Annotated in this window: 39 protein-coding genes and 2 pseudogenes; 13 read left to right on the plus strand and 28 right to left on the minus strand. The window is 39.6% G+C overall.

What is annotated here, in order from left to right:
- From BUA16_RS15115 to BUA16_RS15130, 3 genes are all read right to left on the minus strand, one after another.
- Nucleotides 1-256: helix-turn-helix domain-containing protein (locus tag BUA16_RS15115; protein ID WP_143150532.1), on the minus strand; the 256-nt coding region annotated here is incomplete at its 3' end.
- Nucleotides 257-1,068: 812 nt separating this feature from the next.
- Nucleotides 1,069-1,197 carry a VOC family protein gene (locus BUA16_RS19210; protein ID WP_218616768.1) on the minus strand — a complete coding sequence of 43 codons (129 nt, stop codon included), beginning with the start codon at nucleotides 1,195-1,197 and terminating at the stop codon, nucleotides 1,069-1,071.
- 1 nt (nucleotide 1,198) lies between these two features.
- Nucleotides 1,199-1,630, minus strand: a complete 432-nt coding sequence (locus BUA16_RS15130; RefSeq protein ID WP_072765590.1) for an SRPBCC family protein — start codon at nucleotides 1,628-1,630, stop codon at nucleotides 1,199-1,201.
- Nucleotides 1,631-1,951: 321 nt separating this feature from the next.
- On the opposite strand from BUA16_RS15130, the gene BUA16_RS18715 reads away from it, so the two are divergent.
- Nucleotides 1,952-2,116: a hypothetical protein gene (locus tag BUA16_RS18715; RefSeq protein WP_178338896.1), complete on the plus strand. Its 165-nt coding sequence runs from the start codon at nucleotides 1,952-1,954 to the stop codon at nucleotides 2,114-2,116.
- Between the two features lie 149 nt (nucleotides 2,117-2,265).
- Here the strand turns inward: BUA16_RS18715 and BUA16_RS15135 are convergent, their stop codons facing one another.
- Nucleotides 2,266-2,775, minus strand: a complete 510-nt coding sequence (locus tag BUA16_RS15135; protein WP_072765591.1) for a nuclear transport factor 2 family protein — start codon at nucleotides 2,773-2,775, stop codon at nucleotides 2,266-2,268.
- A gap of 607 nt (nucleotides 2,776-3,382) precedes the next feature.
- Between BUA16_RS15135 and BUA16_RS15140 the strand changes: the two genes are divergently transcribed.
- A complete protein-coding gene (locus BUA16_RS15140; RefSeq protein ID WP_072765592.1) occupies nucleotides 3,383-3,580 on the plus strand; it encodes a hypothetical protein in 198 nt (65 codons plus the stop codon).
- 95 nt (nucleotides 3,581-3,675) lie between these two features.
- Complete coding sequence (locus BUA16_RS15145) at nucleotides 3,676-4,353, plus strand: class I SAM-dependent methyltransferase (RefSeq protein ID WP_072765593.1); 678 nt, start codon at nucleotides 3,676-3,678, stop codon at nucleotides 4,351-4,353.
- A 357-nt stretch (nucleotides 4,354-4,710) separates the two neighbouring features.
- On the opposite strand, the gene BUA16_RS15150 is transcribed toward BUA16_RS15145, so the two are convergent.
- From BUA16_RS15150 to BUA16_RS15205, 13 genes and pseudogenes are all read right to left on the minus strand, one after another.
- Nucleotides 4,711-5,169 carry a GNAT family N-acetyltransferase gene (locus BUA16_RS15150; RefSeq protein WP_084668521.1) on the minus strand — a complete coding sequence of 153 codons (459 nt, stop codon included), beginning with the start codon at nucleotides 5,167-5,169 and terminating at the stop codon, nucleotides 4,711-4,713.
- Nucleotides 5,170-5,602: 433 nt separating this feature from the next.
- Entirely contained in the window at nucleotides 5,603-6,712 is a 1,110-nt protein-coding gene (locus BUA16_RS15155; protein WP_072765594.1) for an SGNH/GDSL hydrolase family protein, read from the minus strand.
- A gap of 107 nt (nucleotides 6,713-6,819) precedes the next feature.
- Complete coding sequence (locus BUA16_RS15160) at nucleotides 6,820-8,253, minus strand: sulfatase (protein ID WP_245795577.1); 1,434 nt, start codon at nucleotides 8,251-8,253, stop codon at nucleotides 6,820-6,822.
- A gap of 194 nt (nucleotides 8,254-8,447) precedes the next feature.
- Nucleotides 8,448-11,000 carry a phosphocholine-specific phospholipase C gene (locus BUA16_RS15165; protein WP_072765620.1) on the minus strand — a complete coding sequence of 851 codons (2,553 nt, stop codon included), beginning with the start codon at nucleotides 10,998-11,000 and terminating at the stop codon, nucleotides 8,448-8,450.
- Nucleotides 11,001-11,681: 681 nt separating this feature from the next.
- A complete protein-coding gene (locus tag BUA16_RS15170) occupies nucleotides 11,682-12,110 on the minus strand; it encodes a family 20 glycosylhydrolase (protein WP_084668522.1) in 429 nt (142 codons plus the stop codon).
- 5 nt (nucleotides 12,111-12,115) lie between these two features.
- Nucleotides 12,116-12,253 carry a hypothetical protein gene (locus tag BUA16_RS18720; protein ID WP_178338897.1) on the minus strand — a complete coding sequence of 46 codons (138 nt, stop codon included), beginning with the start codon at nucleotides 12,251-12,253 and terminating at the stop codon, nucleotides 12,116-12,118.
- A 2-nt stretch (nucleotides 12,254-12,255) separates the two neighbouring features.
- Nucleotides 12,256-12,420 (minus strand): annotated as a pseudogene (locus tag BUA16_RS19215) (family 20 glycosylhydrolase); the annotation flags it as partial.
- 15 nt (nucleotides 12,421-12,435) lie between these two features.
- Nucleotides 12,436-12,597: pseudogene (locus BUA16_RS19220) on the minus strand (hypothetical protein); the annotation flags it as partial.
- Between the two features lie 65 nt (nucleotides 12,598-12,662).
- Nucleotides 12,663-12,914 (minus strand): beta-N-acetylhexosaminidase family protein, encoded by a 252-nt coding sequence (locus BUA16_RS15185; protein ID WP_143150534.1) that lies wholly within the window; start codon nucleotides 12,912-12,914, stop codon nucleotides 12,663-12,665.
- 243 nt (nucleotides 12,915-13,157) lie between these two features.
- Entirely contained in the window at nucleotides 13,158-15,305 is a 2,148-nt protein-coding gene (locus tag BUA16_RS15190; RefSeq protein WP_072765598.1) for a cation:proton antiporter, read from the minus strand.
- Between the two features lie 500 nt (nucleotides 15,306-15,805).
- Nucleotides 15,806-17,227 carry an amidohydrolase family protein gene (locus BUA16_RS15195; RefSeq protein WP_072765599.1) on the minus strand — a complete coding sequence of 474 codons (1,422 nt, stop codon included), beginning with the start codon at nucleotides 17,225-17,227 and terminating at the stop codon, nucleotides 15,806-15,808.
- 17 nt (nucleotides 17,228-17,244) lie between these two features.
- Nucleotides 17,245-18,429, minus strand: coding sequence for an MFS transporter (locus BUA16_RS15200; RefSeq protein WP_218616769.1), 1,185 nt, complete (start codon nucleotides 18,427-18,429; stop codon nucleotides 17,245-17,247).
- A 78-nt stretch (nucleotides 18,430-18,507) separates the two neighbouring features.
- On the minus strand, nucleotides 18,508-19,326 hold the full coding sequence (locus tag BUA16_RS15205) for a helix-turn-helix domain-containing protein (protein WP_084668524.1): 819 nt from the start codon (nucleotides 19,324-19,326) through the stop codon (nucleotides 18,508-18,510).
- A gap of 460 nt (nucleotides 19,327-19,786) precedes the next feature.
- Here BUA16_RS15205 and BUA16_RS15210 point away from each other — a divergent pair, with 460 nt between their 5' ends.
- The 4 genes from BUA16_RS15210 (at nucleotide 19,787) to BUA16_RS15225 (ending at nucleotide 26,114) form a co-directional block, all read left to right on the plus strand.
- Nucleotides 19,787-20,548 carry a LytR/AlgR family response regulator transcription factor gene (locus BUA16_RS15210; RefSeq protein WP_072765601.1) on the plus strand — a complete coding sequence of 254 codons (762 nt, stop codon included), beginning with the start codon at nucleotides 19,787-19,789 and terminating at the stop codon, nucleotides 20,546-20,548.
- Nucleotides 20,535-23,498 (plus strand): sensor histidine kinase, encoded by a 2,964-nt coding sequence (locus BUA16_RS15215; RefSeq protein ID WP_072765602.1) that lies wholly within the window; start codon nucleotides 20,535-20,537, stop codon nucleotides 23,496-23,498. Before BUA16_RS15210 ends, BUA16_RS15215 begins: the two co-directional genes overlap by 14 nt.
- An 87-nt stretch (nucleotides 23,499-23,585) precedes the next feature.
- Nucleotides 23,586-23,738 carry a hypothetical protein gene (locus BUA16_RS18725; protein ID WP_178338898.1) on the plus strand — a complete coding sequence of 51 codons (153 nt, stop codon included), beginning with the start codon at nucleotides 23,586-23,588 and terminating at the stop codon, nucleotides 23,736-23,738.
- Nucleotides 23,739-24,749: 1,011 nt separating this feature from the next.
- Entirely contained in the window at nucleotides 24,750-26,114 is a 1,365-nt protein-coding gene (locus tag BUA16_RS15225; RefSeq protein ID WP_072765603.1) for an exonuclease domain-containing protein, read from the plus strand.
- 44 nt (nucleotides 26,115-26,158) lie between these two features.
- Here BUA16_RS15225 and BUA16_RS19100 read toward each other — a convergent pair whose 3' ends face one another.
- The 3 genes from BUA16_RS19100 to BUA16_RS15235 form a co-directional block, all read right to left on the minus strand.
- Nucleotides 26,159-26,287, minus strand: a complete 129-nt coding sequence (locus tag BUA16_RS19100) for a hypothetical protein (protein WP_262482966.1) — start codon at nucleotides 26,285-26,287, stop codon at nucleotides 26,159-26,161.
- Nucleotides 26,288-26,636: 349 nt separating this feature from the next.
- On the minus strand, nucleotides 26,637-28,046 hold the full coding sequence (locus BUA16_RS15230) for an MBL fold metallo-hydrolase (protein WP_072765604.1): 1,410 nt from the start codon (nucleotides 28,044-28,046) through the stop codon (nucleotides 26,637-26,639).
- Nucleotides 28,047-28,152: 106 nt separating this feature from the next.
- Entirely contained in the window at nucleotides 28,153-29,877 is a 1,725-nt protein-coding gene (locus tag BUA16_RS15235) for a SulP family inorganic anion transporter (RefSeq protein WP_072765605.1), read from the minus strand.
- Between the two features lie 159 nt (nucleotides 29,878-30,036).
- On the opposite strand from BUA16_RS15235, the gene BUA16_RS15240 reads away from it, so the two are divergent.
- A complete protein-coding gene (locus BUA16_RS15240) occupies nucleotides 30,037-30,915 on the plus strand; it encodes a 3-keto-disaccharide hydrolase (RefSeq protein ID WP_072765606.1) in 879 nt (292 codons plus the stop codon).
- A gap of 119 nt (nucleotides 30,916-31,034) precedes the next feature.
- Here the strand turns inward: BUA16_RS15240 and BUA16_RS15245 are convergent, their stop codons facing one another.
- From BUA16_RS15245 to BUA16_RS15260, 4 genes are all read right to left on the minus strand, one after another.
- Nucleotides 31,035-31,667 (minus strand): Crp/Fnr family transcriptional regulator, encoded by a 633-nt coding sequence (locus BUA16_RS15245; protein WP_072765607.1) that lies wholly within the window; start codon nucleotides 31,665-31,667, stop codon nucleotides 31,035-31,037.
- A 2-nt stretch (nucleotides 31,668-31,669) separates the two neighbouring features.
- Nucleotides 31,670-32,458: an aldose 1-epimerase gene (locus BUA16_RS15250; RefSeq protein WP_072765608.1), complete on the minus strand. Its 789-nt coding sequence runs from the start codon at nucleotides 32,456-32,458 to the stop codon at nucleotides 31,670-31,672.
- Between the two features lie 63 nt (nucleotides 32,459-32,521).
- Nucleotides 32,522-33,502, minus strand: a complete 981-nt coding sequence (locus tag BUA16_RS15255) for a PLP-dependent cysteine synthase family protein (protein WP_072765609.1) — start codon at nucleotides 33,500-33,502, stop codon at nucleotides 32,522-32,524.
- Nucleotides 33,503-33,679: 177 nt separating this feature from the next.
- Nucleotides 33,680-34,921, minus strand: coding sequence for an ABC transporter permease (locus BUA16_RS15260; RefSeq protein WP_072765610.1), 1,242 nt, complete (start codon nucleotides 34,919-34,921; stop codon nucleotides 33,680-33,682).
- A 3-nt stretch (nucleotides 34,922-34,924) separates the two neighbouring features.
- Between BUA16_RS15260 and BUA16_RS15265 the strand changes: the two genes are divergently transcribed.
- A complete protein-coding gene (locus BUA16_RS15265; protein ID WP_072765611.1) occupies nucleotides 34,925-36,172 on the plus strand; it encodes an exo-beta-N-acetylmuramidase NamZ family protein in 1,248 nt (415 codons plus the stop codon).
- Here BUA16_RS15265 and BUA16_RS15270 read toward each other — a convergent pair.
- Complete coding sequence (locus tag BUA16_RS15270; protein ID WP_072765612.1) at nucleotides 36,163-37,014, minus strand: sterol desaturase family protein; 852 nt, start codon at nucleotides 37,012-37,014, stop codon at nucleotides 36,163-36,165. The two genes, BUA16_RS15265 and BUA16_RS15270, sit on opposite strands and share 10 nt — an antisense overlap.
- Before the next feature lie 125 nt (nucleotides 37,015-37,139).
- Nucleotides 37,140-37,634 (minus strand): YkgJ family cysteine cluster protein, encoded by a 495-nt coding sequence (locus BUA16_RS15275; RefSeq protein WP_072765613.1) that lies wholly within the window; start codon nucleotides 37,632-37,634, stop codon nucleotides 37,140-37,142.
- 63 nt (nucleotides 37,635-37,697) lie between these two features.
- Between BUA16_RS15275 and BUA16_RS15280 the strand changes: the two genes are divergently transcribed.
- Entirely contained in the window at nucleotides 37,698-38,414 is a 717-nt protein-coding gene (locus BUA16_RS15280) for a class I SAM-dependent methyltransferase (protein ID WP_072765614.1), read from the plus strand.
- A 94-nt stretch (nucleotides 38,415-38,508) separates the two neighbouring features.
- Nucleotides 38,509-39,291, plus strand: a complete 783-nt coding sequence (locus BUA16_RS15285; RefSeq protein ID WP_072765615.1) for a hypothetical protein — start codon at nucleotides 38,509-38,511, stop codon at nucleotides 39,289-39,291.
- A 453-nt stretch (nucleotides 39,292-39,744) separates the two neighbouring features.
- On the opposite strand, the gene BUA16_RS15290 is transcribed toward BUA16_RS15285, so the two are convergent.
- Nucleotides 39,745-40,377, minus strand: a complete 633-nt coding sequence (locus BUA16_RS15290) for a 7-carboxy-7-deazaguanine synthase QueE (RefSeq protein WP_072765616.1) — start codon at nucleotides 40,375-40,377, stop codon at nucleotides 39,745-39,747.
- Between the two features lie 325 nt (nucleotides 40,378-40,702).
- On the opposite strand from BUA16_RS15290, the gene BUA16_RS15295 reads away from it, so the two are divergent.
- Nucleotides 40,703-43,075 (plus strand): S9 family peptidase, encoded by a 2,373-nt coding sequence (locus BUA16_RS15295; protein ID WP_072765617.1) that lies wholly within the window; start codon nucleotides 40,703-40,705, stop codon nucleotides 43,073-43,075.
- Between the two features lie 306 nt (nucleotides 43,076-43,381).
- Nucleotides 43,382-44,206 (plus strand): hypothetical protein, encoded by an 825-nt coding sequence (locus BUA16_RS15300; RefSeq protein ID WP_072765618.1) that lies wholly within the window; start codon nucleotides 43,382-43,384, stop codon nucleotides 44,204-44,206.
- Here BUA16_RS15300 and BUA16_RS15305 read toward each other — a convergent pair.
- A partial coding sequence (locus BUA16_RS15305) for a transposase (RefSeq protein ID WP_178338899.1) occupies nucleotides 44,207-44,491 on the minus strand: 285 nt, incomplete at its 5' end. It lies immediately after the preceding gene.

Here is a 44,491-nt window from a genome sequence, read left to right on the forward strand (position 1 = left end):
CATAGGCAGGAAATTCAAAAGCGATTTGCACTACGGCTCTTTCCACTTCTTCCTCAATTCGATTCTTGAGGTTTGGCTTCCTTCTATTGAGTTCCCGTAGTGCCAACTCACCTCCTTGGTCGTAGAGCTCTTTGAAACGATAAAAGCTATCTCTGCTATAACCAAAAAGCTTGCAGGCCTGAGATACGTTGCCCAATTGTTCTGCTAACTGTAATAAACCTACCTTAGATTTAATTACCTTTGCTTCTGTATTCATTCTGACAGTTTTAAGGATTAATATTTGTTGTTTTGACTCTTTAAATATAATTCTTAACTGTCAGATTTTATCGTGGTTACTTCAGATAAAATATCCATGGACATTTTCAACGCACTGTTTTTTGCTTCCTCTCTGTAGGAATCTGTCTCTAGAAAATTATCTACTTTTAATGCAGTTTTGATTTTATGGACACTGAGTGCGTTTTAGTGTTCGTGCTAGGCTTATAACAACCGTTTCTTAACATGCAGCTCCTGCATTTTTTGACATAAAAACAGTAGGTGTATACTAGAAACCCTCCAATATTTTTGTTGCCCTAACTTCTCTTCGTATCGTGATACGGTTCACGGGCCATACAAACCCATCAACATCCATATTGTTTTTAGAGGTATCTTCGTTATTTCTATAGCCCTTCGTGATCGAAGGATTTAACTTGGCTGCTATTTTTAGAATTTGTCCAGCGGTCAATAGGAAGTTTTCTTTTCCCGAATAAGCGGCATCACCGATTTTATTTCTAAACTAGCTATTTATGGTGACCTAGCTACCATTAGGTTGCCACCCCCTATATACTTCTTAAGGTCTATTTTTCACTTAATTGAAGCCTGCATTAATTCCTCAACAATCAACTTCTTCATTTGTATAAAGGCATAGATTACTTTTGGTGCCTTTTCCTCTTCGCTTAATAATTCGCTTAAATTTTAGGAACGATTTACCTTCACACTACAAAATTATCCTTTAACCAACCGCCACGAGAGAAATGGCCTCATTGAATATATTTTCAGGACCATCGTTCAGATTCATATACCTGTTTCCATCTAACTCGCAAATTGAAACAAACGGCGTTTATTTAAAATTTTAGAATTGGGCAATATGCTGCAATAATATTCTACGGCAGTATGCGCATTTTTGGCAAACCATAGACAAGGATAAATTTTATTGCTCATTTTATGCTGGGTTTGATTCTACGTACTTCTTAAAATTCTCCAGTATCGCTTGCCATCCCGCTCGTTGTTGTTCATCGGAATTGGTTCCTTCCGCATCAAATGTCTCACGAATAGTCACTTCATTTCCCTTAACAGAAAATTCAATTTTCACCCAGCGTCCATCCTCCATTTTATAAGTAATCAATTCTCTTTCGATTACTTTCTCGTAATTTCCATTGAAATCGAACCCCATACTTCCGTCCTTGGCTTCCATTCGCCACGAAAACGTACCTTTCGGTTTTAAATCATTTTCGGCTTTCGGACAGCACCATTCGTCCGTCGCAAAATTCCAATTAGTGATATGTTCGGACTTTGTCCAATGGTTCCATACTTTATCTATGTTTGACTGGATTGTCGTTTGAACAGTTATTGGTTTAAGATCTTTTGTATCCATTTAGTTCGTTTTTTTATAATACACCCAAAGGCTCTAGCATCTGAGTCGAGTAATTTTCCTCATGGAGATGATACCACTATTAAAGGTAAAAAAACAAGTGGAAAAATCCCACTACCCCAGAAATACACTTGTATGGGTATCAGCATCTGTTTTCTAGTCAAGCATGACTATAATTTAACCCCTCGATTATTATTTGAAACGAATATATTTCCTACATGTAGGATCTAGGATACATAAACCTGATTTCTATTGATATTTAATCTTCTATTTATGGCTATAAAACTTTTCTAAAACCATTATAGTATTTTAATAAATTACATTATGATCGCAATAAGCTTCTTTCCCTACCTGAGTATAATTCTTTATCTTGGACTGATATTTGGATCAATTTATATGGTCTTTAAATGGGTCAATAAATTTATATCCTTGAAGCAAGAGCAAAATGACTTATTAAGAGATATCGTTAAGAAAATGGATGCCAAATAAAATACCGTCCACCTTAATTTGGACTGGCGCCATCATCTTTCGGTAGTATTTAATGGCAAGTTCAACTTGAACTTATCGGTTTTTTATAACTAGAAATAAACTGTGCTTTCTAAGCTATTGGCTATAAATAGTAGTATAGTGCCTTATTTTTATTCCTCTTTCTTCAAAGGGGAATGATGTTCATGGACAATCCTCCAGCCCTTTTTAGTATTTACAAATAACAAAGAGATTTGATCATTGACCACGACGAGATCTTCTCCGAATTTTAAATGGAAATCTGAGTGAAAGGTCATATTGGCCACTTGATCGTATACCGCAATTTTCATATCATTCATATCAAATTTCAATATTTCAGTAACCGAGCTAAATACATTCCTTTCAAATTCTTCATTTTCAGTCCCACCGTTTCGTGCTTCTCCATTTTTAAATTCAGTAAACTTTGGGCCATATGCATGAAACGAGATGAGCCTGTCAAGATCACCATCTTTAAGACTTTGAACAATACTATCCATCGTCCATTCTACCGCTTGTTGTGCATCTAGAAAATCATCGTTTACAAGATCTATTGGTGCTTCTTCTACTTTTTGTTCCTTTTCTTTACAGGAATAGTTTAAAACCCCAAAAAGAATAATCAACGTAAAAATAATTTTTGATTTCATAGGTAGCCATTTATTTTTTTGAGGTCATTCTTCGGCTGGGCTCAGTACAAGCATGTAATTGGCATAGCTAAATTCGTATTTGCTATCAGTTTACGTTCATGCTGATTTCATGATTTTCACTGTACATACATGCTTACTTACAATAAGTTATGTGTTTTATACAACCTATAGACCTCACTTTATACTAACTGCTAAGAATCATGTATAAACTGTCCGAACCGCCCCCTTTGTCATAAAACCAAATCACAAAACCTGCTTTATATCCGGCCGTTACGTCCATTATGGCTAATTAAAAGTTCCAATAACCAAGGCTACCCTATAAAAATATTGAGCTAGGGATGATTGCCAAAAGAGAAAATATTACTGTTGAACCAAAACAGGAACTGAAATCAAATTTAGTTATAACTAGCAGGGAATCTTTAGACAACAAAGAAATATTCTTATCAAAAAGACACACCGTATTGATACGGTACTAAAAGTTAATATGTGATTATTCCTGATCTAATCATTATATAAATCCGATAATGGCTCTTAACTTTGTATTTTAAAAGAATATTCTCTCAAATTAGAGAAATTCAGTCAACTAAACCTTAAAAAAATAATACTTATGAATAAGACCATAAAAATGATTTTGGTTATCGCTGGCACTGTGCTATTAGGATATGGAATATACACCTTTATTGTACCAGAAACCGTAGTGAGCATAGGGTCCTTAGATCTTATTAAAGCCCAAGATAACAACAACGCTTATATTGCCATTGGCCTGGGATTAGTAATACTCTTTTTAGGTTTATATAAAAAGTAAATAAAACGACAGGGATACCTTTGCGTGGTAACTTCAATTACATTGAAATACAAACAGCTATCCTATTACAGTATTTTTAGATTAGTGGTGAGTTTATGAAGAAAACAGAAAAAGGCACCCAAAGAACAAAGAAACCTTGGCCTACAAAAGCTGCCATGGAACAGGTCTATGAAATGAAACTTTGGGGCGACAACAACGCTGATTTTTATTCAGGCGTAGGATCACATGATCCTGAAATAGTACTTCCATATATAGAAGTAGTAACATCATTTTTATCATCCTTTAAAAGCCCTCTTACGGTATGTGATTTAGGGTGTGGCGATTTTAATGTAGGAAAAGAATTGGTACGGCATACGAAGAAATATGTTGCGGTCGATATCGTAAAGCCCCTAATTGCCCATAACCGAAAAAAATTTAAAGAAGAAAATTTAGAATTCCATTGTTTGGATATCGCAGTAGATAATTTGCCTTCCGGGGATTGCGCCATAATAAGACAGGTACTTCAACATCTGTCGAATACTGAGGTTCAAAGTATCGTGAATAAATTAACTGATTTTAAATATGTTATTTTAACAGAACATGTGCCTGTAGGAGATTTTATACCCAATAAAGAGATTATTTCAGGACAAGGAATTAGACTCAAGAAACAAAGTGGTTTAAACCTATTAGCAGCACCCTTTAATTTTAAGATAAAAGACGAAAAACAATTATTGTCTGTTCCTTTAAATGATAATAAAGGAGTAATCATAACCACGCTTTATACAACTTCTTAAGTTCCCATAAATTGTCCCCTAGGGTGTATCCAAATATCTTTGAGTTCTACAACAACTTTTTATAGGTACACACCAAAATATAGTTATGATGCAGATCTGGACAGTACATATAACGATATTGATTTTGAAAGTATTAAAAGCACAAGTAAAACACTCGTGGTATTAATCCAATCTTGATGTAAAAGTAGACACTCTGGATTTTTTTGAAAATCTATAAAATCATGTGGTTAGGCCAGCAAAAATGGCTAAGTTTAAAAAAGACAGAATTGATTTTACAACTATTTTTTTCCTGATTAAGGTCTCTTAAATGAACTTTGGCAAACTTATATTTTTACCCCACACATATAATAATACGAATCACTGTGCTGAAACTTCGGTTTTCTTTTTCATGAGTAGGCGCTCGTCATTATCTAAATAGTAGTTATCGGAGGCTGAAAACACTACAAAACCTAGCTTTTTATAAATATGGAGGGCCGAAGCATTTTTGGGATGCACCGTCAAACAGATTTCTTTACAATGGTTGTTCTCTAAAAGCCCAATCAATTCTTCCGTTAATTTTTTGCCTATTTGCTTTCCTCTAGCTGCCGGACGTACACCAACAGACAATATCCAAGCTTGATTAGTATTCGCTGAAAGATTTCCCAAGACATAGCCTAAAACTTCATCGCCCTCCTTGGCTATTAAAAAATAATCCTCGGAAATATCAAAAAGCTGTCTTAAAACAAATAGTGGATAACTTCCATCCTTAAAACACATTGTTTCAATTTCATGGACTACTTTTAAATCTTGTATTGTTGCTTTTGTTATCGTAATCATGCCTTCTTTTATAGTAGCTCCCAGGGTCCTCTAATTTAAAAATCCATAGGAGTGAGATGTACAAAGGTAAAAAAATGCAAAACCTACATAGGAAATCTCCCTAATTATTCTAGTATCAACATAGTTTATTTACCACGTTACGGAACAATAAATTCTTGCGACCCATTTAATTTAGAATTCAAGAGATAATGACCACTGCCCCATCCTTAACAACTCTTTAAACAATATATGATACTGTATTTCCCTAAATTTCCTTCGCTCTTTCAGAAAGTGTCTTTTGACATGGGCGTCAAGACACCTTTTCCAAGCGTCGTGGACCGCCCCGTGTAAAAGGATTCCTCAAAGCAGAGGTAAATGAACGCTCCCCAGCACTGAATGTGGCTATCTTGAGCAGGACGGTGTTGTAAAAGGGGCTGTGCGAACCGTACTTCCCTTAGAGTTTATTCCATATATCGCGTATTAATTTTTCATACACAGTTGCATACTGCAGCATTCCATGATCGTTCGGATGGATATTATCTACAAACATAGCATCTACAAACCCTAAATCTTCTTTTTGTAAAAGATACACTTTAGTAAAGCCTTCTGCTTTCAGGGCATCAAAAGCCCTGCCCAAATCCTTATTAAGTTTTATGGTTTTACTATTATTATTTTGGTTGGTAAAATCGTCTGAAAATCCGAGATGAGCTGTTAGTATAACCGGAACTTCCGGTCTTTTTCCCTTTAACTTCTTCACGGCTTCTACAGCCAATTTATAGGTGTCATCCCTTTCTGGGGTTAAGTTGGGCAAACAGTCTAGGATATAAACTTTAGCATCAATTTCCGTCATTAAATCAATCAGTGCTGGCTCTAGCCTGCCATTTCCAGAAAACCCAAGATTAATTACCGGCCATTGTAATTTTCGTTCTAAAATATTCGTCCAAGCCATTCCTGGGCGAGAAGCACAGGCACCCTGACAAATAGAAGTGCCATAGGCAACAATGGGTTTCTCTATTCTTAATGGTAAGGCCTCAAAAAAGAATTCTTCTTCAACGCCTATTTCTAAGTGATCTACTTCATTGTACAGGGGTAAGAACAACTGAAATTCTGTTCCATTTTTTATATAGGATGCCACATTTACATCAACCTTAAAGTTATAACTGCTTATGCTATCGATGCGATACGTTCCCCAAGGACGAAACCATTCCCCGTCCTTAGTTTTACCATACAAATCAAGGCCGCTTACCCCTGTTGCGGGCATATGTGGCATGGCAATAGCTCCTTTTAATTTGTATTTTACTCTAATATTATTGGCATTGCTTCGAAACCGTATTGATAATCCTGCAGATTGTTTGGACAATCTCCAAACGGCCTCTCTTAGCTTTTCCTCCGCTCTTTCGGGCAACCGATGGTAAATAGTTTTCTCTTGCTGAGGCCATGCTTGCCCCGCTATAACGGGAAATTCGCTCTTGGCCGGATTCCACCATTTTAATTCCGTTATTTCTTGAGCAAAAGAAATATGGGCCAAAAATAGTATCAGCGATAGTAAGTGTATTTTTTTCATCGTTTTATATTGTTTTTAAAACTCCCATAGGTTTCCTCCTTTGATGTAAGCCTAGCATTCCCCTAGTACTTGCAAGCAACTGCTTCTATATCTATATACTTGTCGTTTTATCGGACTAAGTTCTTTTGTAAGATTTGCTTTAATTCCAGCACCACATCTGGATATTTATCGGCTACATTATTGGTTTCCCCTTCCGTTGTGGTTTGATCGTACAGTTCTACAAAACCATCCTTATGAAGGGTCATCCGGTGTGTTTTGGTTCTTATGGAGCTCGCATCGTTAAAATACGAAAGGGCAAAATGACCCTTGGCCGTCGGTTCTTCCAATATCGTTCTCAAGGATGCACCTTGGGCAAACTCTGGCACCTCAACGCCCGTTAAATCACATAGGGTCGGAAAGATATCGAGTGTCTGTATGATGGCTTCACTATTCGCCCCTGCGTGGGACATGCCAGGGTAGTGAATGATCAAGGGCGAATGCAATGACTCTTCGAACAAGCTGTGTTTTCCCCAAATAGCATGTTCTCCCAAGTGATACCCATGGTCTCCCCAAAGCACCACAATGGTGTTTTTATCGGCTCCGTTTCGTTTTAGTTCGGCCAGAATTTTTCCTACCTGGGCATCGGCATAACTCACCGCTGCCGCATAATGACGCCGTATTTCTTCGGCAAATTCTTTATCCGTATTGGGATCCTTGCCCCATAAATTGTATTGGTTAAATTCTCCGGAGGCATGCCATGTGGTCCTTCCCGTTGGTTTTTGAGGATGTTGTATTTCTGGAAGGACTACCTCCTTGTATTGCTCCAAATACGATTTTGGCGCTCCAAAAGGCAGGTGAGGTTTTATGATACCTACTGCCATGAAAAACGGTTTGTCATTATCCGTGGCAAGCTCTTTCAATTGTGTCAAGGCCTCCTCGGTAATTGCCCCATCTGGATAAATGGCATCATCCCCTTCTTGGGCCTGAAAAACGGCCATATCCTTGGCGTTTTTTCGTATTTCGCCATATGCCAATCCGTGCATTGCCCCTCGTGGATGTTCCCATTGAGCGACAGGCATCAGTTGTTTGTCCCATGCCGCTGGCATTTCAATGATGGTACTGTCGTTCCAATTGGCACCACCCCTGCCGCCTGGGTGATGCGATACCTTGCCTACGGACACCGTGGTATATCCGTTTGTCCTGAACCACTCGGGCATACTAGGTGTCACCTTATCCTTGCCTTTTGCTATTTTATCGGCTCGCTTAAAAAGTGCATTATTACCAGATGGCCCGTACAAACCTGTTAATAAGGTATAGCGAGAGGGACCACAACTAGGAGCATTTACATAGTGGTTCTGAAAAGAGACACCCTTTTTTGCCAAGGCGTCTATATGGGGAGAATGAATATAATGTGCTCCAAAACTTTTAAGCTCAGGACGCAGATCGTCTACACAAATCAACAAAACATTCGGTTTTCGAACGCCTTCTGCTTCCCGGCAAGCGCTCATGAACAAAACACTCAAAAATGCGCCAAGAACGGGTAATAGGACTTCTTTTTTCACAAATTAAAGTTATGTTTCTTATGTTAATACTATGTATGTTTTTAAGGCATAAAGTTCCCCAGCTCTACCCTAGCATAGTTCGGGCTCCATTTTTTTATTTCTTCCTCACGTTGGAGTGGCTCTAATCGCTATCCAAAATAATTCTTATCCGTTATTGGTACATCCCCCCATCATTGATACGAGTATTAAACAGCCTAGACATTTACCTCTCCCATCAATGGATCGCTTTTAGAGGGACGGCCCGTTTCTACCCTTCCGGCATACCGACGCTCAAATTCCTTATCCCCTTCTACTTGCAAGGTAAAATCGTACCAGCCATAACTGTTTTTAGTTTCAACTATAATGCTTTTTGTTTCTCCGGCTACAATGGTGACGTCCTGTCCTGGGGTATTATAGGCATTCCCAATCATTTTTAAACGAAGACTTCTATTGCTTTCCGAGTTTGTAACTTGTATTTCGATATTCCCGTTCGGTTTTTTTATAAAGCCTCTGTTTCTTTGGTACTGTAGTTCTATTGCTATCTCCGGATCTTGTTGATCTCCCTTTAACTCCCTATAAAACCCATTGGGCCCATAAACCCTCAAGTGGTATCGCTTGTCTTCAAAATGTTCCAAAGGCCATTGCGAAGAAATACTATCGCCGGCCCTCACGGCCTGAGACCAGGTTTGAACAGCTTCAAATTGCATTTCCCCTTCCTTATTTTTTTGCAAATAGTTCCCTGGCGCATATACATTAAACGGGGCACCCAAAGCCGCATTTCCAAAAAACTTATCTGCGGCAGTAAAGCTGATTTCGACATATTTTCTATCGCCCGTCAATCGGCCATCCACATATAATTCATAAGACAAGGGAGAAGAATCTCGGATACCAGGTTCTTGCCGGGGCATAAATCTGGTCCTAGGGTTTTGAACGGCTTCCTGAATTTCATCGGCCGTCAAGGCTTTAAAATTAGAAGGTAAATCCTTAAAACTAGCATTGTATACCGTTTTCATAATTTCATTTCGCTCAATAAATTCTGGCAATTTTGTACCTTCCCCATCAAAGGTTCTGAAACTAGAGGTCAGATTTCCGCAAACGGTCCTTCTCCAGTCGCTGATATTAGTTTCCTTAATATGCTTACCCGTCTTTTTGCTTAAGAACTCTTCCATAAACATTAAGGTGGAGGAAATATCACAAACCTCCGAATTTACCCAGCCTCCCTTGCTCCAAGGCGAAGCGATAACCATAGGTACTCGGTACCCAAGACCAACTGGACTTTCGCGGGCATTTTTTGGGGAAAGACCTTTTTTATCTAACTCTTCTTCCAAGGCGACATACTCTTCAGCGGTATCAATTCCTTTAGAAACTGCGGATTTTTGATCTGGCCTTGGTGCTACAAAGGGAGGCACATGGTCAAAATACCCATCGTTTTCATCATAGGTTAATATAAAAATGGTCTTCTTCCAAATTTCCGGATTCTTGGTTAGAATATCCAGCACTTCAGAAACGTACCAAGCCCCGTACCATGGAGCGCTAGGATGATCGGAAAATTTTTGGGGCGCCACCAACCAAGAAACAGTTGGCAATTGGTCCTTGTTGACGTCTTCCCGAAATTGATGTAGAATATCGCCTTTGGGAATTTTCACACTGCGTTCCTCTCCGTTTTCTGTATAGGATATGGTTTCCGTTTGGTGATAATTAGGATCCTTGCTATTGGTAGTAAACGCCCTTTGGTGCAGGTTCTTTTCATAATCGGAAAGTTTATCAAAATTTTCCATACTCCATCTTTGGAGTGTTTCCTTTGTTTTTAATAGTTCCCTTCTTTTCTTAACCAACACCTTTTTGGTTTCGCTATCAGAATCGTTAGGTTCTTGGCTTAATTGCTGCTCCAAGGCAAGGATTTCTTCGGGCAGCACTTTTTTCCGTTGCTCCAAATATTTCCGGTGTCCTTCGCTGTACCGGACATTGAACTGTGAAAACCATTCTAGGTTATTGTCGGTGAAATTAGCGAGCAATGACTCGTCTTCCCCAGATAGTTCCGTTTTTAAACTAATTTCATTTTGATATACTTTCCATGGAATCCCGTGCTCTTCCAAGCGCTCGGGAAAAGTTTTCCAATGTACCTCTTTATTGTAGGATACCTCCGAATTTCGGACTAAAGGAGGCGAGGAAGGAGAGTCCCTTAATTTTCCACTCCAAAAGAAAAGTCTGTTCGAAGTGGTACCCGTTAAGGAGGAACAGAAATGTTGATCGAAAACAGTAAAAGAATCGGCTAAAGAATAGTAAAACGGAATATCTTCCCTTGTATAATACCCCATTGTCAGCGGAATATGGGCATATTCCTTATTCCATGGCCTTTTTGCCTCTAACCACTGATCGTACTTTCCATGGTTTCGAGCATCGACCTGATTCTCCCAAGAATGTGGCAAATCGCCCATCCAGGTAGCCTTGGTATCTTTTATATGAAGCCGAAAAGGCACATAAGTGTCCCCTGTTTTGTTGCTCTGTAACCAAACAGGAATCTTATTGGGCAAAGAAATAGCCCTGGGGTCGTTAAAACCCCTTACTCCTTGCAAACTTCCAAAACAGTGGTCAAAAGAACGATTTTCCTGCATCAAAAAGACTATATGCTCGGCATCGTGAAAGGTACTCCCCTTTGGAGGATCTATACTTAGGGCTCTTTGGATAGATGGCGGCAAGGTCGTCATTAGACCGAACCCCCCACCTAACAATCCCGCTTTTTTTAAAAAATCTCTTCTATTATCCATCTCTTTAGAATGTTTATTCCTTTTATACAATTCCTATAAACAAAAAACTTAGGAAAAAAAGTTTGCCAAAGATCAATTGGACCTATTACAGCATACTATTCTAACCTAAGTTGTTTACTTCTCAAAAGTATTCTTATTTGGCTTTCCTTATCGTAATTAGGGAAAATCCACATTATCTATTTATAAGCTCTTTTTCACTTCGCTCAAAATTAAATTAAACAACTATATTTCCAAGAGTAATATTACATTTATTTACTATTCACAATCCTTCCTATTATCATCTCCATCACAATGTCCGTATTCCGCTTCCTTCAAAATGGTAAACATCTTTAAAATGAAAATTACATATAGCAATGGATTCTCCCTCAACTCCGTTCTAAAAATCTTCCAAAGGCCGCTCTAGCCCAACCACCTTATTCCTATTGGCTTAGGGATGCTCTGAAAGGGTATATTGTTGACATGTCGGAACCTCTTTTTAAACAAAAAGACCGCCCTATTAGAAGGCGGTTTATAGAATGTATTTAATTGCTATAAATCTATGTTTACACTAGTAATAATAGTGAATATGGCAGCACACCGGCAACTATTTATTTCTTTGGCAATGCCTCTTCTAAAGGTGCAAAGTACATCCCTTGGTTTTTCCCATTCTCCATCGTAGTAGGAAGTGTCTTTAAAAAGGCATCAAAACCTTTTTGTACTGGTTGTGTACATCCCACTTCGGCATAGGCGGCAATCCTTGGAAAAGTCATAAAAGTCATGAAAGCCATATACCCACTGGCAGGAATCCATTCGTCCCCACATTTGACAACCTATACCTACAATTCTATTGTGATATTCTGGGCTTAAATCCTTCGGAATAGGATCAAAATCGTAAGATCTTTTCAGGGAAATATTGTCATAGGAATAATCCAAATACGTTTCTGTATGCAGGGAATCTACAATAGTATACCCGTTTTCAGGGGCTTCAGTCATTGGTTTAATATCAGCTTTCCAAAAATGGACCACTGATGATTTAGATAATTCCAATTCTGCAGCGGCACCTTTGTCTGCCTGATATTCGTGAACATTGGTCCCCAAAATCTCGTTCCATCCCATCATTTTTCTACCCATGCTCTCTATATAATTAGAAATTCTATTGGCAAATGCCACCTGAAATCACTACTGACCCCAAAATTAATAGGCACTTCTATTTCATTTCCTGAGGATCCCATCCAAGGGTAGGCCGCGATGGCAGCAGAAGAATGTCCGGCCATTTCTAATTCCTAGGTCCCACTTGGGTACTTGTTCTTTTAGAACCTATTTCGACAGGTAAAGGGTACTTTTTAATTTCTATCCTCCATCCCTGTTTGTCTACCAAATGCCAATGAAAAATGTTCATTTTTAACCTTGCCATTTCATTCAGCAATTTTTTCAATTGCCCTTTGCCCTGAAAATATCATCCTTCATCTAGCATATAGGCTCTCCATCCAAAACGGGGAACATCTTTTATTTCTACATAATTCACCAACTGCTTTCCATCTTCTAATACCACGAGTTGAGGTAACGTTTGAAGGCCAAAGAACAATCCTTGTTCATTAGAGGAGGTAATTTGAATACCATTTTTGTTCGCTACAAAGGTCTAAGCCCCTTCTGACTGCACTTCCTGATTATCTAATATAAGTTTTAAACTTGCCTTGTTTTACCTGTAGCAATCAGATTTCCTTTGACCTTAAATTCGTCTCCTAAAAGAGAGGCCACATCCTTTGTCAATTGCTCAAGGCTCTCAACATTGGCAAAAACCACTAATCCGTCATTTAGAACGTACTCTCCCTTTTTTACGGTTACCTCATTAGGTTGTGGTATAACAGGAATAGAATTCGTTTGTCCAATACCGGAAACAGGTATTAAAAAGACCAAACTGAAAAGAAAAGTCAATAGTGTTTTTCCCTTTTTTGAAACATTAATTGGTGATTGATAGTATATTCTTATTCCTTTCTGTAAAGCTTAGCATATTACCAAATACACGTAATATTTACGCTAATACTTATCAATTAAAAACCCATTCCCTTTAACTCTTCCAAAATTTTTCTTTTTTAAGAATAGTACAAGCTTTCAGCAACTTATATCACCCCTAATGTTCTATTCTTGCACTCCCCGCCTTCCTTCTATGTACTATCCTTACTTTTTTCGGAACCGTCTTGCTATTGTCACCCCTATTTCATCAAGTTTTTCCAGGGGTTCTGTAAGGGCCGGATTCATTAAGTCTATTGGGGCAGTATCGGCAACACCGGCTTGTTTGGGATAGATAAGGATAAAACTATTGTCCCGAAAATATTTATTTAAATACCCAGGTATTTTTTCCATGCTAGCTTGATACGACGGTTTATCCTTTCGGCTCATCACAAATATCAAATTATCATCTTTATGAAAATCCTTTGCTAGGATTAAAAATTCGTCCCAATTGTCAAACTGGTTGAATTCGCATTCCAGGGGATGCTTTAATTGTATTTCCTTTATATATTTTAAGGTTGCCTCTGTGGCGTAAAAGACCAGTTTTGCACCAGAATTGCGCGATATATTCCACACTTTCACCAACCAAAAAGCAAAGCCCATTTCTTTCTCTGCTTTCTCTGGAACCAAAATAATATTTCTTTTTATAGTGCCAAATGGCTGGGTAGGTTTATAGATCAACGTGGTAGTATTGCATTTGGTCAGAATCCCCTCAGTCAAATTTCCCAAGAAAGAATCTGAGATCCCTTTTTTAATATGGAGGCCCAAAATTAAATCGGTGATCTTATGTTCTTTTACAACGCTCGATATTCCGTTCACAATATTCAGGTCGTACCGAAGCAGCTGGTGCAATAAATTATCTGTTGCCGAAGCTGTCACTGCCGCTTTATTCAATATTTTTCTAGCATTTTTTTCTGCCGCCCCATCGGCAGTATTGTTGCTTATTATACTGAGGGCATACAGACCTTCCTTGCTTTTTTTAGACTGTATGGTTACCCCTAAATTGATTAGCTCATCGGTGGTTTCGGTGTTGCTTATTGGGATAAGGATATTTTCATAATCGTCATTATCATCTAAATTGGTGTCCGAAACCTCTAAAAGGGCCATACTCTTGGCCCCTTTTTGTGCCACAAAAGACGCATGTGTACAGGTAAATAAGATCATTAAAATGGTACCGTTTAAAACGCTTTCACTCAGCAATCTAATAGGTTCCCCATCAGGGGTTTCCCCTACAATAATATTATACCCTATTAATACGGCCGCTAAGGTTGCTGCCGCTTGCGCATTGCTCAAACCAAAAATCAACCTTCTTTCGTCATTCGATAATTTATACGTTCTTTGGGTCAACCAAGCGGCTATAAATTTTGCAGAAGTAGCCACTAAAATCATTATACCGGCTACTTGAAGAGTTTCCCAATCTTTAAAAAACACCCGGTAATCTATGAGCATTCCTACTCCTATTAGAAAGAAGGGAATAAAAATAGCATTTCCAACAAAGTCTATCCTATTCATCAAGGGAGAGGTATGGGGAATAAGCCTATTAAGGGCCAAACCTGTTAAAAAAGCCCCTATGATAGCTTCTATTCCGGCTAATTGCGCCAATACAGCTCCTAGAAACACCATCACCAGCACAAATATATATTGTGCCACATTATCATCGAACCGCTTAAAAAACCAACTCCCTATAATTGGAAAAAGAAACACCACGATAAGACCAAAAATGAGAACAGAAACAGATAATCGAAGCCAAAAGGCCGTATTTACCTCTCCGACAGACATGCCTACAATTACGGCCAGCACCAATAAAGCCAAGGTATCGGTTATCATAGTCCCGCCTACCGTAAGATTTACAGCCCTATTTTTAGCGACCCCCAATTTACTGATCAGGGGGTAAGCTATTAAGGTATGTGATGCAAACATACTCGCCAATAAAATGGCACTGGGAATAGAAAAATTTAAAATATAAATACCCGTTAGGGTTCCTAAAACCATCGGAATCAAAAAAGTATACGCCCCAAACACCAGGCTTTTTTTACTGTTTTTTTTAAAATCGCCCAGATCTATTTCCAATCCGGCAAGGAACATAATATATAAAAGTCCCGCCGTCCCCGAAAGAATAATACTGCTATCGCGTTCCATTAAAAAAAAGCCATTGGGCCCAATAACCGCACCGGCAATAATAAGTCCCAAAAGTGGGGGGATTTTTAATTTGTTCAGTAGGATGGGGGCAAATAATATAATGACCAGAATAAGAAGAAATTTCAATACCGGATCTGTTAGCGGCAAGCTGGGATCAAAGCTGTTTAAAAATAACATATAAGGTGATTTAGTAATTAATATAGCGCAATTCTTTGCCCTTTAGGGAACAAGTTGCTGTCTTACATTTCTTTTCAATCGCTCTTTGATTCCTATGTAAGAACATCCTAATTGCCGGGCAATATACGTGAATTATGGACTCGTTTATTTTTTTTAAGAAAACATAAACGACCCCCTATACACTCTTATTATCAGCACCTTAAAACTGTTTAAAAGTGGTTTCAATACGACTTAAACGCAAATCATCTCCATGTCCCTATTAGCTTTATTAGTTTGGGCGTTCCCTCCTTCGTCGGGCGGGCCCTTGGCTATATCCCTTGCGCCGCTGCGGGGATGCCGCCGCGCTCCCTAACGCGGAACTTCTTTCCATTGAGACCGTCGTATCTGTTCCCTATTCCTTTTTCTTCTATCAACTTTTAATATTGCACCCAAAGGGAAAGCCCAATACAAAGAGGTGTTCCTTTGCATTGGGCTTATAAGTAAGATTAGGACCAGACGACTTATTTTGTCTCCGCCGCCTTTAGTTTTACTGCTTCCAACATTTGGTCTAGAGCTGTTCTATCATAGTGAATCCCCTTGGCAATAACGGCATGTATTCGCTGAGTATTCTGGATATCCTTCAGCGGATTGGCATTTAACAGCACAATATCTGCTTTTTTTCCTGAGGCTATTTTTCCATAATTATTTTTATGCAGGAAGTCGGGTGAATTTATGACCGATGCTTGTAGCGCCTCTAGAGGTGTTAGGCCATAGTGCACCAACAAGGCCAATTCCTGATGGATTCCTATTCCGGGGAAATTAAAAGAATTTAGGTATCCGGCATCGGTACCGGCCATAATCTTGACCCCGGCCTTTTGTAAAAGGGGTAAAATAGAGGCCGATTTCTCAAACACCTCGTGTCTTTTTGCGATAGCAGCTGCATCGTCCTGTGCCGCCCTATTTACACGCCATTCGTACGTACGTTGCAATCCCTTGCCTATATATTGCAGGTAAGGATCGTTTTTATGATCGTTTTGATCTAGAAATACTACGGTATGACTACTGTTTAGGGTTGGGGTAACGGCAACACCTTTCCTGGCCATTTCTCTATAGGTACGCATTGCTGCGGCGGTATCAAAATTTTCCAGTATATATTCATTCACGGCACGACCTCTAATTTCGCCTTTTTCAATACTTTTTGCCAGACTTTCTTCATCTTTTACACCGGCTCTCCATGCGTAATAAATGTGCTCAACACCACTCAACCCGGCATCCATAACCTCCTGCAAGGTCAGTGCCCCAGGAGAATGACCTGTAATTTCCCAACCTCTTTTACGCACCTCTTTTAGGGCTTCCAAATAAAGTTGTGGCCTAAGGGTATTATCAGTGATTTTTACAAAATCGACTTTCAATGTTTCTAAAGAATCCAAGGCTTGAAACAATTCTGAACTCGATCCAATTTCCAAATCGCCAGGCCAAATAGAATTGATGCCTTCCAATTTGGGTCCTGAGGTAAATATGGTAGGCCCGTTTAGACTGCCCTCGTTAATGGCATCACGCCATTCAATAACCTTGTCACTGATATCTCCGGCACAATCCCTTACGGTAGTAACCCCATGCGCCAAATACAAGGGCAATAGGTTTTTGTTTTCTTCTACAATGTTATCGCCTCCAAAATGCACGTGCATATCCCATAGTCCGGGCATGGCAAAACGATTTCCCCCATCGATGAGCCCGCTGGTTGTATAGTCCTTAACTTTCTTATTGGGAATCACAGCGAGGATCTTTTCGTCTTGAATTACAATGGCTCGGTCCTTCCGTATTTTTCCGGTTTGGATATCCATCACCTTAACGGAATGAATAATAAGGTCTGCGGTTTTATCTTGCGCCCTTGCGAAAGCAGCTGCAATAAGAAGTAATAAAGTACTTAAAATAGTTTTCATATATAATGTTTAGATGGTTATTTTCTTAGGTTGATCAACAAGGCGATAGCGACAAAAATAGCTCCTAGCACACATACGCCGGTCCAATGCCAATAGGTCCATGCCATGGCACCCAACAATGACCCTATAGACCCCCCGGCAAAGGAAGCAGAGATATAAATCGTATTTAGCCTACTCCTTGCTTCGGGTACTAGGGCAAAAACTTTAGACTGATTGGATACATGGGTCACCTGCAGACCGATATCGAGCAAAACAACTCCCAGGATCAGGCCTAACCAGGAGGTTGCCGAGAAATCCATTACCACAAATGCCGATAAAACGGTAAAAATGCCAATTCTAATAGCGAATTGGGCGCCCTTTTTATCAATCCATTTCCCTGCCATTGGGGCTGCCAAAGCGCCGCAGGTACCAATAAGACCAAATAGCCCCACCATATCGCTTTTATAAAAGAACGGCTTGCCTTCGAGCAAAAAAACCAGTGTCGTCCAGAAAACACTAAAGGCCCCAAACATAAAAAAGCCAGTTATGGCAGCTGTTCGCAACACTGGGAGCTCTTTTATATATCCGACCATAGAACGCATTAGTCCGCCATAGCTGCCCAAAAATTCGGGTTCATTTTTTGGGAGTTTCCAATATAACAAGGCCATGAGCAATATCATTACCAAGGTCCCAAAATAAAATACTGTGCGCCAACCAAAGGCAGCTCCCATAAATCCGCTCAGTGTTCTCGATAATAAAATCCCTACCAAGAGTCCGCTCATCACCTGCCCCAGTACTTTCCCCCTATTCTTGTCATTGGCAAGACTTGCAGCCATGGGCAGTAACAATTGTGGTACTGCAGAAAAGAACCCTATACATAAACTAGCGGCCAGGAGTACGTGAAAATTACCCGCCATTGCTGCTGCAAAAAGGGCTAGGGCAGCACCAACGAGTTTTATTAGAATAAGTTTCTTGCGCTCTACTTTGTCGCCTAAGGGTACAATAAAAAACAAACCAAGGGTATAGCCCACCTGGGTGATGGTAGCAATCCAACTAACCCGTTGTTCGCTTACGTCAAAAGTCTCGGCGATTTGTATCAATAGGGGTTGGTTATAATATATATTGGCCACCACTACCCCACAGCTAACTGCCATCAGTAAAATTAACATCCCGCTCAGATTACTGCTAGATGCCGAAGCATCTATCTGTGCTACTTTCTGCATTTGGAAAAATTTGGGCCAAAATTACAGATGTTTCCCTGGAATGAATGGTACTCACTATGGCAGTGAAGGTACTATCACTTACTGTTCCCTAAATGCTATTGGAGTAAGGTCTGTATATTTTTTAAAGAAGCGCGAAAAGTAAGAGGTGTCCTTAAATCCTAAGTCATAGGCTATTCCTTTAACATCCGTATCGGTCAGTGTAAGCAGGCGTTTCGCTTCTAGCAGCAGCCTTTCCCTAATATGATCCCCGGCAGATTGGTTGGTCATCGCACTACAGACCTGAGTTAAATAACTAGCGTTCACATGAAGTTTGTCGGCATAAAACCCTACACTATGGTGTTCGGTATAATGCTCTTCTAGTTGCATTAGAAAACGGTTGAGGATGTGGTTCTTTACCGAGTCCTGATCCCCGGGATAGGCGTTGGTATGCCATTCCTGTAAAAGATGCAAAACAATTTGCAGCCTATGTTGAATGATACTGGTCGATGTCTCGTATTTAAAGGCTTGCAACTCGTGCAGCAATTGTGCGTTCTGAGCTTCATTGAGTTCCAAAAAAGAATTGGAGCGGGGCGAAAATAAAGGCCATAGATGTCCGTCAGAAAGCAGAATCTTATTGCTGAACATCAGTTGCCACCCACAGGTGTCGGCAGACATTCTCCATTCATGGGCCTGTCCTGGGGAGAGAAAAAAAACAACCTTCTCCTTTACTTCCAGTGGCCTAAAATCGATAGTATGGGTGCCACTGCCTTTGGTTATGAGAAGGATCATGAAAAAATCGTGCTTGTGTGCTGCCTCTATCACTGGCATATTAATGGGCCGATGATGAATAATATTAAATGCTTCCTTATCAATGGAAAGATTTACAATATCACTCATGCCAATAATCGGTAGCCCCATAGATACAAAGATAAGGTATCGCCGTTAATTTTAATGGGAATTAAAGCTGGGCAGTATGAAGGCATGGGGGAGAGAGAAGGGTAAGTACCTTAGAAAATACTGGTCTGTCCGTCAAAATTGACACGCGATAAAAATTTAGGGCCAGCTGCCCCTTCTCCTACAAATTAATCTTCTTGTAGAATTTGTTTTTACTTACATATGAAATAAACCCATAAAAAAATTATTTTTTTTGGAATGTCACATAAAAAGTACTGTTTTTACTTACCTACACTCTATATAGATAAGCATTAGCCCCTTAGAAATTTTTAAACGAAAGCCTTGTACTCCTAAATAGTATTGCATAGCCGTATTTTTTTATTTGTATGATTGTTACGACATAAACATTATACTTTTTATAGAATAAAAATCCTACTTTTGATAAAAAAGGCAGCATTAAAAGCTAAACCTATACTTATCTACTATGACAAAAATTGTAATCATCGATGACGAATTTATCGCCCGATCATTGTTGACAAATATGTTGAAAGAATATTTTCCGGAAGACTACACCATTGTCGGATCTTGTTCTTCAGTAAAAGATGGGGTGAAGGCTATTCAGGATTTTGACGCCGATTTAGTTTTTTTGGACATACAAATGCCCGAAGAATTTGGCTTTGAGCTTTTTAAATACTTTTCTAAAATTAATTTCGAAGTAATTTTTGTTACCGCCTATAGCCAGTATGCCATTCAGGCCATCCAGTGTAGCGCTTTAGATTATCTTTTAAAACCTATCGATACGGATCTTTTTCGCAAAGCTATCCATAAATTTTTGGAAAACAGACCTAAAAAGATCCCTCAAGAAGAGCAGATGAAGGTTTTATTGGAACACTTGGAAAACGAAAGGAATACCAACAATCACCGAAGAATGGCATTCCCTACCTGCAACGGCGTCGAGTGCGTCCATACCAAGAATATTATATACTGCGAATCGGACGGGAATTATACCACAATTCAAATGACCAATGAAAATAATATATTGGTTTCAAAACCCTTGAAAACTGTAGAAGAATTACTTCCCGAAGCCTTGTTTAAAAGGGTCCATAAATCTTTTCTGATTAAAATGGATGCTGTAAAACGCTATAATAAAATGGATAAACTCGTAGAGTTAACGGATAATTTCACAATTCCGGTAGCACATAGAAAAGAAGCCGAATTTTTAAAAGAGTTGTTTGGAAAAGATTAACCTTATATTCTTACTTTTATTTCAGTGGGTCTGTTTTGCACAAACCTATCCTTCTAAACATTATTCTGCGGAAGGCGAACTACCAAACAATACGGTACGGGCCTTATTTTTAGACCATCAGGATATTCTTTGGATTGCTACTAATAATGGGGTAGCGAAAAAACAAAACAATAATTTCAGCTATTTTTTTACCGAAGACGGCCTGGCCCTGAACAATACTTGGGCCATAGCACAAGACAGCCAAGACAATATGTGGTTTGGCAGTTATGGCCGCGGCCTCAGTAGATTCGATGGTAAAAATTTTACTACCTATAGCAAAAAAGAGGGCCTTATCCATGACGAAATAACTAAAATCCTCCATGTTAACGGGTTACTCTATGTAGGCACTAGCCATGGTATTTCTATTATAAATACCAAAACCATGGCTATACATTCTAAAACCCTGGAGAACTCCGATCAATTATTCAGAATCAGTGAATTCGTTGTTTATAAAGACCAGGTGTATGCTGTTTCTTATAGGTCTGGGACCTATAAAGTTGAATTGAACAATGAGCAAATGACCTTAACGCTCGCTAACGACCAACACTTTCTTTATGGCGCCCATATCGAAAACGATTCTATATTACTGAGCAACAAAGGTTTTTACCAGAAACACCATCTTCAGGATTTTCTATCCCCTGCCAAACATCCCAGCCCTAAACCTTTGGGAACTTCTATCATTTGGGGTTACCAGAAAACAAAAAAAAACCGACTCTTTGCTGCCGCTTGGGGCATATATGACAATACCGGGGGGGTGTATCAGATAGTAAAGGATTCTATGGTTTCCGTAACTACAAAAATGGGCATAGAAAGTCAAAACATTGTCTCCTTTGCTTATGATCCCGACTTGGAGAAACTCTATGTAGGAACTTTAGACAATGGTTTATATGAAATAGAACTTAACGAATCGGTTCTTTTTCATCCTAAAGAAAACGAAACCGTCCTGGGTTTTGCCCATACCGACCAAAGTAGGGCCATATTATATAATGACAAAATAGAGATTGCCACTAGGACTATAACGCCCCGAGAATTAAAAAAATGGTCTCAACAATACGTGGCAACCCATAGCAATGCGCTTCCAAAGTACGAAGACTTTTTTTATGAGTTAAAATATGATACCAAAGTAACTGATATTACACTATATTCCATTAAGAACCATCTGACCGATTATTGGATCAATACTTGTATCGGAATCTACCGTTTTGACAAGCATGGCAATTTTTTAGCGTACCTCCCCTTACATACCTTAGAGTTCAACTTTACCCCGGCCAACCAACTTATAGAAACCCATCCCTATCATTCGTTGCGAATTTACTCCAATCTAGACCCTTTAGAATACACGTTTTACCCCGAAGAAGATGTCCATACCCCTACCTTGGTGGTGGGCTCTTATAAAAGCGAAAACAAAACCTATTTGCTTTCTGTTTTTACTGGCCTATTTACCTATGATCATAAATTTAAGTCCTATTATAATGAAGGGATTTGGAGCGAAAGCAATTTAAGGCACATCACAGCACTTGGGAATTATTTGGCAATATCCAATGAAGAAGGAGATGTCTATATCGTTGAAGATGGAAAGGAAAATTTTAAGGTCATAGAAAAAATACCTCGGGCAAAAATTCATGGAAACAACATTACTTTTCTAAAGAGTTACGGGAATAATTTATTGATAGGCACCGAAAAAGGATTGAACATTATCAATAATGGCAGTTTAATCTTTTTAGACCATGAACAGGGATTAAAACCACCCTTACTTTCGGCCCAACTCATAGATAACAACTTATACATTGGAAGCAAAAACGGATTTTACACCGTATTTCTTGATAGGTTTACGCACATGAACCCCATGATTACTGAAGTGCATCCTACTGTCATAACGGTCCGAGACAGCAGTTTCACCCTACCTGCTCGCAAAACTCACACAAACTTCCTTTTTGATCACGATCAGAATTCTATTCGAATAGCCTTTAAAACCAATAAGCACCCCTACCCCAACAAATTGCAGTATCAATACAGATTGCACCCTTCAGAAGCATGGAGTAGTCCTTCTACAGAACCGGAATTGTTTTTTCCTTATTTGGAGCCTAACACTTACGATATAGCCGTTAAAATTATCGATTCGAGTACCGGTATCCATACGGAAAAACAACTGCTAGGATTTGAAATATCGCCACCTTATTATAAAAAATGGTGGTTTACATGCCTTCTTGCCTTATTTTTCATAGGGGTGATTATTGCCTATTTCAAAAATGAAATACGAAAAAACAATCGTTTTGAACTCCAAAAAAGTCTGTTTCAAAAAAGGGTAGAAGAAACTAAAATGGAAGCCTTGTTGGCACAAATGAATCCACATTTTATTTTTAACACCTTAAATTCCATTCAACATTATATCGCTAGTAATGACAAAGAAATGGCCATACGATACCTTGGTAAATTTTCCCAATTGATCCGTACAAACTTAGACAACTCTACCCTTCCCTATATTAGCTTAGAAGATGAATTGGAGTATTTGACCACGTATATTGAAATAGAAAATATACGGTATCAGAATAGGATTAAGGTAATCATTTCGGTTGCCGAAAATATTGATCTTCATTCCACAGAAATTCCGACCATGATCTTACAACCCTTCGTAGAAAATGTTTTTGTACACGCTTTTCCAGAACGGATAAAAAATCCTACCCTTACTCTATCCATTGGGTATACCGATACCAAATTATTAGAATGTAAGGTCATTGACAACGGTATAGGCAAGCAAAGTAAAACAACTATGCCACTACATACCTCCAAAGGCCTGGCTTTAGTAAAAGAACGATTAAAATTATTGGGCTATGATGTAGAAGCGACCCTTACCTTAAACTATAGCAGTAGCGGGACTCAAGTAACCGTATACCTAGACCCTGAGCGTTAATCCAAAAAAAACTTACGTTTATATATTTGGTCTTTTTAAGAGTAGAATGATTATTAAATTACGTTCAAATCTTAAAATTACATCATTATGGCAACCTATAAATGTGTGTCTTGTGGTCTTACCAGAAACGATTCTTTAATCTCAAAATTTACGACGCCACCTATGTGTGTGATTTCCCATCCCACGGCGGCGATGACCTCTCATTCCTGGGCTAAAATTGCAAACGAAGATTATTATTAATTCTACTACATTTCACTAGTCCATTAGAGCACGACAGCATACCCTTTTTTATGCCCCGGCAGATGAATACGTTTTTCATCGCAGTACCATTTCAGTGCTTCAATCAACTTAAAAACCATCGAGGCCTTTGTGCGTTTCAAATGTCGATTCGCCCGTATTCAGTTGACACTTATTATTAACAAGCTTCCAGGAAGGACTGCAATAGGCGAAAGTAGCCTTATAAGCGTTGGTTTTAATACTTCCGCACATTTTAGTGCATACTGATGGTGCATTTTTCGAGGCACAAAATACAGCACCAAGGAAGTTATTACCATTATACCTCCGAAGAGTTTAAAAGCCATGGGGTAAACTGAGGTATCTGCGTAGACTATCATGGCAATTGCCGGCAGCAAACGTTTACTGACCTCAGTATAATGAAATAGATCGGTACTTGCAGCTTTCTTTATGATTTTCCTGGCATTTTTAGGAGCTAAAACCATCAAAAAAACCAACCCCTATTAGGAATATCCCAAAAAGTACTACTATGCATTTTGCCATGATCATCTTTTCTATTTTGATTCTTAAATATAATGAATAAGGAGTCATTAAGATGTTTTCTTTGTGCTATAGATATTGTCTCATTAGTATTTCTAGTGCTCATTTTTCCCAATAAACTTCCTTCTCACCAGCTTTTTGGGATGGATCCCTTTGCTGCTTCCTTTTTCCAATTGCCATAGCACATCAACCCTACTATTTTACGCGTTAGGGACCGCGGCGGCATCCCCGCAGCGCAGCAAGGGATATAGCCAAGGCCCCGCCCGACGAAGGAGGGAACGCCCAAAGTAGTATCCCAATGGGCTATATAAATTGTCATGGCCACACCTTTATTAAAAGCTTCGCCCCTATTAGCCGTCCTCTATTATTAAGTATCTGCTTCTAGCAAAACATCTCATAATTTCAGCGAATAGGAATGCGCTTTTCTCAAAAAAATCCCATAACTTTAGTTACCCCTGTCCTTTAATCAGCGTTTTTATGTACTCCATCGTCGATATAGAAACTACAAGCAACGGTATCCAAGGCAATAAGATTACGGAAATTTCTATTTTTAAGTTTGATGGTCGTGAAATCATCGAAGAATTTACTTCCTTGGTGAATCCGCAATGCCCTATCGCTACTTTTATCACTGGATTAACTGGTATTGATAACGATATGGTCCGTCATGCTCCAAAGCTAGAGGACATCGCTACAAGGATTTTGGAAATTACACAGGATACCATTTTCGTTGCCCATAATGTGAATTTTGATTATCGTGTTATAAAACACGAATTTGAGACCATCGGTATTCCTTTCACCCGAAAAAAACTATGCACCGTACGGCTCTCCAGAAAATTAATTCCGGGGTATAATTCCTATAGTCTGGGAAAACTTTGTTCTTCCCTAAACATACCTTTAACCAACAGACATAGGGCCCGGGGCGATGCCCATGCCACGGTACTTTTATTGCAACATTTATTACAGGCCAAGAATGCCGAAACGGTGTTTGATTCCTTTTTAAATGCCCGGTCTCAACAAGCCACCCTGCCACCATCCCTGCCCATGGAGGTTTTTGATAAACTTCCCAATGTGCCCGGCGTCTATTATTTTAAAAACAACCAGGGCAAAATTATATATATAGGCAAAGCCATCGATATAAAAAAAAGGGTCCTAGGGCATTTTTACCATAAGGCGAACAAAGAAATTCGCTTGTGCCAAGAAACCCATGATATCGGATTTGAATTATCGGGTAACGAATTAATTGCGCTTTTGATGGAATCTGCTGCCATTAAAAAACACTTTCCAAAATACAATCGGAGCCAAAAAAACAACGCTCAAGAATACGGTATTTTTACCTATGAAGATAGAAATGGAATATTTCATTTGGCCTTTAACAAACTTAAATTAATCCCCAATCCATTGCTGAACTTTCCCAATATCACGGAGTGTAGGTTGTTTTTAGAACAACTGTGCCAAGACTTTGAACTTTGTCCTAAATATTGCCATTTGCAAGAAAACACAAGTAGTTGTTCGCATTACAAAATAAGCAGTTGTGCGGGCATCTGTAAAGGAGAGGAATCTATTTCTGAATACAACAAAAAGGTTATGGCAGCCATTGTTGGGATAACATCTAAGCTTCAAAATATTTGCATTAAAGAGAAAGGAAGGCATGCAGATGAGGAAGCCTTTGTCTTAATTTCCAACGGCTTGTATAAAGGCTATGGCTTTATACCGAAAGACCAATCGGTGCGGACCATTGAAGAATTGAATCTTTATATCGAACCTCAAAAAGACAATAAGGACATTAAAAACATCATTGCTACCTACTTGCGAAAATACCCATCCAAAAATATTATGTTATAACTTTCTTGGTATGCGAATCACAAATATTCAGAGTGCTGGTCGCCTTATTTTTTCTTGTCACCGTACATTAACAACAGTACTACAGTTACCAATCCGACACATACGGCACCGAAAATAGCGATCATTATTATTCCGTTTCCCCAATTTACCAGCGGCAAGTAATTTACTATCATAGCGATCTTACTAAAAAATTATACCCGCTAAAGTATCAACACGGCTATCATAAAAATATGACAAAAATCATTTTTCCAATAAAAACAGAAATGACTGACTGAACGATACCCTTAGGAAGTATTTTTTCTGCTTACACGAATCGTAATTCACGAGACAAATGCCAAGCCAGCTCCTTTTCATTTCATGGTACCGACTGTTCTTAAAAGCAACCCAATTTTTAGGTTTTCAAAAATATACCGCAAAAAAAGCCCTCCAATTTTGATAAAAAAGGAGGGTTCATTGGCCTTTAGCCTGTTATCAGGATAAGGTACCCTTATGGGTACTTGTCCCTGTACTAATGATCAGCATTTATAAGGTTGTTGGGCACACATATTCGGTGACGGGTACTTCTGCTTTTTTGATTGCGGCAAAGCCACCCCCAACATCAACTAGGTTATGGATACCTCTGCTTTTTAATATGGAAGCTGCAATTACAGATCTATACCCACCGGCGCAATGCACGTAGAAGGTCTCATCTTTGGGGAACTGCCCCATATGGTTATTTAAGAAATCTAAGGGCGTATTCTCGGCATCAATAACATGTTGGGACAAATATTCTGTTTCCTTTCGCACGTCGAAAACCGGAATATTTTTATCGGATAAGGTTTCTTTTAGTTCTTCTGCAGGATAGGAGGTAATGGTATCATAATCTCTACCCGAAGTTTTCCAAGCTTCAAAACTTCCTTTTAGGTACCCAATAGTACCGTCGAAACCTACACGGGAGAGTCTAATTAAAGCCTCTTCTTCCCTCCCCTCTGGGGCCACCAATAAAATCGTTTGGTTTACATTGGCTATCAAAGCTCCTACCCATGGTGCAAAACCACCATCCAGGCCAATAAAAATAGAACGTGGCACATAGCCCTTTACAAATTCGCTTTGGTGGCGCACATCCAATATCACCGCATCGGTAGCATTGGCTGCCTCTTCAAATTCTTCTGGTGTAAGGGCAGTGGTTCCTCTTTCGAGCACTTCGGCTATATCTTCATACCCTTCTTTGTTCATTTGAACATTCAATGGGAAGTATTTTGGAGGAGGCAACAATCCATCGGTCACCTCTTTTATAAACTCTTCCTTGGTCATATCTGCTCTCAGGGCATAGTTCATTTTTTTCTGGTTCCCCAAGGTATCCACTGTTTCTTTCATCATGTTCTTCCCACATGCAGAGCCTGCTCCATGTGCGGGGTACACGATAACATCATCCGAGAGTGTCATTATTTTATTTCTAAGGCTTTCAAATAAGATCCCTGCCAACTCTTCCTGCGTCATATCGGCAGCTTTCTGGGCTAAATCTGGTCTCCCTACATCTCCTAAGAACAAGGTGTCCCCAGAAAATATCGCATGGTCCTTCCCGTTTTTGTCTTTTAACAAATAGGTAGTACTTTCCATGGTATGCCCAGGGGTATGCAATACTTTTATAGTAATATCCCCTAAAGGAAATTCCTGTCCGTCGGTGGCAATAATTGCGTCAAAAGACGGATTAGCCAATGGTCCAAATACAATAGGCGCACCGGTTTCTTTGGATAAGGTTACATGCCCGCTGACGAAATCGGCATGAAAATGAGTTTCAAAAATATACTTTACAACTGCCTTATCAGTTTTTACCCTTTCTAAATATGGTGTTATTTCCCGTAATGGATCTATAATAGCTACCTCTCCCTTACTTTCTATGTAATAGGCACCTTGTGCTAAACAACCCGTATATATTTGTTCTATATTCATACTACTTACTTTTAATATTTATACTCGGGAATCAGATCCCTAAAAAAATCACTACTTATTTTCTGTACACCAAAATTACAAGTTCTTTATTACTCTGTAAGTAACTTTAGTTGCTTAGGTTCTGGTGTGCTACTCTTTCCCATAACGAAGGGCCGGAATTAGGATCATCATGATAGGCCACCGCCTCTTTGATAGTGATGAAAAGATTTTCTTTTCCCAAATAATCAATCAGACCACTTCGGAATATTATATCCCTTGTCGGACCAATAGCCCCTGCTATATACAGGTGAAGGTTCTTTTTATGCATTTCTTCCAAAACACTCATCAGCATATTGGAGGCAGAATCGTCTATATAATTAATGGCTTCGGCGTTTAATATCACTGCTCTAAGCGGCTCGCCTTTTGCTTGGATATACTTTAGCAACTTATTTTTAAAATATACCGAATTGCCAAAATATAGTTGGGAATCGAACCGTACGACCAACAGGTCTTCGCGTATGATCACATCCTCGCCAAAACGGTTTATATTTTTATAATAATCAGAATCCTTAAGCTTCCCCAAAACGGCAAAATGGGGTTTAGAGGTCCTATACACCATCAATAATAAGGATAGGAGCGTCCCTATTAGGATCCCTTCGACGATCCCCATGGACAGCGTAAAGAAAAAGGTGATTAGCAGTACCATGAATTCATCTTTTCGGGCCTTCCACAGACTTTTAGGGTAACTAACATCTATTAGACTAAAAACAGAAACCATTATAATAGACCCAAGGGCGGCATTGGGCAAATGATAAAATAAAGGGGTAAGATACAATAGGGTTAGTGCTACCATGGCCACGGAAATTATAGAAGCTATGGTCGTTTTTGCCCCTGCCTCATAATTTATGGCCGATCTAGAAAAACTAGAGGTCACCGGATAGGCCTGAAAAAAAGACCCTACCATATTAGAGGTCCCCAAGGCTACTAATTCCTGATTTGGATCGATGGTTTCTAATTTGGCTTTTTCCTCTAGGGCCTTCCCTATGGATATAATTTCTAAATACCCCACCAAAGCCAAGGTTAAAGCAATGGGCCAAATATCATTAATCAGGGCCATATCAATAATAGGAAATTGGAAGGAAGGAAAACCAGAAGGCACTTTGCCCACTACCTCAACCCCATAGGTTTCGAGCTCAAAATAATAAACCGTTAAAATACTGGCAACGACCACTATTAAAATGGCCGGGAATTTTTTAAACCACTTTTTACACAGTACTATGGTAAATATCCCTACCAACCCAATCGCTAAATCGTAAAAATTGGTTTCCGGTATTTTTTGAAAGGCATGGAGCACCAATTCGTGGAATTTGCTGCTATTCTCCATCTTTAAACCTAGCAAATGCTTTATCTGGCCAAAAATTATAATCAAGGCCGCAGCCGACGTAAAGCCGCTGATGACGGGTCTTGACATAAAATTGACTAAAAAGCCCATCCTAAAAAGTCCCAAGACAAGCTGAAAAGCCCCTACCATAAAAGATAATAGTAAGGCCGTTACAATATAATTCTCTATTCCAACAATGGCAAGGGTTCCCAATCCTGCCCCTACCAACAAAGAATCCATTGCCACAGGGCCGACGGCTACATTTCTAGAAGTTCCTAAAAAAGCATATACAAGCGCTGGCAACAAGGAGGCATAAAGCCCATAAACGGGCGGAAGCCCCGCAATCATGGCATAGGCCATTCCCTGTGGAATTAGGATAACCCCTACGGTAAATCCGGCCACAACATCGTTTCCAAATTTGCGCTTATTGTATTTGGGAAGCCACTCCAAAAAAGGTAAAAACCTGCTCATTCCCCAAAATTAGCATTTAATCCTTAAAGCAAAACCACTATCCTCATATAATTGTAGTCACCACGACACAAACCTTCTTTAAAAACAGAGAATTCATTCAAAAAAACTTTACCTTGTAAGCTTGTTTTTTACAAGCCTTTAAACCTAAAAGAGACCACTATGAAGAAGTTTTTTTCTATGGCACTTTACAGTGCCTGCCTTTTAATTTTATGTCAATGTACCACCCTTAAACCGGTTGCCCAAGAGCAGAACGGAGAATGGGTACATATGTTTAACGGGAAGGATCTAAACGATTGGACCACCAAAATTCACCATTACGAAGTTGGCGATAATTACGGCGACACCTTTAGGGTAGAAGACAGTATTATAAAAGTGCGATACGACAAGTACGAAGGCGATTTTAACGAACGATATGGCCATTTATATTATAACACCCCTTATTCGTATTACCATTTGGTGATAGAATATAGGTTTGTTGGAGAGTTACATCCTGGAGCACCTGGGTATACCATAAAAAATAGCGGGGTAATGTTTCATTCCCAAGACCCAAGAACCATGCTTAAAGAACAAGACTGGCCTATTTCTGTAGAAATGCAGTTTTTAGCCGGACTAGAAGAAGGTTCTCCCAGACCTACAGGAAATATGTGTTCGCCAGGGACCGATGTCGTTTATGAAGGTAAAATAGATCCTAGACATTGTATTAATTCTACCTCAAAAACCTATTACGGCGATCAGTGGGTACGTGCCGAAGCCATTGTTTTGGGCGATTCTCTAGTGACCCATATTATTAATGGGGAAAAGGTTTTAGAGTATACCCAACCCCAAATTGGTGGTGGCGTGGCAAACGGCTATGACCCAGCGGTTAAAATTGATGGTACATTATTAAAGGAAGGATTTATTGCCTTGCAATCTGAAGGACAACCGATAGATTTTAGAATGGTGAAAATTAAAAACCTAAAAGGGTGTATGGACCCTAAAGCTATCAACTTCCATAAGGATTATATAAAATCGGATCCGGAAGCCTGTATCTACAAATAGTCAAGACTATATAGAATTAATAAGGGAGATGTCCTTCTTCGGAATATCTCCCTTATCATAAAATCCTATCCAATAGATTCTTCAATACAACAATGCGTTGTAATCTATTTCAAATAGCCTTATAAAAGCAACACCTTTATTTGGTTTCTGAACAACTTAATTTTCCCGTCATTTTCCATCTTCTTTAAAAGGCGAGACACCACTACCCTAGAAGTATTTAGATCGTTGGCAATCTCCTGATGGGTTGCGTATATTAAATCGTCTTGGGTTACTTTCGCCTTGTCCTGCAGGTGTTTTAATAGACGTTCGTCCATTTTTAAAAAGGCAAGGGTATCTATCGTTTCCAAAAGCTCTTTCATTCGCGCTTGGTAACTATCCAATATAAATTTTTGCCAGCTTTTATATTTCCCCATCCATAGTTCCATATACTGCACTGGTATCATCAGTATTTCGGCATTGGTTTCTGCCACCGCCCTTATCTCACTCTTATTTCTTCCCAAGCAGCAAGAAAAGGTCATGGCACAGGTATCTCCTCTCTCTATAAAATACAGCAACAGCTCATCGCCTCCTTCATCTTCCCGTAATATTTTTATAGCCCCTTTTAATAATAAGGGCATATTGGTAACGGTGTCGCCTATAGCCATTAACACTTCACCTTGATTCACTTTTTTATAGAGCCCTACAGACTTTATTTCTTCCAATAGTTCAGGTTCAAAAAGATACCCATAGTGATGTTCCAAGGCCTGTTGCATACCTATTTTTTTAATTTATTAGGTTGAAGATATACGGAAAACAACTTTTCTTTTTCTGTCAAAGTCTGAAATCCAGTATGCAGGTTTTCATGTGATGCCGCATAGGGATAAAAACTAATAGGCTCTATACAAAGCATATTAGGCACCTCTGTCCAAAGCATAAAATTTCCGAACCCTTCTGTTTTTATGTGGAGTTCTTCGGCATCGGACAAGGTCACTTCTTCGGTATCCAAAACTGCCAATGCTCTATTGCCGACCGCCAATATTTGGGGTAGATCTATACTTTTATCCTTTACCCGTACACTGGGGGTATCGGTATGCAATTTAAAAGCCGGGTGGTATCCTAACATAAATGGCATTTCTTGATCTCCGGAAACGGCAAAAGTAATTTTCAGTCCTTCTTCCGTTAATTCATAGCTTTTTTGAAACCTGAAATTATAGGGCCATGCCAATAATTCCTCGGTAGATTTAGCAGGGTATTTAGAATTCTGCACTTTTGTATTGGCGACATACGTTTTTTCCCAAACTGCTTTTTCTTCCGTTTGTGAAACCAGCTGATACTGTAATTCACGTAACAAACCGTGTTGATCTTGTACTGCTGCTCCCTTAGGAGTACTTACTTTAAAATCGGCCTCATTGGTCGGGCCTATAATTGGAAACATTTCCGTATCCGAACTTCGCCACCCCGGGCTTCCTTTTTGATGAATGTATTCATGGCCATCTACCGTATAGCCTACTAATTCCCCTGCATCAATCCTTGCGGTTTGGTTCAACCCTTTTAAGCTTATCATTATTTTTTTATTTATTAGGTGTTCTTTGTCTTTTGGCTTTTATAATTAGTTGTTGGTCTATACTTATTTTATAAACCCTTTTTCTCTCATCCATTGGTCGTTGTACATTTTACCCACATAGCGGCTTCCATGGTCATGAAACAAAACCACTACCACATCGTCTTTTGTAAAATGTTCTTTTAGCTGTAACAAGCCTTTCATGGCTGCTCCTGCCGAATTCCCCAAAAACATAGCTTCTTCCTTGGCCAAGCGTTGGGTATAAATGGCGGCATCTTTATCGGTTACTTTTGTAAAGCCGTCTATAATATCGAAGTGAACATTTTTAGGCAACATATCTTCCCCTATCCCTTCAGTGATATAAGGATAGATTTCATCCTTATCAAGAATTCCGGTTTCGTGATATTTCTTAAATACCGACCCATAGGTATCAATACCCCATACTTTAATATTCGGGTTCTTTTCTTTTAGAAAGGTCCCTACCCCGGAGATGGTCCCCCCAGTTCCGACACCCGCTACAAAGTGTGTAATTTTCCCTTCGGTCTGCTCCCAAATTTCGGGTCCGGTCGTTAAATAGTGGGCTTTAAAATTACCTGGATTATCGTATTGATTTACATACCATGAATTGGGGGTTTCCTTAGCCAGCCTCTTCCCGGTCGCATAGTAACTTCTAGGATCTTCTGGCGCCACATTGGTAGGACACACGTGTACTTCACTCCCCATAGCCTTAAGAATATCTACCTTTTCCTTGGACTGTTTATCACTGATCACGCAGATCATTTTATACCCTTTCACAACGGCCACAAGGGCCAATCCCATGCCTGTATTTCCCGAAGTACTTTCTATGATGGTTCCTCCCGGTTTTAAGAGCCCTTCCTTTTCAGCATCTGCTATCATTTGCACCGCTATCCTGTCTTTTACCGAATTGCCAGGATTAAATGTCTCGTATTTGGCCAATACCAAACATGGCAGTTCCGAAGTAAGTTTGTTTAACTTTACTAAGGGCGTATTTCCTATGGTTTCTAAAATATTCTTAAAATATTTCATAGGCTTCAAAGATACTAGTTTCAGGGTTCAAAAATAATGGCAGCGACTAAAAAACGGCTTCGTCCCTTCCTGAGAGATACTGGTTATGCCTACTTATTTTTACGGGTAGTCCCACCCCTTAAATCAGGACGGTTTTCCCTAATATTTACAGTTGTTAATTCTTACGACTTTAGCTATCTATTCAAACTTAATGGCCTTTACTGGCGAAATTTTTGTTATGATGTAAGAAGGTACCAATAACATTAATAAGCAGAGCAACAAAACCCCAGCATTGAGTCCCAATACGGTCCACGGATCTGTATGCACAGGAATATAATCGATATAGTACTCTTCGGGATTTGGGAATTTAAACAATCTAAATTTGTTTTGGATCCCAATAACCCCCAGGCCAATAACATTTCCAATCAGCAGTCCTATCCCTATCAGGTAGGTGGCATTATATAAAAATATTTTACGGATACTCCAGTTCGAAGCTCCCAAGGCTTTTAAAACACCTATCATTTGGGTACGTTCTAGGATAAGCACTAAAAGGGCCGTAATCATATTGATCCCCCCCACGATTACCATGATCCCAATAATAAGGGCGATATTAAAATCGAAGAGACCTATCCATTCAAAAATCCTAAAATATTTATCCTTGATCGTCTGGGTATCTAGGTCCGAAAGTGTTTTCCCGTAAATTTCTTTTCCTTTTTCATCAATATCATCAAAATTATCCAAGAATATCTCAAAATTACCCACCTCGTTTTCGGCCCATTTATTCATGCGCTGTATATGTCGAAGGTCTATAAAAATATAAGAGCTATCGAACTCCTCAAAACCACTATCATAGATACCGACGATGGTAAACTTCCGTTGATTGGGCATTTTTGACGGCTGGTCTTCCTTAATAAAAAAGGAAAAAAATGAATCCCCTGTTTTTAAATGCAGGCGGTTTGCCAAAATCCGCGAAATAAGCACCTCATCGTTGAGTGCGTCCGTATAATCGGGCAGCACGCCATCGACCAAAAACTCTTCAAAGACTTTCCAATTATAATCTTTTCCCACCCCCTTTGCGATGATCCCTTCAAAAGTGTCTTCGGTACGTATGATCCCTCCTTTACTGGCTACGGCCTGTATGTGGTTAATACCACTGACCGATTTAAATTCGGGATAAAAATCTTGCTCTATGGAAACTGGTACTACAGAGACATCGGAAGTATTATTATCGTAATTATAAATCTGGATATGGCCATTAAATGCGGCTATTTTTTCGCGTATTTTATGCTTTAGCCCAACGCCCGTTGCTATGGCGATCAACATCATTATGACGCCAATAGAAATCGCTGCAATGGCTATTTTTATAATTGGCGCAGATATACTAACTTTATGCTCTTTGCCTCTGACCAGACGCTTGGCAATAAAAAATTCTAAATTCAATTTATGGCTATTTTATCCGTTTTCAAAAATACTGTTTTATTATTGTTTATTTCACTTTCTTATTGTGGAAACCCCGGTACAAGCGACAAAAAAAGCCAGACTACGATCCTTTCCCAAGATGATACTATCTTGGAAAGCCCAATTCTTGTGGGGGCTAACCGTACGGAGAGTTACCTTCCCTTATTAAAGGGAAAGAAGGTGGCGGTGGTAGCCAACCAGACCAGTGTGATCTTTAAAAACAGCCCCACTGATCCATATACCCATATTGTAGATTCTCTTGTGGCCTCCGGAATAAGCATCAAGCAGGTTTTTGCCCCAGAACACGGATTCCGTGGCGAAGCCGATGCCGGAGAAAAAGTAACCGATGGGAAGGACGAAAAAACCGGATTGCCATTGATATCGCTCTACGGAAAAAACCGCAAGCCTACTAAGGCCCAATTGAAAGATATAGAGGTAGTCTTGTTCGATATACAGGACGTAGGCGTACGCTTTTATACCTATATTGCCACCATGCAACTGGTGATGGAAGCCTGTGCAGAAAATAATATTCCGGTGATTGTTTTAGACCGCCCTAATCCCAATGCACATTATGTAGATGGCCCCAGTATGGAAACCGAACACCAGGGCTTTTTAGGAATGACCAATATTCCGCTGGTGTACGGTATGACCATTGGCGAATATGCCAAAATGATCAACGAAGAAGGCTGGCTAGACCAACAATTAAAAGCCCAGCTTACCGTGGTAACCATGGAGAACTACGACCGTAACAAAGAGTACGTACTTCCTATAAGGCCTTCCCCAAACCTACCTAACAATACCTCCATCTACCTATATCCTAGTTTAGGATTCTTTGAAGGAACCAATATTAATGCCGGCAGGGGAACGGAGTTTCAATTTCAACGCTACGGTGCCTCTTTTTTAGATCACAGCAAATATGATTTCACCTATACTCCCAAGCCTAATTTTGGATCAAAAGATCCTAAGGAAAAGGGCAAACTATGCTACGGGAAAGACTTGTCCAAAACCCCAAAATTAAATAAGGTAGATCTTAGTTACCTGTTGGACGCATATAAAAACACCAAAGACAAGAGTCTGTTTTTTAATACTAGCGGATTTACCAAACATGCGGGAACTGCCGTTTTACAAAAACAAATTGAGGCCGGATTATCCGAAAAGGAGATCAAGGCAAGCTGGCAAAAAGATATTGAAGCCTTTAAAAAAATAAGGGCCAAATATTTAATTTATGATTGATTAGAAGAAGGCACCTCTACCTCCTGATGCGAAATATATTTCCTAAGGGGAATTCTCAACAAGCTCAAAATGTTAGAATTCTCCTTTTCATTAGGGCAGGTATCTACCCCGTAAATAATTTTGTCGCTAGGAAGTTTTAAAAATGTCCCGAAGAGCCTATCCCAGACAGAAAAAATATTCCCGTAATTACTATCTGTATACGGCAATTTATAATGATGGTGAACTTTGTGCATGTCAGGAGACACGATGATCCAACTCAATACGGTGTCTAGTTTCTTGGGCAGGGAAATATTGGCATGGTTAAACTGTGAAAAAACCACCGAGAAGGCTTGGTAGATCATAATAATGGCCACCGGGGCTCCAACTATAAATGTTCCCAAGCAGGTAAAAGCAAAACGCAGCACACTTTCTCCAGGGTGATGCCTATTGGCTGTAGTAGTATCTACTTGGTGATCTGTATGGTGAATGATATGAAAGCCCCATAACACTTTCACCTTATGCGCTACCCAATGAGCCAGCCAAGCGCTGATTAAATCTAAAAGCAGTACACCCAATAGTACTTTCGCCCATAGCGGCATTGGGGACAGCCATTGTAATACCCCAAAATTATTGGCAAGGGTCCAATCACTGGTTTTTAACAACAAAAAAGCCAATGGAAAATTTACGAGAATGGTCGTCAGGGTAAAAAATATATTGATCCCCGCGTGCTTAAATTTCTTGTATTTAAGCTTAAACAAGGGAATCATGTATTCCAAGACCCAAAAAAATACGATCCCAGACACCAAAATAAGGCTCCTATGGGCCGGGGGTATGGTTTCAAAATAGTTATAAAAAGCCTCCATAAACGATTCAAGTTTTCGGAGATACCCCCGATCGCCATTAAAGGTACTAATTCTTCTTTATTCCGCGCGCTCCATTATTTACATGGCCTCATCGTTACTGTTCCCTTCGTCTAACAGCCTTCGCCTCACATGGGTAGCTTTTTTTTCATGGCCTCTACAATATTATAGGCAGCAGGGCATATGGCCACGTTTTTCATGGTGAGGTTACTAATTTGCTGAAACTTTCTGCGATCGGTATGAGGAAATTCGCGGCAAGCTTTTGGACGCACCTCATAAATGGAGCAATAATTATCGGCCCCTAAAAAGGTACAGGGCACACCCTGCAACACATAATCGTTGTCCTCATCGATACGCAGGTACTGATCGATAAATTTTTGAGGTTTAAGTTTAAAGTGTTTGGCTATCCTTTCTACATCTATATTGGTAAACAAGGGGCCGGTAGTTTTACAGCAATTGGCACATTGTAGGCAATCGGTTTTTTCAAACTCAGCCTCGTGAAGCTCCTGCATCACATAATCCAAGTTCTTTGGCGGCTTCTTTTTTAGTTTGGCAAAATACTTTTTGTTTTCCGTTTGCTTTTCCTGAGCGCGCTTGGGCAGCTCCCTAATTACCTCATCCATTCTGCAATAAACTTTTAAAAGTTCGCTAAAAGTCTCACATTTGCATGTAAAATACAAATTTAAATGGAGAAGGATATTTTTGGCAAGGCCATAGCAGATTACCATGCGGGTAATTATTCCGAGGATATAAAGACCTATTCTTCGTTGGAAGAAGAAGATACGATACCCCTGCCATACTTGTTTAGGGATTATAAAAAAATGCCTGTTGTAGAGCAAAAGGCCCTAAAATTGTGCAAAGGTACCGTCTTGGATATCGGATGCGGAGCGGGCAGCCATAGCCTTTACCTACAGAAAAACGGACTTCAGGTAACCGCCCTGGACCACTCTAAAGGCGCTATAGAAACCTGTATTAAAAGAGGCATTACGCAAACAGTATGCAGCGATATCTATGACTTTAAGGACCAAAAATTCGATACCCTATTAATGCTGATGAACGGTATAGGCATAGTGGGCAAGTTGCAGAATATCGATGCCCTTTTTACGCATTTAAAGACCCTTCTAAAACCAAACGGACAGCTATTGTTAGATTCAAGCGATATCATTTATATGTTCGAAGAAGATGAGGATGGAGGCTATTGGATTCCCGACAATACCAAATACTATGGCGAAGTAGATTTTGTGATGGAATACAAAGGCGAAAAAAGCGATTCCCTCCCATGGTTGTACATAGATTACAACACCTTACAACGAGCAGCAAATGCCAATAATTTAAACTGTGAACTGGTATACGAAGGCGAACATTACGACTATTTGGCAAAACTTACTCTGATAAAGGAATAGGAAATAAAGCATAAACGTTTTATCTTATGCAAGTTTAGCACAGTAATTGAGACTATTTAAACTCAAATTAGGAATCTCCTTAAAAAATATACACATGAAAAGATTCTCCTTGGTACTGCTCATTAGTTTTGTTTTCTTTTTAGCATGTTCTAAAGACACGATTAATGAACCGGTAGAAGTACAGATAGATAGAACGGCAAACCTAAAAAATGCGGGAGATTCTGCCCGCGACTTTCTATCGAGCGAGAAATTCAAAAACTTGCTTATTGAAATTGGGTATGTGAAAGGCTTTAACCCTACCCAAGAAACCATCAATAATTTTACGGCCTTTTTGGGAGAGCGCATAAACAAGGATAAGATAGATTTTGTATTTAAGGAATTGCCGTCTTCCGGCAAGGACAGTCTCAGCATACAGGAGATCGTCGATTTGGAAAAGGAACATAGGAGCTTTTATAATGACGACGACACCCTGTCCTTATATATTTATTTTTCGGACGCCCCATCGAGCGCCGATAAACCAGAAGAAGATTTGGTGACCTTGGGAGCCGTTTATAGAAACACCTCCATGGTCATTTACGAAGCTACCATCCGTAATATCGCCAACAAAAGCATCCTTTTATCCAATACGACCGTAGAAACGGCCACGCTTCATCATGAGGCCGGCCATTTATTTGGTTTGGTAGATTTAGGGAGTCCGTCTGTGAACGACCATGCAGATCCGGAAGCCGATAGCCATTGCAATATAGATGGGTGTTTAATGCGTGCCGAGCTGGAATTTGGTAGTGGGATGCGAAAAATGCTAACGGCCAAAAACGGTGCTATTCCCAATTTTGGGGTAGAATGTTTAAGAGATTTAAAAGCGAACGGCGGCAAGTAATATTTTACGGATCGCTGTCAAAAGAATCACGAAAGCCCCCGGCTGTTCCTTTCACACTGGGGGCCTGTCAGCACAGGATGCGACCTGTCCTTAGAACATGGCTACGGGAAATACTTTACGGCTTTTGAATGAGGCTTTGGGCGTTCCCTCCTACGTCGGTCGGGCTCTTGGCTATATCCCTTGCTTCGCTGCGGGGATGCCGCCGCCATCCCTAACGCGGAATAATGACAGCATCTACAAGTATATCCAGTAGTTAAGATAGCAATAGGATTGGACAGCCCTATTTAGAAATACGTATTATTAAAATGCACCCTAGGTGTATGGATGCCATTTGATATAAGGAGCTAAGAAAAGAGTACATGCCCTACAACGGATCCAGCTTCTTATCAAGACACATCAAAAAAAATAGCGGGGCTTGGCCCCGCTATTTTTTTTGATGTGTTTATAGTCCTTTTAAGGAATATTCAAATATTTATGGGTCTGCAAGGACACCTTCCATTTTGGATTTTTCATCACATAATCTACGATCCAAGGCGTAACCTTATCCTTTACGCTCCATTCTGGCTGAAGGTATAAAATACAATCTTTATTCGTTTTTGCTGCCTGTTCTTCGGCAAAAATAAAGTCGTGCTTATTATACACGATCATTTTTAGTTCGTGTGCCTTTTCATAGATAATGCCTTCTGGCAGCTTATTTTTTTTAGGCGAAAGACAGATCCAGTCCCATTGCCCAGAAAGCGGGTATGCCCCGGAGGTTTCTATATGTGTTTTTAGATTTTTCTCTTTTAAGGCCGTTGTTAAAGGCCCCATATCCCAGGTCAAGGGTTCGCCCCCGGTAATTACAATGGTATCCGAATATTTAGCGGCATTGTTTACGATATGTTCTATGCCCGTTGGCGGATGCGTTTCTGCATTCCAGCTTTCCTTTACATCACACCAGTGGCATCCTACATCACAACCTCCTACACGAATAAAATACGCGGCCGTTCCTTTGTGGAATCCCTCGCCTTGGATGGTATAGAACTCCTCCATAAGAGGAAGCATAAGTCCTTTGTCTACCAACCCTAAAATTTCATCTTTTACCATGCTGCAAAGATAGAAAATAGACCGCTGCGCCACTAGTATTTAGAAAAAAGATATTTTAAGCGCTTTTACCAAGATCCCAATGTAGGCTTAACCTTGGAAAACCTTATAAATCCAAGGAATTTTATAAATAATAATCGCCCTATCCCACCAAGTTAAAATGCTAAAAATAATACCCCACTCTCCTTTATAATACCTGTCACTTCAATAAACAGACTCCAATCTTGTAAGATCACCCAAGTTTTTGGATATTTACCCTGTTCCTTATCTTCTGTAAAGAGGGAGGAAATGACACCTTAAAACCATTTCAATTTAATAAAAAACTATCATGAGAAACCTTTGGTTCCTAAGCAGCATTCTTTTAATTAATCTTGCGGCTTGTTTTGCACAGGAAGAAAATAAATCTCCCTTATCGATAAAGGAAATTATGCAAGGAGACGATTTTGTGGGACAGCTTCCTTCTAGTCCACAATGGTCCTTAAATGGCGAAACCCTATACTTTAAATGGAACCCCGAAAAAGCTTTCAGCGACTCCCTGTACGGTTATAATGTAAAGCAAGCTCGAATTGAAAAAACGGATTTTGAAACCGAATACGCCTTGCCTAGCCCTTGGGGAGTTTTTAACAAGGATCATTCCCTAAAGATATACGCCAAGCATGGCGATATTTTTATGGTCAACCTCAAGACCAATGCCATTACACAAATTACCGATACGGAAGCTTATGAGGGCAGCCCTCATTTCACCGATCATGGTTCCAAAGTGGCCTATGTAAAAGACAATAATATGTATACTTGGGATATTTCTAGTGGCACTACCTCACAGCTCACCAAATTTAAGGCAAAGGCTACTGAAAAAAAGAAAAGCACTAAGGATGAATGGTTGTACAATGACCAATTGGAACTATTTGATGTACTGCGCAGCCGTAAGGCCAAAAAAGACGAGGCCGAGAAACTGAACAAGCGCTATGAGGCAAAAGCCCCCTTGCCCATAGACCCAGAAGGAAAATCGATCAGCAACCTAAAAATAAGTCCAGACGGAAAATACATCACCTATTTAACCATCAAACATCCTACGGCAAAAGAAGGTACTATTGTTCCCCACTTCGTTACCGAATCGGGTTATACCGAAAACCAAAACACAAGGTCTAAGGTAGGTGACGAACCTAGCGAATACGAAATGTTTGTCTACGATATTGCCAACAGAAAGGTATATCCTGTGGCACTCGACAATCTTGAAGGATTGGATTATGTGCCGGAATACACCAAGGATTACCCGGACAAACCTTATGAGAACAAGAATCGCATTGGCTATATCAGCGGCCCGGTGTGGAGCGAGGATGGCAAATATGGAGTTTTAGACATTAACACCAACGATTATAAGGATCGGTGGATAGTGCTTTTAAACCCCAGGGATGGTACGGTTAAAAACTTAGACCACCAGCACGATCAGGCTTGGATTGCAGGTCCTGGCATTGGCGGATATCGCGGTGGAGCATTAGGTTGGTTGCCAGATGACAAAACCATATGGTTCCAGTCCGAAAAAACCGGCTACTCCCATCTGTATGTTATGGATGTAACGTCTAAAAAGGCCAAGGCCCTTACTTCCGGAAAATTTGAAATTTACAATCCCGAGATTTCAAAAGACGGTTCTCGTTGGTATTTTACGGCCAATAAAAATCACCCTGGCGACCGTCAGTTTTACACCATGCCTATAGGAGGAGGGAAACTTGTTCAACTGACCCAAATGACGGGAAACAATGAGGTGGTACTGTCACCGGACGAACGCAATATGGCCATTTTGTATTCCTATTCCAACAAACCAACGGAGCTTTTTCTACAGCCCAACCCTGTTGGCAACAATAGTAGGGAATCTGCCAAACAGCTCACCTTTTCCACAACCGAGGAATTTAAGGCATACAATTGGAGAGACCCAGAAATAATAACCTTTAAGGCCCAGGATGGCGAGGCGGTTCATGCGCGTTTATATCGTCCGAATGCGGAGGTAAAGAACAATGCTGCCATTATTTTTGTCCACGGTGCCGGGTATTTACAAAACGCCCATAAATGGTGGAGCTCGTATTTTAGGGAGTTTATGTTCCACAACCTTTTGGTAGATAACGGCTATACCGTTTTAGATATCGATTACCGCGGCAGTGCCGGTTATGGTAGGGATTGGCGTACTGGCATCTACAGACACATGGGCGGAAAGGACCTTTCCGACCAAGTGGATGGGGCCCAGTATTTGGTAAATAATTTGGGGATCGACCAGGAGAAAGTAGGTATTTACGGAGGTTCTTACGGAGGATTCATCACCCTGATGGGTATGTTTACGGCTCCTGACACTTTTAAAGCAGGTGCGGCCATTAGATCTGTAGGAGACTGGGCGGCGTACAACCATGGATATACCGCTCGCATATTAAACACTCCTGCTACCGATAGTTTGGCGTTTAAAAGGAGTTCGCCCATTTATTTCGCAGACGGATTAAAAGGCGATCTATTGATCTTACACGGAATGGTCGATGACAATGTACATTTTCAGGATATGGTAAGGCTGTCACAGCGATTGATAGAACTAGAAAAACACAATTGGGAAATGGCCCTCTACCCCGTAGAAAGACATGGTTTTGTAGAGCCTAGTAGCTGGACAGATGAATATACCCGTATCTATAAACTGTTCCAACAAAGTTTGCTCAAAGATTAAAATCTACAGCAGCATATTCCCTTAGTCTTGTTTTACGGCCACCATCGCTACGCTGATGTTCGGCATCGGTAGCAAATACGCTGGCCGTAAAAGAAGAGTGGCCAAGAGTATCCAGCCCACAAACGACCTCTTTTAATTTGAAGCAGCGTTGGACAGTCTAGACAAGTACTCATAAACGACCAAGGGATTGCTTATGAGTACTTCAATATTTTTGTACGCATAAACACCTTATACTTGTTGTATATACGTACTTTTTCGATAAATTGCTTATGTTCACTAGTTGTAACAGATTTTGACCAATCGCCAATGAAAGGAATAATAACAGCCATTCTAGATACCTCAAAAGATAGATTGAAAAATCCTTTTATTGGAGCATTTGCTATTTCTTGGATAGCAATCAATTGGAAACCGATTGTAACGTTTCTATTTTCCAGCAAAACAGTAGAGAAGCGAATTGAACTGATTGAATTAAATTATGAATCGACTTGGAATATTCTTTTTTTACCGTTAATTATCGCAGGTATCTATATTATTGTCCTGCCATATTTAATGCTAATATTCGACCTGATTTCTAATAACGCTCTGAAAAAAAAAAAAAAAAAAAATCTTTTTGAACATAGATTTTACGATATCCAAGGAAGAAAAAAATTAGCAATTGGAGAAAGTGAATTAGAGGACATCAAAGCGAACTACAGAGAAAAGTCAGACCTAAATAGAAAAATTGAACAACTTAATAACAACATAGAAAAGAAAAACAAATTAATAGAAAATCTGCAATCCAAAGTAGAAACATTGAATAAAGATTATGAAAATCTAAAAAGATTTTCAACTGACTCAATGAATCTAAGTTTTACTCTTGAAGAAGAACGAGAACTTAACGAAGAATATGCAAAATTCCGAAAAGAGGATTACTCAGAATATTTTACCGAAGTTGGTTCTGAAGTAAGCCAAAATAACTCAATACCTTCTAAAATTGACAAAATAATTATTGAGAAATACCTTTATGCTGATATTATTAAAAAGATAATTGATAAAGAAGAACAATCTATCAATTATGTATTTACTGAGTCTATCCAAAATTTTGTGTTTTTGAAAAATAATTTCAAAATTCATAGGTTTAAAATAATTTGATTATAACCTATTTGGAAAACAAATATACAATTGATTGTAAATTTGCCCCCACTTAGATCTTGTTTTCTTCCATTTCTTACTGATGCTTTGAGCTGCTAAGTATATAGATTTAAGAGCTGCATCATCGTTAGGGAAGACCTTTTTATTGCGCGTATATTTTCTTAAACTGGCATTGAAGCTCTCAATAATGTTGGTCGTGTAGATGAGTTTCCTGATCTCTTTGGGATAGCTTAAAAAAGCCGTTAGGTTATCCCAGTTATTTTCCCAGGATTGAACGGCGGCTAG

The organism is Arenibacter nanhaiticus (genome assembly GCF_900141935.1).
Lineage (GTDB): Bacteria > Bacteroidota > Bacteroidia > Flavobacteriales > Flavobacteriaceae > Arenibacter > Arenibacter nanhaiticus.

What these genes read in the sequence shown, in the direction of transcription:
- BUA16_RS15140 (WP_072765592.1), top strand. Translation starts at nt 3,383, where the DNA reads ATGAATAAGACCATAAAAATGATTTTGGTTATCGCTGGCACTGTGCTA.
- BUA16_RS19210 (WP_218616768.1), bottom strand. Translation starts at nt 1,197, where the DNA reads ATGAGCAATAAAATTTATCCTTGTCTATGGTTTGCCAAAAATGCGCAT.
- BUA16_RS15270 (WP_072765612.1), bottom strand. Translation starts at nt 37,014, where the DNA reads ATGGAGGCTTTTTATAACTATTTTGAAACCATACCCCCGGCCCATAGG.
- BUA16_RS18720 (WP_178338897.1), bottom strand. Translation starts at nt 12,253, where the DNA reads ATGGCCGGACATTCTTCTGCTGCCATCGCGGCCTACCCTTGGATGGGA.
- BUA16_RS15230 (WP_072765604.1), bottom strand. Translation starts at nt 28,046, where the DNA reads ATGAATATAGAACAAATATATACGGGTTGTTTAGCACAAGGTGCCTAT.
- BUA16_RS15165 (WP_072765620.1), bottom strand. Translation starts at nt 11,000, where the DNA reads ATGGATAATAGAAGAGATTTTTTAAAAAAAGCGGGATTGTTAGGTGGG.
- BUA16_RS15170 (WP_084668522.1), bottom strand. Translation starts at nt 12,110, where the DNA reads ATGGGTAGAAAAATGATGGGATGGAACGAGATTTTGGGGACCAATGTT.
- BUA16_RS15225 (WP_072765603.1), top strand. Translation starts at nt 24,750, where the DNA reads ATGTACTCCATCGTCGATATAGAAACTACAAGCAACGGTATCCAAGGC.
- BUA16_RS15145 (WP_072765593.1), top strand. Translation starts at nt 3,676, where the DNA reads ATGAAGAAAACAGAAAAAGGCACCCAAAGAACAAAGAAACCTTGGCCT.
- BUA16_RS15255 (WP_072765609.1), bottom strand. Translation starts at nt 33,502, where the DNA reads ATGAAATATTTTAAGAATATTTTAGAAACCATAGGAAATACGCCCTTA.
- BUA16_RS15295 (WP_072765617.1), top strand. Translation starts at nt 40,703, where the DNA reads ATGAGAAACCTTTGGTTCCTAAGCAGCATTCTTTTAATTAATCTTGCG.
- BUA16_RS15190 (WP_072765598.1), bottom strand. Translation starts at nt 15,305, where the DNA reads ATGTTATTTTTAAACAGCTTTGATCCCAGCTTGCCGCTAACAGATCCG.
- BUA16_RS15240 (WP_072765606.1), top strand. Translation starts at nt 30,037, where the DNA reads ATGAAGAAGTTTTTTTCTATGGCACTTTACAGTGCCTGCCTTTTAATT.
- BUA16_RS15155 (WP_072765594.1), bottom strand. Translation starts at nt 6,712, where the DNA reads ATGAAAAAAATACACTTACTATCGCTGATACTATTTTTGGCCCATATT.
- BUA16_RS19100 (WP_262482966.1), bottom strand. Translation starts at nt 26,287, where the DNA reads ATGATAGTAAATTACTTGCCGCTGGTAAATTGGGGAAACGGAATAATA.
- BUA16_RS15245 (WP_072765607.1), bottom strand. Translation starts at nt 31,667, where the DNA reads ATGCAACAGGCCTTGGAACATCACTATGGGTATCTTTTTGAACCTGAA.
- BUA16_RS15265 (WP_072765611.1), top strand. Translation starts at nt 34,925, where the DNA reads ATGGCTATTTTATCCGTTTTCAAAAATACTGTTTTATTATTGTTTATT.
- BUA16_RS15205 (WP_084668524.1), bottom strand. Translation starts at nt 19,326, where the DNA reads ATGGGGCTACCGATTATTGGCATGAGTGATATTGTAAATCTTTCCATT.
- BUA16_RS15135 (WP_072765591.1), bottom strand. Translation starts at nt 2,775, where the DNA reads ATGAAATCAAAAATTATTTTTACGTTGATTATTCTTTTTGGGGTTTTA.
- BUA16_RS15130 (WP_072765590.1), bottom strand. Translation starts at nt 1,630, where the DNA reads ATGGATACAAAAGATCTTAAACCAATAACTGTTCAAACGACAATCCAG.
- BUA16_RS15280 (WP_072765614.1), top strand. Translation starts at nt 37,698, where the DNA reads ATGGAGAAGGATATTTTTGGCAAGGCCATAGCAGATTACCATGCGGGT.
- BUA16_RS18725 (WP_178338898.1), top strand. Translation starts at nt 23,586, where the DNA reads ATGGCAACCTATAAATGTGTGTCTTGTGGTCTTACCAGAAACGATTCT.
- BUA16_RS15285 (WP_072765615.1), top strand. Translation starts at nt 38,509, where the DNA reads ATGAAAAGATTCTCCTTGGTACTGCTCATTAGTTTTGTTTTCTTTTTA.
- BUA16_RS15275 (WP_072765613.1), bottom strand. Translation starts at nt 37,634, where the DNA reads ATGGATGAGGTAATTAGGGAGCTGCCCAAGCGCGCTCAGGAAAAGCAA.
- BUA16_RS15200 (WP_218616769.1), bottom strand. Translation starts at nt 18,429, where the DNA reads ATGCAGAAAGTAGCACAGATAGATGCTTCGGCATCTAGCAGTAATCTG.
- BUA16_RS18715 (WP_178338896.1), top strand. Translation starts at nt 1,952, where the DNA reads ATGATCGCAATAAGCTTCTTTCCCTACCTGAGTATAATTCTTTATCTT.
- BUA16_RS15150 (WP_084668521.1), bottom strand. Translation starts at nt 5,169, where the DNA reads ATGATTACGATAACAAAAGCAACAATACAAGATTTAAAAGTAGTCCAT.
- BUA16_RS15290 (WP_072765616.1), bottom strand. Translation starts at nt 40,377, where the DNA reads ATGGTAAAAGATGAAATTTTAGGGTTGGTAGACAAAGGACTTATGCTT.
- BUA16_RS15250 (WP_072765608.1), bottom strand. Translation starts at nt 32,458, where the DNA reads ATGATAAGCTTAAAAGGGTTGAACCAAACCGCAAGGATTGATGCAGGG.
- BUA16_RS15195 (WP_072765599.1), bottom strand. Translation starts at nt 17,227, where the DNA reads ATGAAAACTATTTTAAGTACTTTATTACTTCTTATTGCAGCTGCTTTC.
- BUA16_RS15235 (WP_072765605.1), bottom strand. Translation starts at nt 29,877, where the DNA reads ATGAGCAGGTTTTTACCTTTTTTGGAGTGGCTTCCCAAATACAATAAG.
- BUA16_RS15300 (WP_072765618.1), top strand. Translation starts at nt 43,382, where the DNA reads ATGAAAGGAATAATAACAGCCATTCTAGATACCTCAAAAGATAGATTG.
- BUA16_RS15210 (WP_072765601.1), top strand. Translation starts at nt 19,787, where the DNA reads ATGACAAAAATTGTAATCATCGATGACGAATTTATCGCCCGATCATTG.